Annotated in this window: 52 protein-coding genes, 5 tRNA genes and 1 pseudogene (2 of these 58 cut by a window edge); 42 read left to right on the top strand and 16 right to left on the bottom strand. The window is 73.3% G+C overall.

The features are described from left to right. The 6 genes from EDD39_RS39185 to cimA form a co-directional block, all read left to right on the top strand. A protein-coding gene (locus EDD39_RS39185) for a S8 family peptidase (protein ID WP_162869908.1) crosses the window boundary here: on the top strand, positions 1 to 576 show its 3' portion. Its footprint begins 2,520 nt before the window's first position; the window shows 576 of its 3,096 coding nt (coding positions 2,521–3,096); the start codon falls outside the window, past its left edge; its stop codon occupies positions 574 to 576. A gap of 4 nt (positions 577 to 580) precedes the next feature. Continuing rightward, entirely contained in the window at positions 581 to 1,150 is a 570-nt protein-coding gene (locus EDD39_RS00535; protein ID WP_123552730.1) for a Uma2 family endonuclease, read from the top strand. Between the two features lie 62 nt (positions 1,151 to 1,212). Then, on the top strand, positions 1,213 to 2,250 hold the full coding sequence (locus EDD39_RS00530; protein ID WP_123552728.1) for a 3-isopropylmalate dehydrogenase: 1,038 nt from the start codon (positions 1,213 to 1,215) through the stop codon (positions 2,248 to 2,250). A gap of 173 nt (positions 2,251 to 2,423) precedes the next feature. Next, positions 2,424 to 3,536, top strand: a complete 1,113-nt coding sequence (locus EDD39_RS00525; protein WP_123552726.1) for a branched-chain amino acid aminotransferase — start codon at positions 2,424 to 2,426, stop codon at positions 3,534 to 3,536. A 100-nt stretch (positions 3,537 to 3,636) separates the two neighbouring features. Continuing rightward, complete coding sequence (locus EDD39_RS00520; RefSeq protein WP_123552724.1) at positions 3,637 to 4,203, top strand: Uma2 family endonuclease; 567 nt, start codon at positions 3,637 to 3,639, stop codon at positions 4,201 to 4,203. A 338-nt stretch (positions 4,204 to 4,541) separates the two neighbouring features. Further along, positions 4,542 to 6,146 carry a citramalate synthase gene (cimA, locus tag EDD39_RS00515; RefSeq protein ID WP_123552722.1) on the top strand — a complete coding sequence of 535 codons (1,605 nt, stop codon included), beginning with the start codon at positions 4,542 to 4,544 and terminating at the stop codon, positions 6,144 to 6,146. Positions 6,147 to 6,236: 90 nt separating this feature from the next. Here the strand turns inward: cimA and EDD39_RS00510 are convergent, their stop codons facing one another. The 8 genes from EDD39_RS00510 to EDD39_RS00475 form a co-directional block, all read right to left on the bottom strand. Then, positions 6,237 to 6,824 (bottom strand): GTP-binding protein, encoded by a 588-nt coding sequence (locus EDD39_RS00510; protein ID WP_014138206.1) that lies wholly within the window; start codon positions 6,822 to 6,824, stop codon positions 6,237 to 6,239. Continuing rightward, entirely contained in the window at positions 6,805 to 7,440 is a 636-nt protein-coding gene (locus EDD39_RS00505) for a DUF742 domain-containing protein (RefSeq protein ID WP_123552720.1), read from the bottom strand. Before EDD39_RS00505 ends, EDD39_RS00510 begins: the two co-directional genes overlap by 20 nt. 167 nt (positions 7,441 to 7,607) lie before the next feature. Further along, positions 7,608 to 8,021: a roadblock/LC7 domain-containing protein gene (locus EDD39_RS00500; RefSeq protein WP_035873526.1), complete on the bottom strand. Its 414-nt coding sequence runs from the start codon at positions 8,019 to 8,021 to the stop codon at positions 7,608 to 7,610. Between the two features lie 10 nt (positions 8,022 to 8,031). Next, entirely contained in the window at positions 8,032 to 11,571 is a 3,540-nt protein-coding gene (locus EDD39_RS00495; RefSeq protein WP_162869907.1) for a sensor histidine kinase, read from the bottom strand. Positions 11,572 to 11,890: 319 nt separating this feature from the next. Beyond that, entirely contained in the window at positions 11,891 to 12,478 is a 588-nt protein-coding gene (locus EDD39_RS00490) for a GTP-binding protein (protein ID WP_014138206.1), read from the bottom strand. Further along, the gene (locus EDD39_RS00485; RefSeq protein ID WP_030464762.1) at positions 12,459 to 12,905 is read right to left on the bottom strand and encodes a DUF742 domain-containing protein; all 447 of its coding nucleotides are present in this window, start codon (positions 12,903 to 12,905) and stop codon (positions 12,459 to 12,461) included. Before EDD39_RS00485 ends, EDD39_RS00490 begins: the two co-directional genes overlap by 20 nt. A gap of 173 nt (positions 12,906 to 13,078) precedes the next feature. Next, the gene (locus EDD39_RS00480) at positions 13,079 to 13,492 is read right to left on the bottom strand and encodes a roadblock/LC7 domain-containing protein (RefSeq protein WP_097236138.1); all 414 of its coding nucleotides are present in this window, start codon (positions 13,490 to 13,492) and stop codon (positions 13,079 to 13,081) included. A 10-nt stretch (positions 13,493 to 13,502) separates the two neighbouring features. After that, positions 13,503 to 17,402 carry a sensor histidine kinase gene (locus tag EDD39_RS00475; RefSeq protein ID WP_244256548.1) on the bottom strand — a complete coding sequence of 1,300 codons (3,900 nt, stop codon included), beginning with the start codon at positions 17,400 to 17,402 and terminating at the stop codon, positions 13,503 to 13,505. Positions 17,403 to 17,927: 525 nt separating this feature from the next. Between EDD39_RS00475 and EDD39_RS00470 the strand changes: the two genes are divergently transcribed. The 8 genes from EDD39_RS00470 to EDD39_RS00435 all read left to right on the top strand — a co-directional run bounded on the left by EDD39_RS00470 (position 17,928) and on the right by EDD39_RS00435 (position 21,208). Next, the gene (locus tag EDD39_RS00470; protein WP_030458863.1) at positions 17,928 to 18,119 is read left to right on the top strand and encodes a hypothetical protein; all 192 of its coding nucleotides are present in this window, start codon (positions 17,928 to 17,930) and stop codon (positions 18,117 to 18,119) included. Positions 18,120 to 18,254: 135 nt separating this feature from the next. Beyond that, positions 18,255 to 19,055 (top strand): fumarylacetoacetate hydrolase family protein, encoded by an 801-nt coding sequence (locus EDD39_RS00465; protein ID WP_123552715.1) that lies wholly within the window; start codon positions 18,255 to 18,257, stop codon positions 19,053 to 19,055. After that, on the top strand, positions 19,048 to 20,571 hold the full coding sequence (gene gltX / locus EDD39_RS00460; protein WP_123552713.1) for a glutamate--tRNA ligase: 1,524 nt from the start codon (positions 19,048 to 19,050) through the stop codon (positions 20,569 to 20,571). The genes EDD39_RS00465 and gltX overlap by 8 nt, the downstream gene beginning before the upstream one ends. 198 nt (positions 20,572 to 20,769) lie before the next feature. Next, positions 20,770 to 20,841, top strand: a tRNA-Gln gene (locus EDD39_RS00455). Between the two features lie 21 nt (positions 20,842 to 20,862). Further along, a tRNA-Glu gene (locus tag EDD39_RS00450) sits at positions 20,863 to 20,935 on the top strand. A gap of 35 nt (positions 20,936 to 20,970) precedes the next feature. Next, positions 20,971 to 21,043, top strand: a tRNA-Glu gene (locus tag EDD39_RS00445). Positions 21,044 to 21,056: 13 nt separating this feature from the next. Beyond that, positions 21,057 to 21,129: transfer RNA gene (locus EDD39_RS00440), tRNA-Glu, on the top strand. A gap of 4 nt (positions 21,130 to 21,133) precedes the next feature. Further along, positions 21,134 to 21,208: transfer RNA gene (locus tag EDD39_RS00435), tRNA-Gln, on the top strand. Between the two features lie 141 nt (positions 21,209 to 21,349). On the opposite strand, the gene EDD39_RS00430 is transcribed toward EDD39_RS00435, so the two are convergent. Continuing rightward, on the bottom strand, positions 21,350 to 22,063 hold the full coding sequence (locus EDD39_RS00430; RefSeq protein WP_030458860.1) for an IclR family transcriptional regulator: 714 nt from the start codon (positions 22,061 to 22,063) through the stop codon (positions 21,350 to 21,352). Between the two features lie 232 nt (positions 22,064 to 22,295). Here EDD39_RS00430 and leuC point away from each other — a divergent pair, with 232 nt between their 5' ends. The 4 genes from leuC (at position 22,296) to EDD39_RS00410 (ending at position 25,559) form a co-directional block, all read left to right on the top strand. After that, complete coding sequence (leuC, locus tag EDD39_RS00425) at positions 22,296 to 23,717, top strand: 3-isopropylmalate dehydratase large subunit (RefSeq protein ID WP_123552711.1); 1,422 nt, start codon at positions 22,296 to 22,298, stop codon at positions 23,715 to 23,717. A gap of 3 nt (positions 23,718 to 23,720) precedes the next feature. Then, entirely contained in the window at positions 23,721 to 24,317 is a 597-nt protein-coding gene (leuD, locus tag EDD39_RS00420) for a 3-isopropylmalate dehydratase small subunit (RefSeq protein ID WP_123552708.1), read from the top strand. A 134-nt stretch (positions 24,318 to 24,451) separates the two neighbouring features. After that, positions 24,452 to 24,742, top strand: a complete 291-nt coding sequence (locus EDD39_RS00415) for an SCO5555 family protein (RefSeq protein WP_380377054.1) — start codon at positions 24,452 to 24,454, stop codon at positions 24,740 to 24,742. A 133-nt stretch (positions 24,743 to 24,875) separates the two neighbouring features. Continuing rightward, a complete protein-coding gene (locus EDD39_RS00410; RefSeq protein WP_123552707.1) occupies positions 24,876 to 25,559 on the top strand; it encodes an HU family DNA-binding protein in 684 nt (227 codons plus the stop codon). A 324-nt stretch (positions 25,560 to 25,883) separates the two neighbouring features. On the opposite strand, the gene EDD39_RS00405 is transcribed toward EDD39_RS00410, so the two are convergent. Next, a complete protein-coding gene (locus EDD39_RS00405) occupies positions 25,884 to 26,627 on the bottom strand; it encodes a GntR family transcriptional regulator (protein ID WP_123552705.1) in 744 nt (247 codons plus the stop codon). 141 nt (positions 26,628 to 26,768) lie between these two features. Here EDD39_RS00405 and EDD39_RS00400 point away from each other — a divergent pair, with 141 nt between their 5' ends. Together EDD39_RS00400 and EDD39_RS00395 are read left to right on the top strand one after the other, a co-directional pair. Further along, positions 26,769 to 27,014, top strand: coding sequence for a hypothetical protein (locus tag EDD39_RS00400; protein WP_123817330.1), 246 nt, complete (start codon positions 26,769 to 26,771; stop codon positions 27,012 to 27,014). After that, positions 27,011 to 27,403 carry a hypothetical protein gene (locus tag EDD39_RS00395; protein ID WP_123552701.1) on the top strand — a complete coding sequence of 131 codons (393 nt, stop codon included), beginning with the start codon at positions 27,011 to 27,013 and terminating at the stop codon, positions 27,401 to 27,403. Before EDD39_RS00400 ends, EDD39_RS00395 begins: the two co-directional genes overlap by 4 nt. A gap of 232 nt (positions 27,404 to 27,635) precedes the next feature. On the opposite strand, the pseudogene cofC reads toward EDD39_RS00395, so the two are convergent. Beyond that, positions 27,636 to 28,343 (bottom strand): annotated as a pseudogene (cofC, locus tag EDD39_RS00390) (2-phospho-L-lactate guanylyltransferase); the annotation flags it as partial. Positions 28,344 to 28,560: 217 nt separating this feature from the next. Between cofC and EDD39_RS00385 the strand changes: the two are divergent. From EDD39_RS00385 to EDD39_RS00375, 3 genes are read left to right on the top strand one after another with little or no spacing between them, the layout of a single operon-like run. Continuing rightward, complete coding sequence (locus EDD39_RS00385; RefSeq protein WP_123552697.1) at positions 28,561 to 29,361, top strand: lysophospholipid acyltransferase family protein; 801 nt, start codon at positions 28,561 to 28,563, stop codon at positions 29,359 to 29,361. Between the two features lie 14 nt (positions 29,362 to 29,375). Further along, positions 29,376 to 30,359, top strand: a complete 984-nt coding sequence (locus EDD39_RS00380) for an NAD(P)H-dependent glycerol-3-phosphate dehydrogenase (RefSeq protein WP_162870153.1) — start codon at positions 29,376 to 29,378, stop codon at positions 30,357 to 30,359. Between the two features lie 30 nt (positions 30,360 to 30,389). Further along, the gene (locus tag EDD39_RS00375; RefSeq protein WP_123552695.1) at positions 30,390 to 31,532 is read left to right on the top strand and encodes a D-alanine--D-alanine ligase family protein; all 1,143 of its coding nucleotides are present in this window, start codon (positions 30,390 to 30,392) and stop codon (positions 31,530 to 31,532) included. A 22-nt stretch (positions 31,533 to 31,554) separates the two neighbouring features. Here the strand turns inward: EDD39_RS00375 and EDD39_RS00370 are convergent, their stop codons facing one another. Together EDD39_RS00370 and EDD39_RS00365 are read right to left on the bottom strand one after the other, a co-directional pair. Beyond that, positions 31,555 to 32,094, bottom strand: coding sequence for a DUF3515 domain-containing protein (locus tag EDD39_RS00370; protein ID WP_123552693.1), 540 nt, complete (start codon positions 32,092 to 32,094; stop codon positions 31,555 to 31,557). 44 nt (positions 32,095 to 32,138) lie between these two features. Next, positions 32,139 to 32,372 (bottom strand): Lrp/AsnC ligand binding domain-containing protein, encoded by a 234-nt coding sequence (locus tag EDD39_RS00365; protein ID WP_030458847.1) that lies wholly within the window; start codon positions 32,370 to 32,372, stop codon positions 32,139 to 32,141. A gap of 200 nt (positions 32,373 to 32,572) precedes the next feature. Between EDD39_RS00365 and EDD39_RS00360 the strand changes: the two genes are divergently transcribed. The 3 genes from EDD39_RS00360 to thiD all read left to right on the top strand — a co-directional run bounded on the left by EDD39_RS00360 (position 32,573) and on the right by thiD (position 35,546). After that, entirely contained in the window at positions 32,573 to 33,541 is a 969-nt protein-coding gene (locus tag EDD39_RS00360) for a thiamine-phosphate kinase (protein WP_030458846.1), read from the top strand. 141 nt (positions 33,542 to 33,682) lie between these two features. After that, positions 33,683 to 34,708, top strand: a complete 1,026-nt coding sequence (locus tag EDD39_RS00355) for a 6-phosphofructokinase (protein ID WP_030458845.1) — start codon at positions 33,683 to 33,685, stop codon at positions 34,706 to 34,708. Positions 34,709 to 34,739: 31 nt separating this feature from the next. Next, positions 34,740 to 35,546 carry a bifunctional hydroxymethylpyrimidine kinase/phosphomethylpyrimidine kinase gene (gene thiD, locus EDD39_RS00350; protein ID WP_123552691.1) on the top strand — a complete coding sequence of 269 codons (807 nt, stop codon included), beginning with the start codon at positions 34,740 to 34,742 and terminating at the stop codon, positions 35,544 to 35,546. 282 nt (positions 35,547 to 35,828) lie between these two features. On the opposite strand, the gene rpmB is transcribed toward thiD, so the two are convergent. Further along, on the bottom strand, positions 35,829 to 36,014 hold the full coding sequence (gene rpmB, locus EDD39_RS00345) for a 50S ribosomal protein L28 (protein ID WP_014138233.1): 186 nt from the start codon (positions 36,012 to 36,014) through the stop codon (positions 35,829 to 35,831). Between the two features lie 242 nt (positions 36,015 to 36,256). Between rpmB and EDD39_RS00340 the strand changes: the two genes are divergently transcribed. From EDD39_RS00340 to mutM, 10 genes are all read left to right on the top strand, one after another. Then, positions 36,257 to 37,864 (top strand): DAK2 domain-containing protein, encoded by a 1,608-nt coding sequence (locus tag EDD39_RS00340; RefSeq protein WP_123552689.1) that lies wholly within the window; start codon positions 36,257 to 36,259, stop codon positions 37,862 to 37,864. A 36-nt stretch (positions 37,865 to 37,900) separates the two neighbouring features. Then, entirely contained in the window at positions 37,901 to 40,102 is a 2,202-nt protein-coding gene (recG, locus tag EDD39_RS00335; RefSeq protein ID WP_123552687.1) for an ATP-dependent DNA helicase RecG, read from the top strand. Positions 40,103 to 40,207: 105 nt separating this feature from the next. Continuing rightward, the gene (locus EDD39_RS00330) at positions 40,208 to 40,717 is read left to right on the top strand and encodes a hypothetical protein (protein ID WP_030458841.1); all 510 of its coding nucleotides are present in this window, start codon (positions 40,208 to 40,210) and stop codon (positions 40,715 to 40,717) included. 98 nt (positions 40,718 to 40,815) lie between these two features. Further along, complete coding sequence (gene rsmD / locus EDD39_RS00325) at positions 40,816 to 41,400, top strand: 16S rRNA (guanine(966)-N(2))-methyltransferase RsmD (protein ID WP_030458840.1); 585 nt, start codon at positions 40,816 to 40,818, stop codon at positions 41,398 to 41,400. A gap of 32 nt (positions 41,401 to 41,432) precedes the next feature. Beyond that, a complete protein-coding gene (coaD, locus tag EDD39_RS00320; RefSeq protein ID WP_123552685.1) occupies positions 41,433 to 41,918 on the top strand; it encodes a pantetheine-phosphate adenylyltransferase in 486 nt (161 codons plus the stop codon). A gap of 131 nt (positions 41,919 to 42,049) precedes the next feature. Further along, positions 42,050 to 43,231, top strand: a complete 1,182-nt coding sequence (locus EDD39_RS00315; RefSeq protein ID WP_123552683.1) for an ATP synthase F0 subunit B — start codon at positions 42,050 to 42,052, stop codon at positions 43,229 to 43,231. A gap of 154 nt (positions 43,232 to 43,385) precedes the next feature. Beyond that, positions 43,386 to 43,979, top strand: coding sequence for a YceD family protein (locus EDD39_RS00310; RefSeq protein ID WP_123552681.1), 594 nt, complete (start codon positions 43,386 to 43,388; stop codon positions 43,977 to 43,979). Positions 43,980 to 44,028: 49 nt separating this feature from the next. After that, positions 44,029 to 44,202, top strand: coding sequence for a 50S ribosomal protein L32 (gene rpmF, locus EDD39_RS00305; protein ID WP_035866499.1), 174 nt, complete (start codon positions 44,029 to 44,031; stop codon positions 44,200 to 44,202). A 20-nt stretch (positions 44,203 to 44,222) separates the two neighbouring features. Then, the gene (gene rnc, locus EDD39_RS00300) at positions 44,223 to 45,020 is read left to right on the top strand and encodes a ribonuclease III (RefSeq protein WP_123552679.1); all 798 of its coding nucleotides are present in this window, start codon (positions 44,223 to 44,225) and stop codon (positions 45,018 to 45,020) included. Positions 45,021 to 45,032: 12 nt separating this feature from the next. Then, the gene (mutM, locus tag EDD39_RS00295) at positions 45,033 to 45,890 is read left to right on the top strand and encodes a bifunctional DNA-formamidopyrimidine glycosylase/DNA-(apurinic or apyrimidinic site) lyase (RefSeq protein ID WP_123552677.1); all 858 of its coding nucleotides are present in this window, start codon (positions 45,033 to 45,035) and stop codon (positions 45,888 to 45,890) included. Positions 45,891 to 46,009: 119 nt separating this feature from the next. On the opposite strand, the gene EDD39_RS00290 is transcribed toward mutM, so the two are convergent. Then, a complete protein-coding gene (locus EDD39_RS00290; protein ID WP_123552675.1) occupies positions 46,010 to 46,924 on the bottom strand; it encodes a DMT family protein in 915 nt (304 codons plus the stop codon). A 203-nt stretch (positions 46,925 to 47,127) separates the two neighbouring features. Between EDD39_RS00290 and EDD39_RS00285 the strand changes: the two genes are divergently transcribed. Beyond that, positions 47,128 to 48,498 carry a hypothetical protein gene (locus EDD39_RS00285; RefSeq protein WP_123552673.1) on the top strand — a complete coding sequence of 457 codons (1,371 nt, stop codon included), beginning with the start codon at positions 47,128 to 47,130 and terminating at the stop codon, positions 48,496 to 48,498. A gap of 46 nt (positions 48,499 to 48,544) precedes the next feature. Here the strand turns inward: EDD39_RS00285 and EDD39_RS00280 are convergent, their stop codons facing one another. Then, positions 48,545 to 49,831, bottom strand: coding sequence for an MFS transporter (locus EDD39_RS00280; protein ID WP_123552671.1), 1,287 nt, complete (start codon positions 49,829 to 49,831; stop codon positions 48,545 to 48,547). A 169-nt stretch (positions 49,832 to 50,000) separates the two neighbouring features. On the opposite strand from EDD39_RS00280, the gene EDD39_RS00275 reads away from it, so the two are divergent. From EDD39_RS00275 to ftsY, 5 genes are all read left to right on the top strand, one after another. Next, a complete protein-coding gene (locus EDD39_RS00275) occupies positions 50,001 to 50,813 on the top strand; it encodes a site-specific integrase (RefSeq protein ID WP_244256546.1) in 813 nt (270 codons plus the stop codon). A gap of 115 nt (positions 50,814 to 50,928) precedes the next feature. Next, complete coding sequence (locus EDD39_RS00270) at positions 50,929 to 51,222, top strand: acylphosphatase (RefSeq protein WP_030458829.1); 294 nt, start codon at positions 50,929 to 50,931, stop codon at positions 51,220 to 51,222. Positions 51,223 to 51,603: 381 nt separating this feature from the next. Next, positions 51,604 to 51,807, top strand: a complete 204-nt coding sequence (locus EDD39_RS00265) for a hypothetical protein (protein WP_030458828.1) — start codon at positions 51,604 to 51,606, stop codon at positions 51,805 to 51,807. A 246-nt stretch (positions 51,808 to 52,053) separates the two neighbouring features. Next, positions 52,054 to 55,680 carry a chromosome segregation protein SMC gene (gene smc / locus EDD39_RS00260; protein ID WP_123560001.1) on the top strand — a complete coding sequence of 1,209 codons (3,627 nt, stop codon included), beginning with the start codon at positions 52,054 to 52,056 and terminating at the stop codon, positions 55,678 to 55,680. A gap of 24 nt (positions 55,681 to 55,704) precedes the next feature. Continuing rightward, positions 55,705 to 56,705: the 5' portion of a signal recognition particle-docking protein FtsY gene (ftsY, locus tag EDD39_RS00255; protein WP_123552667.1), read on the top strand. The gene runs 259 nt beyond the window's last position; the window shows 1,001 of its 1,260 coding nt (coding positions 1–1,001); it begins with the start codon at positions 55,705 to 55,707; its stop codon lies beyond the right edge, outside the window.

Genomic DNA, 56,705 nt, shown 5'->3' with positions numbered 1-56,705 from the left:
TGCGTCGACGACCCCGCCGAACGCGCCGCCAACCTCCACTACGCGGCCGCCGCCGTCGACGGCCACGGCACGCTCTACCTCGCCGCCGTCCTGTGGGCCCCCGCCGCCACCCCCGCCGGCGCCCTCGGCGTGCGCGCCTCGCTCGACACCGACGGCGACGGCACCCCCGACGCCACCGTGGTCGCCGACCGCCTCAAGGGCAGCGACGTGCTGATCGCCCGCACCCTGGACGCCCGCACCGGCGCCGAACTCGACGTCCAGCCGCTCAACGGCCGCTGGGGCGACACCGACACCGCGCTGCTCGACTCCGACACCCTGCTGCTGCCCGTCCGCCTCGCCGCCCTCCCGCCGCTCACCCACCCCCGCTACACGGTGTGGACCGGCCCCACCGAGGACCCGGCCGACGCCCTCGACACCCTCGGCCCGCACCCCTTCGACCCGGCCCTGCCCACCCCCGTCCTCGTCCCCACCCGCCCCGGCCAGGTCCTGCGCACCCCGCTCACGAACGCGTTGGTCATCCACCACCTCAACCCGGTCGGCAGCCGGGTCCAGTCGCTCGGCCCGAACGGCGGTTGACCACATGGACGACGAAGGGCTCACGCCGTACCCGGACTGGATCCGACCGCCGGTGGGCGGTTACCGGGCGGAGGACCTGGACCGGCTCCCCGACGCCCCTCCGCACACCGAACTGATCGCCGGGAGCCTGGTCTTCACCGCCCCGCGGACCAGGTGGGAGACCCGGACCACGGGTCTGCTCCACGGCGCGCTGGAGGCCGCGCCAGCCGGCTGGGAAGTCTGGCGCTCGATGACCGTCGTCCTCGACGAACGGAACCGTCCGGAACCGGACCTGATGGTGGTCGGTGCGCGCGCGGACTGGGGCCCGAAGGACACCTCCTGCCGTGCTGGGGACGTGCTACTCGTCGTCGAGGTGGCCTCCACGGAGTCCATGGAGCGCGACCGCGAGGTCAAGCCCCGCAAGTACGCCGCCGCCGGCATCCGGTACTTCTGGCGGGTGGAGAACGTCGACGACCGCCCCGTCGTCTACACCTACGAGTTGGACCCGTCCACCAACAGCTACGTGCCCACCGGGATCTTCCACGACCGCCTCAAGGTCGAGCACCCGTTCCCGGTCGAGGTCGAGCTGGTCTGACCCGGCGTCCGGATCGTGGACGGTCCGTGCCCAGGCCGTGGGACGGGTTGTACTGTCCGAGTATGTCTCGCACCATTCGTCTCGCAGTGATCCCGGGTGACGGCATCGGCCAGGAGGTCGTGGCCGAGGGCCTCAAGGTGCTCCGCGCCGCCCTGCCCTCCGACACCAAGCTGGAGACCACCGAGTACGACCTCGGTGCACGGCTCTACCACCGCACCGGGGAGACCCTCCCGGACGCGGTCCTGGAGGAGCTCAAGGGCCAGGACGCGATCCTGCTCGGCGCCATCGGCGACCCGAGCGTGCCGTCCGGGGTGCTGGAGCGCGGGCTGCTGCTCAAGCTGCGGTTCGCCTTCGACCACCACATCAACCTGCGCCCGGGCAAGCTCTTCCCGAACGTGAAGTCGCCGCTCGCCGGAGACCCGCAGATCGACTTCGTGGTGGTCCGCGAGGGCACCGAGGGCCCGTACGTCGGCAACGGCGGCACGCTGCGCACCGGCACCCCGCAGGAGGTCGCCACCGAGGTCTCGCTGAACACCGCGTTCGGCATCGAGCGGGTCGTCCGGGACGCCTACCGCCGGGCCCAGGCCCGCCCGCGCAAGAAGCTCACCCTGGTCCACAAGAACAACGTGCTGGTGCACGCCGGCCACCTGTGGACCCGGATCTTCGAGCAGGTCGGCCGGGAGTTCCCCGAGGTCACCACCGACTACCTGCACGTCGACGCGGCGACGATCTTCTTCGTCACCCAGCCCGAGCGCTTCGACGTGATCGTCACCGACAACCTGTTCGGCGACATCCTCACCGACCTCGCCGCGGCCGTCACCGGCGGCATCGGCCTGGCCGCGTCCGGCAACATCAACCCGAGCGGCGACTTCCCGTCGATGTTCGAGCCGGTGCACGGCTCGGCCCCGGACATCGCCGGCCAGGGCAAGGCCGACCCGACCGCCACCGTGCTGTCCGTCGCCATGCTGCTGGAGCACCTCGGCTACGCCGTCGAGGCCGCCGCCGTCGAGGCCGCGGTCGCCGCGGACCTCACCGAGCGCACCGGCACCCGCTCCACCTCCGAGGTCGGCGACGCGCTCGCCGCCCGAGTATCCGGCTGACCGGCCGGACGACAACCTCCGGCCGGTGGGCCGGTTCACAGCGAGCACAGCCGCCCGGCTGTTCGGCACGGCCCTCTGGATGCGAGTATCGACAGTGGGCCGTGCCGTCATGCGTTTTCCCCCGCCCGACGGTTGAAGGCCCAGCCCAACCCCACGGTGAAGGACAGACAGCCATGAGCACGCCCACCCCGGCGCCCATCACGTTCGACCTCAAGCCCTCCGCGCACCCCCTGTCCGACGAGGAGCGCGAGGCCCGACTGGCCGACCCCGGCTTCGGCCGGGTCTTCACCGACCACATGGTGACCATCCGCTGGACCGAGGGCCGCGGCTGGCACGACGCCCAGCTCACCCCGTACGCGCCGCTCGAGGTCGACCCGGCCAACATGACGCTGCACTACGGCCAGTCGATCTTCGAGGGCCTCAAGGCGTACCGGCAGGCCGACGGCTCCATCGCCACCTTCCGCCCGGAGGCCAACGCGGCCCGCTTCCAGTCCTCGGCCCGCCGGCTGGCGATGCCCGAGCTGCCGATCGAGACCTTCGTCGAGGCCGTCGAGCTGCTGGTCCAGCAGGACCGCGACTGGGTGCCCAGCCGGCCCGAGCAGAGCCTCTACCTGCGGCCCTTCATGTTCGCCACCGAGGTCGGCCTGGGCGTGCGCCCCGCCAACTCCTACCTGTTCATGATCATCGCCTCGCCGGCCGGCGCCTACTTCTCCGGCGGCGTCAAGCCCGTCTCGGTCTGGCTCTCCGAGGACTACGTCCGCGCCGCGCCCGGCGGCACCGGCGCCGCCAAGTGCGCCGGCAACTACGCGGCCTCCCTGGTCGCCCAGGCCGAGGCCGCCGCCAAGGGCTGCGACCAGGTGGTCTGGCTCGACGCCACCGAGCACAAGTGGGTCGAGGAGATGGGCGGCATGAACCTCTACTTCGTCCTCGGCGAGGGCGAGAACGCCACCGTCGTCACCCCCGAACTCTCCGGCTCGCTGCTCCCCGGCATCACCCGCGACTCCCTGCTCGCCCTCGCCGCCGACCTCGGCCACGGCACCGAGGAGCGGAAGATCTCCACCGACGAGTGGAAGCAGGGCAACGCCGACGGCACCATCACCGAGGTCTTCGCCTGCGGCACCGCCGCCGTCATCACCCCCGTCGGCCACGTCAAGTCCGCCACCGCCGACTGGACCGTCGGCACCGGCGAGCCCGGCCCCGTCACCATGCGGCTGCGCGAGTCGCTGCTCGCCATCCAGGGCGGCCAGACCCCGGACACCCACGGCTGGATGCACACCATCGCCTGACGCCCTGCCGTCGGCCCGGGCATTTCATGGCGGAATGCCCGGGGCCGGTAGCCTCGGGAAAACTCCACTCGTTGAGCGACTCGGACAAGAAGGAGGGACCATGACCGCCGCGATGCACGACGCCACCGACGTCTGGCGCAGTCCGGAGGATGAGCTCCTCGAAGCCTTCCTGGCCCTGGACACCCCGCAGGGGTTCAAGGCCGAGCTCATCGAGGGGGAGATCGTCGTGACGCCACCGCCGGACGGAGACCACGAGACCGCGATCGGCCGGATCGTCAAGCAGGTTTTCCAGCAGTGCACGGAGGACTTCGACTTCGGGCCGGGCAAGGGCCTGGTGGTGCCGAGCGGCCGGTTCATCCCGGACGGCACGTTCGTCCTGCCCGATGCGATGGCCGGCAAAGGATCGTGGTCCACTCCCGACGGGGTGGTGATGACCGTGGAGGTCACGTCCACGAACCCCGCCAAGGACCGTGGGGCCAAACGCAGGGGCTACGCCGCAGCGGGGATCCCGCTGTACCTGCTGGTGGACCGGAAGGCCGGTCAGGTCGTGCTGCACAGCCACCCCGAAGGCGGCGACTACACCGCCACCACCTCCGTCCCGTTCGGGGACCCGCTGTTGCTGCCGAAGCCGTTCGGGTTCGAGCTGGCGACCGATCGGCTGGGCTGACCCGTTCCGGATGGCGAGACGCCCGTGCCCACGGGCGGGGCGTGTGCAAGACTCCAAGGGTGTCCTCGCTTTCGCTGATTATTAGCAGCAGGCGCGCCGGTCCGCAGTGACCGCTTCCACGGCAACACCCTGACCGCGGAGCGACCACCAGCGTCCAGACCCGCGCGCAGACCTCTCGCACCCGCGAGGGGTCTTTTGTTTTGCCTCCCGGACCGGCACCCGACCCCACAAGGGGAGGGAGACACCGGGGACGCGCGCGGGATGCTGGACAGTGGAGCCGGATCCCGATCCCGGCAGCAGCAGTAGCAGTACCTCCACCGAACGGAGAACCCAGGGCCATGACCGAGGCCAACAGCCGCCCCAGCGACGGTTTCCACGTCTTCGACACCACGCTCCGCGACGGCGCCCAGCGCGAGGGCATCAACCTCACGGTGGCCGACAAGCTGGCGATCGCGCGCCACCTGGACGAGTTCGGGGTCGGCTTCATCGAGGGCGGCTGGCCCGGCGCCAACCCCCGGGACACCGAGTTCTTCGCCCGCGCCCAGGCCGAGCTGGAGTTCAAGCACGCTCGACTGGTCGCGTTCGGCGCCACCCGCCGGGCCGGCGGGAAGGCCGCCGAGGACCCGCAGCTGGCCGCGCTGGTGGCGTCCGGCGCGCCGGTGGTGACGCTGGTGGCGAAGTCGCACGACCGGCACGTGGAGCTGGCGCTGCGCACCACGCTGGAGGAGAACCTGGAGATGGTCCGGGACAGCGTGGAGTACCTGCGCGCCCAGGACCGCCGGGTGTTCATCGACTGCGAGCACTTCTTCGACGGCTACAAGGCGAACCCGGAGTACGCCCTGGCCGTGGTGCGCACCGCGCACCAGGCGGGGGCGGACGTGGTCGTGCTGTGCGACACCAACGGCGGCATGCTGCCGTCCGGGGTGCGCGAGATCGTCGCCACCGTGCTCGCGGAGACCGGCGCCCGCCTCGGCATCCACGCCCAGGACGACACCGGCTGCGCGGTGGCCAACACGCTGGCCGCGGTGGACGCCGGGGCCACCCACGTGCAGTGCACGGCCAACGGCTACGGCGAGCGGGTCGGCAACGCCAACCTGTTCCCGGTCACGGCGGCGCTGGAGCTCAAGTACGACCGCCGGGTGCTCCCGGCCGGCTCGCTGGCCGAGATGACCCGGATCTCGCACGCCATCGCCGAGGTGGTGAACCTGACGCCGTCCACCCACCAGCCGTACGTGGGCTTCTCGGCGTTCGCGCACAAGGCGGGCCTGCACGCCTCCGCGATCAAGGTCGACCCGGACCTGTACCAGCACATCGACCCGGAGCTGGTCGGCAACACCATGCGGATGCTGGTGTCCGACATGGCGGGGCGGGCGTCGATCGAGCTGAAGGGCAAGGAGCTGGGCTACGACCTGACCGGCGACCGCGACCTGGCGGGCCGGGTGGTGGCCCGGGTGAAGGCGCAGGAGAACCTCGGCTACACCTACGAGGCGGCGGACGCCTCGTTCGAACTGCTGCTGCGCGACGAGGTGAACGGCGGCGAGCGGCAGCGGTACTTCGAGCTGGAGTCCTGGCGGACCATCAGCGAGCAGGGGCCGAACGGTTTCGCGGGCAACGAGGCGACCGTGAAGCTGTGGGCGAAGGGCGAGCGGAAGGTCGCCACCGGCGAGGGCAACGGTCCGGTGGACGCGCTGGACCGGGCGCTGCGGACGGCGCTGGAGCCGATCTACCCGGCGCTGGCGAAGCTGGAGCTGGTGGACTACAAGGTCCGGATCCTGGAGGGCCAGCACGGCACCGGTTCGAAGACCCGGGTGCTGATCGAGTCCACCGACGGCACCGCGACCTGGTCGACGGTCGGCGTCGCGGACAACGTGATCGGCGCGTCCTGGGTGGCGCTGGAGGACGCGTACACCTACGGGCTGCTGAGGGTCGGTCAGCAGCCGTAACGGCGGTCGGTGCGAGGAAGTGCCCAGGGGGCGTGCGGAAGGCTCCGCACGCCCCCTTCTGGCGTGTCCATTACCCCTTTTGACGCCCCGTCACCGGAGTCGGGCGAGGAGGGCGTGTTCGACGAGGGTGATGAGGGCGCTTTTGGCGCTGTCGCGTCGTCGGGCGTCGAGGGTGATGATGGGGATTTCGGTGTTGAGTTGGAGTGCTTCGCGGACTTCTTCGGGGGTGTGGGCCTGTTGTCCGTCGAAGCCGTTGAGGGCGACGACGAAGGGGAGGCCGCTGTTCTCGAAGTAGTCGAGGGCGGGGAAGCAGTCGGCGAGGCGGCGGGTGTCGACGAGGACGACGGCGCCGATGGCTCCGCGGACGAGGTCGTCCCACATGAACCAGAAGCGGTCCTGTCCGGGGGTGCCGAAGAGGTAGAGGATGAGGTCTTCGTCGAGGGTGATGCGGCCGAAGTCCATGGCGACGGTGGTGGTGGTCTTGCCGGAGACGTGGCTGAGGTCGTCGATGCCGGCGGAGGCCGAGGTCATGACGGCTTCGGTGCGCAGGGGGTTGATCTCGGAGACCGCGCCGACGAGCGTCGTCTTGCCCACGCCGAATCCGCCGGCGACGACGATCTTGGCGGAGGTGGTGGCGCGGCTGGGGGCGGCGGCCGCGTTAGAGCTTGCGAAGTCCACTGAGGACCCTTTCGAGCAGCGTGACGTCGGGCTGGTTGCCGGATTCGCCGCCGGCTGCGGGCTGGTGGATGGCGACGAGGCCGGCCTCGGCCAGGTCCGCCACGAGGATGCGGGCCACGCCCAGCGGGAGGCCGAGCAGCGCGGAGATCTCGGCGACCGACTTCACGTCGGTGGCGCACAGCGCGCAGATCCGCTGGTGCTCGGGGAGCAGGGTGGCCATCCGGGCCGGGTCGACCGCGGCGGAGACCAGGGCCTCCAGCGCGAGTTCGTAGCGCGGCCGGGTGCGTCCGCCGGTCATGGCGAAGGGCCGGATCAGCGGCTCGGCGTCCTCCTCCTCGTCGAAGTACTCCTCGACGTGGCCGGGCTGCTGCTCCTCGTAGCGGTGCGGCAGGCCGGGGTCGGGGAACGCCTCGTGGCCGGGGTGGGCCTGGCCGTATCCGTCCGGCTGCTGGTACCAGCGCGGGTCGGACTGCGGAGGCAGGTACGGCTGGCCGCCGTTGAACTGCGGCGCGTACTGCGGCTGCTGACCGTGGCCGACGCCGGGAGCCCCGAAAGCGTCGTGGCCGGAGCCCGCGTACGGGACGCCGTACTGGCCACTGTGGTCGGGCGGTGTCACGGTTCATCTCCTCAAAGGGTGCGGCGGTGCGTTGCTGGCCGCGTCGCCGGGGAGCGCCGTGGCCGGTGGTGCGAAGGCCGTACAACGCCCGGTCCCGAGGCCGCCGAAGCGACCTCGGGACGGGCAATTGAGGTCTTTCGAATACCAGGACGGTATCCGACGAACCGTCAGTGCAGGAGACTGCCCTGGAGTTCGGCCCGCAGCGCGGGCGTCAGGACCGCGCCGGCGCGGTCCACCAGGAGGGCCATCTCGTAGCCGACGAGACCGATGTCGGAGTCCGGCGAGGCGAGGACCGCGAGCGCGGAGCCGTCGCTGATCGCCATCAGGAACAGGAAGCCGCGCTCCATCTCGACCACGGTCTGGGTCACGTCGCCGCCCTCGAAGATGCGGCTGGCACCCGAGGTCAGCGAGGTGAGGCCGGAGGCGACGGCGGCCAGCTGGTCGGCGCGGTCCCGGGGGAAGCCCTCGGACATGCACAGCAGCAGACCGTCGGCGGAGACCACCACGGTGTGGGACACCCCGGGGGTGTTGTCCACGAAATTGGTGATCAGCCAGTTCAGGTTCTGTGCGGCCTGGCTCATCTGGGTCAACTCAACGCTCCTGCTGGTTCGAGCCGCCGAAGAGATCGGTGCTGCTGTTGTGCGGTCCATCACCGTACGCCCCCTGGTCGGGGTCGATCCGGAAGCTGCCGGTGGCATCGGGGTCGCCGCCGGCCTGGCGGCCCTGCTCGACACCGCGGCGCAGGTTGGTCAGGCGGCCGCGGACCTCGCTCGGGTCGCGGGAGACCTGCGGGCCTTCCTGCGGGGTGGTGCGGGCGTTGCCCGGCACCAGGTTCTGGCGCGGGACCCGGCGCGGGAGGCCCGAGGGGGTGGTGCCCGCCGAGGAGGGCTCGCGCAGCTTCTCCGCGCGCTGCCAGTCGCCGTCGTTCGGCGACTCCCACTCGCTGGGCGCCGAGGTCGGACCGGTCGGCCCGTAGCCGCCCAGCGCCGACACGTCGTGGCCGCGCGGCTCGTCCTGCGCCGAGGTGTCCTTCGCGCCGGTGAACCAGTTCGGGGTCTCGCCGCCCGCGGAGGAGCCCGCCGCCGCGCCGCCGCCCGCCAGCTGCTGGCCCGGCCGGCGCTGCGGCAGCGCACCGCCCGGCTGCTGCTGCTCCGCGGCCGGACGGGCCGGCGGCAGGGCCGGCAGCTCCTCCGCGGGGTACGGGTGCCCGGCGGGCTCCTCGTAGCCGTAGTCCTGCTGCTGGTACCCGTCGGCGTACTGCTCGCCGGCGTACGGGGCCTGCTGCGGGTACTGCTCCTCGGCGTACTCGTACTGGCCCTCGGCGTACTGGCCGTCGGCGTACTGGCCGTCCTCGTACGGCTGCTGCTGGTACGCCTCGGCGTACTGCTGCCCGTCGCCGTAGGGGGCCTGCTGCGGGTAGCCGGCGGGGGCGTACGGGTCGTCGGCGTAGCCGGCCGGGGCGTACGGGTCCTCGCGGTAGCCGTAGGCGTCGCCCTGGGGGGCCTGCTGCGGCTCGAAGGGGCGGCCGTAGGCGTCCGCCTCGGGGCGGCGGTACGGGTCGTCCTGGGGGCTCTGGTGGCCGGTCGCCTGCGGGGCCGGGTAGCCGCCCCCGTAGCCGTCCTCGGGGTAGCCCGGCTCGCCGTAGGGCGACTCCAGGACCTCCGCCTCCACCGGCTCCGCGGCGGCGGCGCCCGGGCCGGCCTCCAGGGCGGCCCGGCGGCGCTCCTCGATCCGCTGGGAGCGCTGCATGGACTCCAGCGCGGGGGAGAAGCCGTTGCCGGCCACCGCGCCGCGGGCGGGCAGGTGGTCGTCGAAGCCGAGTTCGGCCGCGGTGCGGTCCTGGCCCTCGAACGCCCACTCGGCGGCCGGCTCCTGCTCGGCGAAGATCCGGGAGACCGTGAACTCCTCGGCCTGCGGCTCCGGCGCCATCGCGCCCAGGTGGGTCAGCTGCTGCGGCAGCATGACCAGCGAGGTGGTGCCGGCCGACTCGCCGGACGGGCGCAGCTGCACGCGGATGTCGTGCCGCTGGGACAGCCGGCCGACCACGAACAGGCCCATCCGGCGGGAGATGGTGGCGTCCACGGTGGGCGGCTCGGCCAGCTTCTCGTTGATCTCGGCGAAGTCCTCGGCGGTCAGGCCGATGCCCTTGTCGTGGATCTCGACCAGCACCCGGCTGTCGGGCAGCCGGGTCGCGTTGACCAGCACCCGGGTCTGCGGGGAGGAGAACGAGGTGGCGTTCTCCAGCAGCTCGGCGAGCAGGTGGACGAGGTCGGTCACGGCGGGGCCGACCACGTCGGCCTCGGGGATGCCGGCCAGTTCGATCCGCTCGTAGTGCTCCACCTCGGAGGCGGCGGCGCGCAGCACGTCGACCAGTGGCACCGGGGTGTTCCAGCGGCGGCCGGGCTCCTCGCCCGCGAGGACCAGGAGGTTCTCGCCGTTGCGGCGCATGCGGGTGGCCAGGTGGTCCAGCTTGAAGAGGTTCTCCAGCTGGTCCGGGTCGGCCTCGTTGTTCTCCAGGTCGGTGATCAGCGCCAGCTGGCGCTGGATCAGGCCCTGGCTGCGGCGCGACAGGTTGGTGAAGATCGCGTTGACGTTGCCCCGCAGCAGCGCCTGCTCGGCGGCCAGCGAGACGGCCTGCTGGTGGACCTGGTCGAAGGCGCGGGCGACCTCGCCGATCTCGTCCCGGCCGTGCAGCGGGATCGGGCTGATCGAGGTGTCGACCCGCTCCGGGTCGGTCTTGGAGAGCTTGTCGACCAGCTCCGGCAGGCGGTGGTTGGCGATGTCGAGCGCGGCGGTGTTCAGGGTCCGCATGCCGAGGATCATCGAGCGGGCGATGTAGCCGGTGAGCAGGCCGGCCAGCACCAGCGAGGCGACCACGATCAGCGAGTTGAGCACCCAGTCGGTGAACGCCCGGTCCTTGATGCCCTGGGCGTCGGTGACGACCTGGTCGAGCAGGTCGGTCTCGGCGGCGCGCAGCGCGCTCATGTGGCTCTTGGTGGCCTGGTCCCACAGCGGGCGGGTCAGGCCGTCGTTGCCGGCCGAGGTGATGATCCGGGCGGCGGCGTCCTTGTTGGCCGCGGCGTCGGACAGCTGCCCGGAGTAGGACATGCCGATCATCAGCAGGGTGCTCATGACGGGCAGGTTGTGGCCGTCGGGCATCCGCAGCGGCAGGCGCTGGTCGGCGGTGGCCTGGTCGACCAGCGCGTCCGAGTAGACCTTGACCTCCTCCGCGCTGGAGGCGGTGTTGAACTCGTCGAGCGCGGTCTGCTCCAGCTTGGCGGCGACGCTCAGGGCCTGGATCAGGTCCTGGCCCTCGTGGCCGTCCACGCCGCCGACGCCGAGGCCGACCAGCAGGTTGAGCATCAGCGCGCGCTGGGTCGAGGCGGACGCCTTGGCCAGCGACATCGCGTAGATCGCACGGCCCTTGGAGGTGACGTTGGTGGAGCCGAAGCCGACCGAGTTGTCCATCGCCAGCAGCGGCGCGAACAGCAGCGAGTAGGCGTTGGAGGTCGCGGTGGCGAACAGCTCGGGCTTGTAGGCGTTGGCGCGCAGGTGCGGCAGGGACTGGACCAGGCCCTCGAACTGCGCGTTGCGGCGCACCGTGGTCGGGTCGTCCTTGGCCTTGGCGACGGTCGCGCGGTAGTCGGCCAGCGCCTGGTCGGTCCTGTCCCGGAGCTTCTTCACCTCGCCCTGGTCGCCCTGCCCGGTGAGCAGCGGCACCAGGGTCTCGTCGCGCTCCTGCTCCAGGGCGTCGGCCAGCTTGGTGGCCGAGCTGGCCACGTTGGCGATGCGCACCGCGCGGTCGGCCTGGTTGTAGTCGTCCAGCGAGGTGTTGACGCGCAGGCCGCCGAAGACGAGGGCGATGACGACCGGGATGACCAGGATGGCCACCAGGCGGGTCGGCACGCGCCAGTTCAGCGGGGACAGGAAGTCGTACCGGCTGCCGCCGCGGCGCGGGGCCTCCTCGGCGGTCGCGGGACGCGGGGCCGGCTCGGCGGCGGGGCGGCTCGGCTCGGGACGGTCCTCGGTCGCGGTGAACGCGGAGAACTGACCGGTGGTCGGGCCGCTACCCGGGTCCTGCTGGCGGGGCTCTGAGCGCCGCTGAGGGGTGACTGGCTGCTTACGCCTCACTCGACAACAACCTCTCGACCGACTGGCGGCCATGGATCTATCCGGCGGCTACCCCCCGACGGGCCGCGGCCCGCGTGGGTCCTACGGGGTAGCTGGAATTCCAACACGAGCCGGTGGACCGGACAAACGGCCCCTCCGCCCCGTGCACCAGGGGTGAAAAACGGACATATGGCGTTGAACTCCCGCAAAGTTCAAGGTCATTGGCGCACACCGGGTTCGACCGGCTACGCACTGTCAAACGGGCCCGGCAAATGCCTACCGAACTGTTACCGGGGGGCGCGAACCATCCCTGGTACGCGCCCCCCGGCCAGGTCGGGGCTCACCGGAGTCGGGCGAGGAGGGCGTGTTCGACGAGGGTGATGAGGGCGCTTTTGGCGCTGTCGCGCCGTCGGGCGTCGAGGGTGATGATGGGGATTTCGGTGTTGAGTTGGAGTGCTTCGCGGACTTCTTCGGGGGTGTGGGCCTGTTGTCCGTCGAAGCCGTTGAGGGCGACGACGAAGGGGAGGCCGCTGTTCTCGAAGTAGTCGAGGGCGGGGAAGCAGTCGGCGAGGCGGCGGGTGTCGACGAGGACGACGGCGCCGATGGCTCCGCGGACGAGGTCGTCCCACATGAACCAGAAGCGGTCCTGTCCGGGGGTGCCGAAGAGGTAGAGGATGAGGTCTTCGTCGAGGGTGATGCGGCCGAAGTCCATGGCGACGGTGGTGGTGGTCTTGCCGGAGACGTGGCTGAGGTCGTCGATGCCGGCGGAGGCCGAGGTCATGACGGCTTCGGTGCGCAGGGGGTTGATCTCGGAGACCGCGCCGACGAGCGTCGTCTTGCCCACGCCGAATCCGCCGGCGACGACGATCTTGGCGGAGGTGGTGGCGCGGCTGGGGGCGGCGGCCGCGTTAGAGCTTGCGAAGTCCACTGAGGACCCTTTCGAGCAGCGTGACGTCAGGCGTACCGCCCGACTCGCCCGCGGCGGCGGGCTGGTGGATGGCGACCAGGCCGGCCTCGGCCAGGTCTGCGACGAGGATGCGGGCGACCCCGAGCGGGACACCTGCCAGCGCGGAGATCTCGGCGACCGACTTGACCTCGCGGCACAGCGACACGATCCGGGCGTGCTCGGGGAGCAGCCCGCCCGGGGCGGCGGTGGCGGTGGTCGAGATCAGCGCCTCGATGGCCAGCTGGTAGCGGGGGCGGGTGCGTCCACCGGTCATGGCGTACGGGCGGACCAGCGGCTGCTGCTCGTAGCCGTCCGACTGCTGGCCGCCGTACCCACCGGCCTGCTGGCCGCCGTAGCCGTTTCCGTACCCGTTGCCGTACGCGCCGGCGGGTGTCGGGGGCGGGGTCATGCGTCCTCCTTGTGCTGCAGTCGTCGCGGCCGGAGCCCGCGGGGCCGTTGACTGACGGGCTGCCAGTCACCGTACGGCGAAGACCTGGGGTGGGAGTGCCGGACCCGGGGTCGGGTTGGGTCCGGCACGGTGAGGGTGGTGCGAAGGAGTCGGGATCGGGTGGGGGCCGGACGTCAGTGCAGCAGGCTGCCCTGGAGTTCGGCCCGCAGGGCCGGCGTGAGCACCGCGCCGGCGCGGTCCACCAGGAGGGCCATCTCGTAGCCGACGAGACCGATGTCGGAGTCCGGCGAGGCGAGGACCGCGAGCGCGGAGCCGTCGCTGATCGCCATCAGGAACAGGAAGCCGCGCTCCATCTCCACCACGGTCTGGTTGACCTCGCCGCCCTCGAAGATGCGGCTGGCACCCGAGGTCAGCGAGGTGAGGCCGGAGGCGACGGCGGCCAGCTGGTCGGCGCGGTCCCGGGGGAAGCCCTCGGACATGCACAGCAGCAGACCGTCGGCGGAGACCACCACGGTGTGGGACACCCCGGGGGTGTTGTCCACGAAATTGGTGATCAGCCAGTTCAGGTTCTGTGCGGCCTGGCTCATCTGGATCAACTCAACGCTCCTGGTGCTCGGGGCCGAAGCCGCTGTTGCCATCGACGTCGGACCGCCCGCCACGGGCTCCCCGGTAGCCCTCGGACGCTCCGCCGAAGTCGAAGCCCGGCCGCTGCTGCGACCCGGGGCCGCCGGCGCCCGGCTGCTGGGTCCCCGCCTGGCGGCCCTGCTGGATGCCGCGGCGCAGGTTGGTCAGCCGGCCGCGCACCTCCTCCGGGCTGCGCGAGACCTGGGGACCGGTCAGCGGGCTGGCCTCGGCGCTGCCGGAGACCAGGTTGGCCTGCGGGGTGCGGCGCGGCAGCCCCGAGGTGGTCAGGCCGTTGGTCTGCGGCTCGCGCATCTGCTCGGCCCGCCGCCAGCGCTCGTCGTTCGCCGACGGACGCCACGGCGCCTCCGGGTCGCCCTGCGGCTCCACCGCCGGACCGCCCGCCGGAGCACCGCCGAACGGCCCCTGCGGACGCTGCGGCTGCGGCCGGCCCTGACCCGGCTGCCCGCCCTGGCCCGGCTGGCCCTGCGGCCCGGCCGGACGCGGCCCGGCGCCCGGCGCCGGACGCTGCGGCAGGCCCTGGGACTGCGGACCCGGCGCCTGCGGACGCTGCCGCTCGGCCGGCCCGGTCGGCGGCCGCGGCGCCCGCTCCTGCGGAGCCCGGTCCGGCGCCTGCGGGGCGAAGCCCGGCGCCGAGGTGCCCGGACGCTGCGGCTGGTACGAGGGACGCGACCGGAACTGCTCGCGGCCCGGCTCCGGACCGTCCTGGGCACCCGGCCCGGACGGCCGGTCACCGGCGGTCGGCAGCGCCATCGGCTGCGGACGCTCCGCGAACTGCGGCTGCTGCGGCGGCTGCTGGGAGTGCGGCGGCAGCGGCGGGACGCCCTGGCCCACCGGGTCCGGCAGCACCGGCTCCACCAGGCCGAGGCCCAGCGGGTCGCGCGGGTCGATGTCGGACGCCTCGAACCGCGGCCGGGCGAACGCACCGGACTGCTCGGCCGGCGCGGCCTCGATCGGCGCGGCCGGCTGCTGCGGCAGCGGACGCCGCTGCAGTTGCTCGGGCCGCCCGTGCTGGGTCGGCTCGCCGCCCGGACGCGGCTGGCCCTGCTGCGGACCGCCCTGCGGGCCCTGCGGCGCCTGCGGACGGCGCGGCCCCTGCGGGGCGCCCTGCGGACCGCCCTGCGGCGGCCGGCCGGGCTGGCCCTGCGGACCGCCCTGGCCCGGCTGCGGACGACGCGGCGGCAGCCCGCCGCCCGGACCGCCCTGGAGACCGGGGCCGCCCTGCAGGCCCGGAGCACCCGAGGCGCCCGGCACCCGGCGCGGCGGCAGCCCGCCACCGGCGGGCGCACCCGCGCCCGGACCGGCCGGAGCCGCCGGGCCCGACCCGCCCGGCGCCGGGTTCTCGCGCAGCGACTGGCCGACCGCACGGGTCGGCAGGCCGCCGGAGCGGTTGCCCTGGGCCGGGCCGGTGCCGAACGCGCCGCCCGGGCCGAACCCGCCGTCGCCCGGCTGGCCGCCGGACGGGCCGGGACCGCCCGGCGCGCGCCGCGGCGCACCCGGACCGCCGGACGGGGTGGCGGGGGAGAACAGGTCGGGGCTGCCGCCGGCCGGGCCCTGGCCCAGCTGCGGACGGCCCGCGGGGTCGTTCGGGGCGGACTGGCCGAGCGCGGTGCGCCCGCCGGGCAGGTCGCCCGCGGGGCGGCCCTGCTGGCGCGGCGTCGGCGCCAGGCCGCGCTGCTGCCGGCCGCCGCCCTGGGGGCCCTGGCCCGGCTGGCCGGCCCCGGGCCGGTTGCCGCGCCGCTCGGCGGAGTTGGTGACGTCCACCGGCAGCATGACCAGCGCGGTGGTGCCGCCGGAGTCGGACGGGCGGAGCTGGATCCGGATGCCGTGCCGCAGGGACAGCCGGCCGACCACGAACAGGCCCATCCGGCGGGAGACGGAGACGTCCACGACCGGCGGGTTGGCGAGGCGCTCGTTGATGTCGGCCAGGTCGTCGGGGGACAGGCCGATGCCGGTGTCGTGGATCTCGATCAGCACCCGGCCGTCCGGCAGGGCGTGGCCGGTGACCCGGACCCGGGTCTGCGGGGAGGAGAACGAGGTGGCGTTCTCCAGCAGCTCGGCGAGCAGGTGGACGAGGTCGTTGACGACCCGGCCGGCCACCTCGGCGGTGGGCACCGAGGCCAGCTCGACGCGCTCGTACTGCTCCACCTCGGAGGCCGCGGCGCGCAGCACGTCGACCAGCGGGACGGGGCGGGTCCAGCGGCGGCCCGGGTCCTCGCCCGCGAGGACGAGGAGGTTCTCGCCGTTGCGGCGCATGCGGGTCGCCAGGTGGTCGAGCTTGAACAGCGAGGCCAGCTGGTCCGGGTCCGCCTCGCGGCTCTCCAGCTCGGAGATCAGCGACAGCTGGCGCTGGATCAGGCCCTGGCTGCGGCGCGAGAGGTTGGTGAACATCGCGTTGATGTTGCCTCGCAGCAGCGCCTGCTCGGCGGCCAGTCGGACCGCCTCGCGGTGCACCATGTCGAAGGCGTGCGCCACGTGGCCGATCTCGTCGGCGGAGTCGACGCCGACCGGCTCGACGGTGACGTCGACGTCGTGCGGGTCGCTCTCGGAGAGGATCTTGACCAGCTCCGGCAGGCGGCGCTCGGCGACGTCCTCGGCGGAGGTCTGCAGGCGGGTCAGCGAGCGCACCATCGAGCGGGCCACCAGGGCGGCGCCGGCGATGGCGACGACGAGCACCAGGGCGACCAGCGAGGCGTTGATGACCGACTGGGTGTCGGCGTCGGACTGCAGCTGCTGGGCCTTGCCGTTGAGGTCCTCGAGGAGCTTCTTCTCGATGGTCCGCTCGGCGGTGATCTTGGCGGTCGACTCCTCGTACCACTGCTGGTAGCTGACGCCGTCGGTCTGCTTGATGCCGTTGGGGTTGAGGACGGCCTGGGAGAACCGGTCGGCCTCGGCGACCACCTTGTTGTAGCTCATCGAGGAGCGCAGCACCCGGGCCGGGCCCTCGCCGTACAGCGCGGTGAAGTTCTCCATCGCGTTGTCCTCGGCGGCGCGCAGCCGGACGCCGAAGGTCTCGTCGGAGGCGGAGAAGTTCGGCGGGTTCTGGGCCAGCGCGGCGGAGATCAGCGCGCGCTGCATCGAGCTGGCCTCCTTGGCCAGCGAGAACTGGTACAGGGTGCGGGTGGACTTCACCAGCTCGGCGGAGTTCGAGGTGATGGCGATGTCCTGCGCGGCACCGATCAGGTCGTTGATGATCACGTTGTAGTTGGTGATCGTGGCCTGGATGTTGTTCGCGTCCTTGAAGGCGCCCTTGCGGGCCCGGGGGAGCGAGTTGAGGTCCTTGCGGACCTGCAGCAGCAGGGTCTTGGAGCCGGCCAGGTCGAGGTTGTCGAACTTGTCGGCGGCCGCGTTGAACTTCTTCGACAGCGCGGTGCTCTCGCTGTACGCCTGCTGGATGTCCTTGTCGGTGTCCGCGTCGCCGCCGCGGGAGACCGGGCCGGCCGCGATGTCGCGCTCGTTCTGCAGGGCGTCGGCGAGGTCGGTGGCGGTCCGGGCGAGCTCGGCCAGGTCGCTCATCTGGGAGAGCTCGCGGGAGTTCTCCATCGAGCCCTGGACCCGCAGGCCGCCGAAGACCAGCGCCACGATCACGGGGAGGAAGAGCAGCGCGATCAGGCGGGTCCGGATGCGCCAGTTGCGCATGGCGAAGCGGCTCAGACCGGTGGCCCGGCGGCGGTTCAGCGTGCCGCGCAGTCGCGCACGGCGGCTCTTCTTGTCGGCCGGCGTGTCGCCGCCCTGTTCCTGTGGCGCGCTGTTCGCGCCCGGCGCACCGCTGTCGGCGGCGGCTTCGGCGGGAGCGCCGAAGGGCCGCTCGCCTTGGCCGGTCGTCGCCGGTGCCGCCTGGTGGGGGCCGGCCACGGGCTCCCGCGCCTCCGGGTCACCCGCGGCGCCGCTGCCCCTCTTGAAACGTCCCTGCACTGGCGTCGCAACCTCTGGACCGGGCGCCCTTCCCCGCCGGTGCGGAGATAGGGCGGTGTCGAGTTTTTCCGTGGCATTCCAGCACAGCGGGGGAAGTCCAACAAGGGCCGTTACGACACGGTGTCCTGGGCCACCCTCCGCGCGCGGCGTCTCACGTTCTGTGGTGCAACGGCCGTGGAATACGGTCCTTTTCGGACACTTGACGCGAGCGGGTCAACGATGGTGAAGATCGATTTGTGCGTCGAATGTCCGGGATATCCCTAATGGTGGATTCCGGCATTGGTCCGGAATCATCACCTCCGCCCCCTTTGCGACCGGAATTGTGAGCAAACTCACAGCCCGATGTGTAGCTTTGGTCACGGCCGCTGTGGAATGGGCTCCCTAACCTGGCAGGGTTGATCGGAGCCTGCCCAGCGGCGGGCCCGCGCAAAAGTCCGTTCGAGCGAAACAAGGGTGCTGACGCAAATGTCCGAGACGACCGAGCAGGCCACCGGAACCACCCCGAGCGCCGGCTCCACGGCCAACCCGCGCCGCACCACCCTGGCCTCCGTCGCGGACTTCTCCGAGCTCCCCGGCTTCGCCGCCCCCCGCACCGCCCGGACGTACACCGCCCAGCTCCCGGCCAGCACGGCCAACCCGCGCCGCACCGTCCGCTGACCTCCCGCTGCGGCCCTGCCGCAGGAGCGGCCGTCGCGCCGATAACCTTGGTCCCACGAGCCGGGCCCGGTACTGCGGGCCCGGTCACCGTCCGGGAGCGTCCGGGCGGCCGACGAACCGAGAGGTTGCAGGGCTGTGCGTATCGCCAGGTTCTCCGTCCGCGAAGGGAGCCCCGCGGCGGGCTCGGTCTCCTTCGGAATCATCGAGGGGGACGCCGCGCAACCCGACTCGCTGGTGGTGCACACCCTGGCCGGTCACCCCTTCGGGACGCCGCAGCCGACCGGCGAGACCCACCGCCTGCAGGACGTCCGGCTGCTGGCCCCGATGCTCCCCAGCAAGATCGTCGCGGTCGGCCGCAACTACGCCGCGCACGCCGCCGAGCTGGGCAACGAGGTCCCGGCCGTGCCGCTGACGTTCTTCAAGCCCTCCACCGCCGTCATCGGCCCCACCGAGTCCATCGCCTATCCGCCGTTCTCCTCGGACGTGCAGTACGAGGCCGAACTCGCCGTGGTGATCGGCCGGATGTGCCGCGAGGTGCCGCTGGAGCGCGTCCCCGAGGTGGTTTTCGGCTACACCTGCGCCAACGACGTCACCGCCCGCGACGTGCAGCAGCGCGAGGGCCAGTGGGCCCGCGCCAAGGGCTTCGACACCTCCTGCCCGCTCGGCCCGTGGATCGAGACCGACCTCGACCCCGCCGACCTGGCCGTCACCTGCACCGTCAACGGCGAGCTCCGCCAGGCCGGCCGCACCTCGCAGATGGTCCGCTCGGTCGCCGAGCTGATCGCGCACGTCTCCGAGGCGATGACCCTGCTCCCCGGCGACGTCATCCTCACCGGTACCCCCGCGGGTGTCGGCCCCCTGAACATCGGCGACGAGGTCGCCGTCTCCGTCGAAGGCATCGGCACCCTCTCCAACAAGGTGATCAAGCGTGGCTGACGCAGTGAACAAGAGCGACTCCGTCGCGGGCCCGGCCGTCCGGGTCCGCTTCTGCCCCTCCCCGACCGGCAACCCGCACGTCGGCCTGGTCCGCACCGCCCTGTTCAACTGGGCCTACGCCCGGCACAACGGCGGCACCCTGGTCTTCCGCATCGAGGACACCGACGCGGCCCGGGACTCCGAGGAGTCGTACCAGCAGCTGCTCGGCGCCATGCGCTGGCTCGGCTTCGACTGGGACGAGGGCCCCGAGGTCGGCGGCCCGCACGCCCCCTACCGCCAGTCGCAGCGGATGGACACCTACGCCGACGTCGCCGAGCGCCTGCGCGCGGCCGGCCACGCCTACCCCTGCTACTGCACCACCGAGGAGCTCGACGCCCGCCGCGAGGCCGCCCGCGCGGCCGGCAGGCCCTCCGGCTACGACGGCCACTGCCGCGACCTGACGGCCGACCAGGTCGCCGTCTACGAGCAGGAGGGCCGGCAGCCGATCCTCCGCTTCCGGATGCCCGACACCGCGCTCGCCTTCGACGACCTGGTCCGCGGCCCGATCTCCTTCGACCCGAAGGACGTCCCCGACTACGGCATCGTCCGGGCCAACGGCGCCCCGCTGTACACCCTGGTCAACCCGGTCGACGACGCCCTGATGGAGATCACCCACGTCCTGCGCGGCGAGGACCTGCTCTCCTCGACGCCCCGTCAGATCGCCCTCTACGCGGCCCTGGCGGAGATCGGCGTCGGCAACGGCACCACCCCGCGGTTCGGCCACCTGCCGTACGTGATGGGCGAGGGCAACAAGAAGCTCTCCAAGCGCGACCCGCAGGCCTCGCTCAACCTCTACCGCGAGCGCGGCTTCCTCCCCGAGGGCCTGCTCAACTACCTGGCCCTGCTGGGCTGGTCGCTCGCCGAGGACCGCGACATCTTCGACATCGACGAGATGGTCGCCGCCTTCGACATCGACGACGTCAACGGCAACCCGGCCCGCTTCGACCTCAAGAAGGCCGAGCACATCAACGCCGAGCACGTGCGCCGCCTCGCCCCCGAGGAGTTCGTCGAGCGCCTGGTCCCCTACCTCCAGGCCGCCGACCTGCTCCCCGCCGAGCCCACCGCCGAGCAGCTCGCCCTGCTCGCCGCGGTCGCCCCGCTCACCCAGGAGCGGATGGTGGTCCTCTCCGAGATCGTCACCATGGCCGGCTTCCTCTTCGTCGCCCCCGCGGACTTCGCCGTCGACCCCGAGGACGCCGCCAAGGTCCTCACCGCCGACGCCCGCCCGGTCCTCGAGGCCGCCGTCAAGGCGCTCACCGAACTGCGGGACTTCACCCCCGAGCCGATCCAGGCCGTGCTGCGCGAGGCCCTGGTCGACGGCCTCGGCATCAAGCCGAAGTTCGCCTTCACCCCGCTGCGGGTCGCGGTCACCGGACGCCGGGTCTCCCCGCCGCTGTTCGAGTCGATGGAACTGCTCGGCCGCGAGGAGACGCTGCGCCGCCTGCTCTCCGCCCTGGAGCTCCTGCCGGCCTCCTGAGCCGGTTCCGGCGCCCCGCCGGACACCTGCCGGACACCTGCGGACCGTGTCGCTGACCTGGCCCGCAGGTGTCCGGCGCGCTGCCTGCGGTTATCGATTTTGGAGCGGGGCGGGGCGTCGGGTAATGTTCTTTCTGCGCCGCCCGGGCAGGGAGGCGCAAGACACCGAGGAAGACCCCGCAGAGGGGTTGAACTCTGGTGGGGTATGGTGTAATTGGCAGCACGACTGATTCTGGTTCAGTTAGTCTAGGTTCGAGTCCTGGTACCCCAGCGCAGCACATCACTGCAGTAAGCCCCCGTTGTGTAGTGGCCTAGCACGCCGCCCTCTCAAGGCGGTAGCGCCGGTTCGAATCCGGTCGGGGGTACGCAATTCTTGACAATTGCAAAACGAATGAGTCCCGCCCCCGTTGTGTAGTGGCCTAGCACGCCGCCCTCTCAAGGCGGTAGCGCCGGTTCGAATCCGGTCGGGGGTACTCGCTCATTCAGGCCCCCGTTGTGTAGTGGCCTAGCACGCCGCCCTCTCAAGGCGGTAGCGCCGGTTCGAATCCGGTCGGGGGTACTCATGGGGTATGGTGTAATTGGCAGCACGAGTGATTCTGGTTCATTTAGTCTAGGTTCGAGTCCTGGTACCCCAGCCAAGAAAAGCTCCACGAACGAGCTCCGGGAAACCGGAGCTCTTTTGCATGCCCGGCCCCTGCCGTCCCGCCCGGGCCCTCCAGCGCGACGATGCCCTCCCGGCCGCCGGCCGGGAGGGCATCGTCGTGTCCGCGCGCGGGTGGTCAGTTGCGGCGGAGGGCCTCGGTGAGGCGGTTGGCGGCTTCGATGATGGCCTGGGCGTGCATCCGGCCGGGGTGGCGGGTGAGGCGCTCGATGGGGCCGGAGACGGAGACGGCGGCGACGACCCGGTTGGAGGGGCCGCGGACGGGGGCCGAGACGGAGGCGACGCCGGGCTCGCGCTCGCCGATGGACTGGGCCCAGCCGCGGCGGCGGACGCCGCTGAGCGCGGTGGCGGTGAAGCGGGCGCCCTGGAGGCCGCGGTGCAGGCGCTCGGGCTCCTCCCAGGCGAGCAGGACCTGGGCGGCGGAGCCGGCCTTCATCGGGAGGGTGGAGCCGACCGGCACGGTGTCGCGCAGACCCGACAGGCGTTCGGCGGCGGCCACGCAGATCCGCATCTCGCCCTGGCGGCGGTAGAGCTGGGCGCTCTCGCCCGTCACGTCGCGCAGGTGGGTGAGGACCGGTCCGGCGGCGGCCAGCAGGCGGTCCTCGCCGGCGGCGGCGGAGAGCTCGGAGAGGCGGGGGCCGAGGATGAAACGGCCCTGCATGTCTCGGGTGACCAGGCGGTGGTGCTCGAGTGCGACGGCGAGTCGGTGGGCCGTGGGCCGTGCCAGACCGGTGGCGGCGACCAGCCCCGCCAACGTGGCGGGGCCCGACTCCAGTGCGCTGAGCACCAGAGCGGCCTTGTCGAGAACGCCGACGCCGCTAGTGTTGTCCATGTCTCGATACTGCAGTCTCAATCAGCGAGACGCAAGTTCAATCTTCCGAGAAAAGCGCCACTCTTGGAGTCAGCAGCCCGGGAGACACCCAGGACGGCACCCCACCAGGGTGTCCGCATCCTGGACGGTCCGGCGTGCAGGGCGCGACTCAAGCGGGCCTCACAGGGCAGCACGGGACAAGACCTCGACGATCAAGAGAAGGCCGGCAGAGCGGCCGGCTGGAGGGAATCCGATGGGACGGACACTCGCAGAGAAGGTCTGGGACGACCACGTCGTCCGGCGCGCCGAGGGCGAGCCCGACCTGCTCTACATCGACCTGCACCTGCTGCACGAGGTGACCAGCCCGCAGGCGTTCGACGGCCTCCGGCTGGCCGGCCGCCCGGTCCGCCGGACCGATCTGACGATCGCCACCGAGGACCACAACACCCCGACCCTGGACATCGACAAGCCGATCGCCGACCCGGTCTCCCGGGTCCAGCTGGAGACGCTGCGCAGGAACGCCGAGGAGTTCGGCGTGCGCATCCACTCGCTGGGCGACGTCGAGCAGGGCGTGGTCCACGTGGTCGGCCCGCAGCTGGGCCTGACCCAGCCCGGCATGACCGTGGTCTGCGGCGACTCGCACACCTCCACCCACGGCGCCTTCGGCGCGCTGGCCTTCGGCATCGGCACCAGCCAGGTCGAGCACGTGCTGGCCACCCAGACGCTGCCGCTGGCCCCGTTCAAGACCATGGCGATCACCGTCGAGGGCGAGCTGCCCGAGGGCGTCACCGCCAAGGACCTGATCCTGGCCGTGATCACCAAGATCGGCACCGGCGGCGGCCAGGGCTACGTCCTGGAGTACCGCGGCTCGGCGATCCGCAGCCTCTCCATGGAGGCCCGGATGACGATCTGCAACATGTCCATCGAGGCGGGCGCCCGGGCCGGCATGATCGCCCCGGACCGCACCACCTTCGACTACCTGCAGGGCCGCCCGCACGCCCCGCAGGGCGAGGACTGGGACGCCGCGGTCGCCTACTGGGAGACGCTGTCCACCGACGAGGACGCGGTCTTCGACGCCGAGGTGTTCATCGACGCCGCCGAGCTGACCCCGTTCGTCACCTGGGGCACCAACCCGGGCCAGGGCGCGCCGCTGGGCGCCGACGTGCCGAACCCGGCGGACTTCGCGGACCCGCAGGAGCGGATCGCCGCCGAGAACGCCCTGAAGTACATGGGCCTGGAGGCCGGCACCCCGCTGCGCGAGGTCAAGGTCGACGCCGTCTTCGTCGGCTCCTGCACCAACGGCCGGATCGAGGACCTGCGGGCCGCCGCGGCCATCCTGGAGGGCCGTCGGATCGCCGAGGGCGTGCGGATGCTGGTCGTCCCGGGCTCGGTCCGGGTCGCCCTGCAGGCCGTCGAGGAGGGCCTGGACAAGGTCTTCACCGCCGCGGGCGCCGAGTGGCGGCACGCCGGCTGCTCGATGTGCCTGGGCATGAACCCGGACCAGCTGGCCCCGGGCGAGCGCTGCGCCTCCACCTCGAACCGCAACTTCGAGGGCCGCCAGGGCAAGGGCGGACGCACCCACCTGGTCTCCCCCCAGGTGGCCGCCGCCACCGCGCTGGTGGGCCGTCTGGCCGCACCCGCCGACCTGACCGACAACGTGGCTGTGGAGGTCTGAGCCATGGAGAAGTTCACCACCCACACCGGCCGCGCCGTCCCGCTGCGCCGCTCCAACGTGGACACCGACCAGATCATCCCGGCGCACTGGCTGAAGAAGGTCACCCGCTCCGGCTTCGAGGACGGCCTGTTCGAGGCCTGGCGCAAGGACGAGTCCTTCGTCCTGAACCTGCCCGAGCGCCAGGGCGCGTCCGTCCTGGTGGCCGGCCCCGAGTTCGGCACCGGCTCGTCCCGCGAGCACGCCGTCTGGGCGCTGCAGAACTACGGCTTCCAGGCGGTCGTCTCCTCCCGGTTCGCCGACATCTTCCGCGGCAACTCGCTGAAGAACGGCCTGCTCACGGTGGTCCTGCCGCAGGAGACGGTGGAGCGGCTCTGGGAGTTGACCGAGGCCGACCCGACCGCCGAGATCACCGTCGACCTGGAGGCCCGCGAGGTCCGGGCCGAGGGCGTCACCGCCCCGTTCGAGCTGGACGACAACGTGCGCTGGCGGCTGCTGAACGGCCTGGACGACATCAGCATCACCCTGCAGAACGAAGCCGATGTCGCCGCGTTCGAGGCGAAGCGCCCGTCCTTCAAGCCGCGCACCCAGCCGGTCGCCTGAGGCACCGCTTTCTGACGGACCGACAACAAGACCCGCCCCCCTCCGGGGCGGGTCTTCGTTGTTCGCAGGGGAGTTCGTCAGCCGGGAATAGACCCTGGTGTAGCGCAACTCCGCACAGATGGCACAATCGTTGCATGCACCACAGTCCCGAACCCCCGTACCAGGACGGCGAACCCGCGTCAGGGGACGGTCAGGACGGTGCTGCCGACTCGGAAGTCACCCTGCTCTACGCACTGGTGGCCGAGCGGTTGAAGCAAGCCCACGCCCGCGTTCACGCGCTGAACGTGTCGACGGACGCAAAGACCGCTCTCACCCGACAACTGCTGATCGTCACCGAGACCGCGAAGCGCGATCTTCCGGAGGCGGCACGGCGGTTGAGTCGCTTTGTGCAGGACCTCGACGAGGGGCGGATGCCTCCCCGGTGAGCACCGCCATGCGCAAATCCATTGCGACACTAGGGTGATTCACGCGTTTGGTAATTGAAAGTCCGCAGATACATACCTAACGTGCGAAAAGAACGGATGGAATCATCCGGCGCCCGTTTCCGAAGGGGAAGACGTGAACAAGGCTCAGCTTGTCGAAGCGGTGGCCGAGCAGCTGGGCGGTCGCAAGGCTGCCGCAGAGGCCGTCGACGCAGTGCTCGACACCATGGTGCGTGCCGTCGTGGCGGGTGACCGCGTCTCGGTCACCGGTTTCGGCACCTTCGAGAAGGTGGAGCGCTCGGCGCGCTTCGCCCGCAACCCGCAGACCGGCGAGCGGGTCAAGGTCAAGAAGACCGCGGTCCCGCGGTTCCGCCCCGGCCAGGGCTTCAAGGACCTCGTCTCCGGCAGCAAGAAGCTGCCGAAGGAGGGCCCGTCGGTCAAGAAGGCCCCCAAGGGCTCGCTCACCCCGGGCAAGTCCGGCGTGGCCGCCAGCCCGGCCGCCAAGCGCGCCGCGACCAAGCGCGCCGCCGCGGCCGGCACCGCCGCCAAGAAGACCGCCGCCAAGAAGGCCACCACCGCCAAGACCGCGGTGGCCAAGAAGGCGGCCCCGGCGAAGACCGCGGTCAAGAAGGCCACCACCGCCAAGACCGCCGTGGCGAAGAAGACCAGCGCCGCGGCGACCAAGAAGGCCACCACGGCGGCCAAGAAGACCACCACCGCCGCGGCCGCCAAGAAGGCCACCGCCACCGCCAAGAAGACCGCTCCGGCGAAGAAGACCGCCACGCGGAAGACCACCGCGCGCAAGTCCACCGCCAAGTAGTCGCCCGCCCCCGGCGCCGGCCCGACCGGCACCGGGAGCACCGGCCGTGCCGGTCCGGCCCGGGTTCCGCCCCGGGCCCGGACCGGCACGGCCTTTTCCGCTGTCCGGGGGCGGGGCGCACCCGCCTTCCGCCGTCGCCGTCCTGAACGGGCGTCGGCGCGACGCGGCGTCAGTTCCCCGGTGGCGGCTTCCCGGCGGGCCGGAAAACCGGCCGGGAATTGCACCGGCCGGTGAATGGCGGGCGCCGCCGCGGGCCGACGGCTCCCGCCCGGACGGCTTCTCCGGCCCGGACGGCTTCTCCCGCCCGCCATTCACCGGCCGGTCCTACTCCGGCACTTCCACCGGCAGCTCGTAGCAGATCTCCCAGCGGGAATCCGGAATGACCAGGTCCGCGGTCTCCACCGGCCGCCCGGTGTCGTCCAGGTACGTCCGCTCCAGCAGCGTCACCGGGTCGCCCGCGCTGACGCCCGGCAGCAGCGCGGCCTGCTCCGCGCTCGCCCGGGCCGGGCGCAGCCGCTCCACCGCGCGCACCACCCGGACCCCGATCGAGTCCATCCGGGCGGTCACGCCCAGGCCGTGGTGCGGGCCGTACTCGGGCAGCTGGGCCGGGGTGTTCTCGGTGAGGTCCATCGGCTCCCAGGAGTCGGCCAGTTGGACCACCAGGCCGTCCGCGGTGAACTCGTAGCGGGTGTGCATCGTCAGCGCGCCCGGCTCGATCCGCAGCCGCCGGGCGACGTGGGCCGGGGCCGGCGTGCGGCCGTACGAGTCGCACTCCCAGCTGCCGTTCGGCACCAGGGCGGCCGGGAAGGCGCCGGCCGTCCGCGAGCGCAGCATCGGCAGCCGGTCCACCGGCTCCCGGACGTACGTGCCGGAGCCGGTCCGGCCCTCCAACAGCCCTTCGCCGATGAGCACTTCCTGCGCGCGCTGCAGCACGTTCGGCCCCACGCCGTAGCTCTCGGCCAGCCGCGCCCGGGACGGCAGCCGTTCGCCGACCGCCCACTCCCCGGCCGTCACCCGGCGGCGCAGGTGGTCCGCGATGCGGAGGTACGGCGGGTCCTGTGAGGGCATCTGGCATCTCCCTGCGGAGGGCGGGGACCTGCCGGTTGGCGGCAGGACGGGTGATTCAGCTTGACAACCTAATGCATCAGGTGGAATCTAATGGCTTAGTTTCACTATGCGTGATCGGCCGACTTCGGGGAGAGCGGTGGCGTGCCAAGCACGAGGGTGTTCGACCTGGCCTCCAGGCTCGCCGCGGCCACCGGAGCCGAAGCCAGGATCATCCAGTTGCCCGACGGCGGTTACCGCGTGGAGGCGGAGCTCCCCGGAGACCCGGACCCGCGCGACCACCTCGCGGTCCTCGACGCCCTGACCCGCGCCGACCGCTACGGACACCGCTATCGGGCCCGCATCCACACCGTCTGGGCCGAATTCGACCCACCCCAGGAGCCGCCGTGAAGAACGCGCCGCCCGGCTACACCGTCGGCATCGAGGAGATCACCGAACCGACCTCGTTCCTCGCCCTGGCCCCCGCGCTCGCCTCGCTCTGGCAGACCCTGCACACCCTGCCGCTCGGCTGGACGCAGTTCGAGGCCTACCGCTACTTCTTCGGCCCGGGCGCGGTCGAGCGCACCGAGGCGTTCCTGCAGCGGGACGGCCAACTGCAGCTCGGGTTCGCCCTGCTCGGCCGCACCCGGCTGATCAGCGTCCGCCCGGCCGGCCACGGCCCGTTCCAACTGGCGCCCACCGCCCTCAGGTTGCTCGACAGCCCGGACGTCGCCTCGCTGCGGCTGAACGGCTCGGGAACCCTCCCGCCGCCGGGCTCGCGCCACCGGCGGAGCGCCTGACGGCGGGTCAGTCGGCCTCGGGGTCCGGGAAGGTCTGGAGGGTGAGGAAGACCACCCGGCGGTCGGGGCCCTCGCCGGTGGTGCGGATCCGGACGCGCTGGCCGGGGCGCAGCAGGCGCAGGCCGCCGGCGTCGAAGGCGGGGGCGTCGAAGGGGACGGGGGTGCCGTCGTCGAGCAGGACCGAGCCGGAGCGGGTCGTGGGGTCGTACGTGAACGCGGTGGCCTGCATGGGAGCCAGCATAGGGCTTCGGAGCAGCGCCGCGGTGGCCGGGCCGAGGCCGAGCAGGCGGGCCTCGGCGAGGTCCGCCGGGGTGTCGACGTCGCGGCGGACGGAGGGCGCGTCGGGCAGCAGCAGTTCGGTCGCGCCGCCGGCCAGGTGGGCGTCCCGGGAGCCGGGGCCGAACGCCGGGCGGAGCGGTTCGCGGCCGGCCCCGGCGAGCAGCACGGTGCCGGTGCCCGGGGTGTCGGCGAGGAAGGCCCGGCCGCGCGCGGGCACCGCGGCGAGGACGCGGGCGAGTTCGGCGGGCCGCAGCGCCGGCAGGTCCGCGGAGAGCGTGGTGACGGGGGAGCGGGGGTGGCGCCGCAGGGCGGCCGCCGCGCCGTGCGCGAGCGCCGGGTTGAGGCCGCCGGGCTCCGGTTCGTCGGCCAGCACGTCGGCCCCCAGCGCGCGCAGCGCCCCGGCGGCGCGCGCGTCCCGGGTGACCACCAGGACGCGGCCGACCGCCGGGCAGGCGAGCGCGGCGGCGACGGTGTCGAGCGCGAACGCCAGGGCGAGCCGGGGCCGCAGCGGGCCGAGCGCGGCCAGCCGGCTCTTCGCACCGGCGAGCGCCTTGACCGGGACGACCACCGACCAGCCGAGCCGCAGCGCGTCCCGGTCGGCGTGCGGCTGCCCCGGGGCGGTCGCCCCGACGGCGGCGGGGCGTACGGTGTCCTCTGTCATCGGCGCCATTGTGGCGTCGGCCGGGGAGCCCTGGCCAGCGGTTCCGGGGGCCCCGGGGCGGCGGGCGGGTGCCTGGCCGGCTGGTGGCGGTGGTGGCTGCTCGACACAGGCTCGGCCCGCGGGTGAGACTGGTCGGCGCCCCGGAGCCGCTGGCCGGACCCGGCGAGCAGAGAGCGCGGCGCAGTACGGGGCGCCGCACGGATGAGGAGGAGCTGGGGTGGCCCGCCGCTCTAACGCCAGGTTCGGAAACGCCGACTACGGGATCTGGTACCGCTTCGCGGCGGTGCTCGTGAAGCCGGTGACCAACGCCCTGGCCCAGGCGGACTGGCGCGGCTGGGAGCACCTGCCCGAGAAGTCCGGGTTCATCGCCGCGGTGAACCACAACTCGGTGATCGACCCGGTGTTCTACGCGCACTGGCAGTACAACTCGGGCCGTCCGCCGCGGATCCTCGCCAAGTCCTCGCTGTTCTCGGTGCCGTTCATCGGCTTCATGCTGCGCAAGACCGGTCAGATCCCGGTGTTCCGGGAGTCCACCGACGCGGCCGAGGCGTTCCGGGCCGCGATCGACGCGGTGAACGGCGGCCAGTGCGTGCAGTTCTACCCGGAGGGCACCCTCACCCGGGACCCGGACCTGTGGCCGATGACCGGCAAGAGCGGCGCAGCCCGGGTCGCGCTGATGACGGGCGCGCCGGTGATCCCGGTGGCGCACTGGGGCGCGCACGAGATCATCCCGCCGTACGGCAAGGGCAAGGGCAAGTACCGCCTGTTCCCGCGGCACAAGGTGGTCGTCGCGGCGGGCCCCGCGGTCGACCTGAGCAAGTACCAGGGGCAGGAGCTCACCGCCCAGGTGCTCAGGGAGGCCACCGACGACATCATGGCGGCGATCACCGCCGTGCTGGAGGACATCCGCGGCGAGCAGGCCCCGAAGGAGCGGTACGACATGCGCAAGGCCGCCAAGGACCGGGCCGCGGCCGCCCAGGCCAAGCGCGAGCGCGCCGCCGAGGAGGGCGGCCGGTGACCCGCTGCGCGGTGATGGGGACGGGCTCCTGGGGCACCGTCTTCGCGATGATCCTGGCCGACGCGGGCTGCGAGGTGACCCTGTGGGGCCGCCGGCAGGAACTGGTCGACGCGATCGACCGGGACCACGTCAACCGGGACTACCTGCCGGAACTGACCCTGCCCGCGGGCATCCGGGCCACCACCGACGCCGCCGCGGCGCTGGCCGGCGCGGACTTCGCGGTGCTCTCGGTGCCGTCCCAGACGCTGCGCGACAACCTCGCGCTCTGGGCGCCGCTGATCGAGCCGCAGACCGCCCTGGTCAGCCTGATGAAGGGCGTCGAACTGGGCACCGTGAAGCGGATGAGCGAGGTGATCGCGGAGGTCGCCGGGGTCGGCCCGGAGCGGGTCGTGGTGGTGTCGGGCCCGAACCTGGCCGGCGAGATCGCCAACCGGCAGCCCGCCGCGACGGTGGTGGCGTGCGCCGACGAGGAGGTCGCCAAGCGCTTCCAGAAGGCCTGCCACACCCCGTACTTCCGCCCGTACACCAACACCGACGTGGTGGGCTGCGAGCTGGGCGGCGCGGTGAAGAACGTGATCGGCCTGGCGGTCGGCATGGCCAACGGCATGGGCCTGGGCGACAACACCAAGGCGACGCTGATCACCCGGGGCCTGGCCGAGACCACCCGGCTGGGCCTGGTGCTCGGCGCCGACCCGCACACCTTCGCCGGGCTGGCCGGGATGGGCGACCTGGTGGCGACCTGCTCCTCGCCGCTGTCCCGGAACAACACCTTCGGCACCAACCTGGGCCGCGGCATGACGCTGGCCGAGACGATCGCCGCCACCAGCCAGACCGCGGAGGGTGTGAAGTCCTGCGAGTCGGTGCTCGACCTGGCCCGGCGCAACGGGGTGGAGATGCCGATCGTGGAGGCCGTGGTCGACGTGGTGCACAAGGGCCGGCCGACCCAGGAAGTGCTGAAGGGGCTGATGGCCCGTTCGGCCAAGCCTGAGCGCCGCTGACCGGAATCGGACGGTAGTCTCAACGCCGTTATGAGCATCGAACAGACCTCCCCGAACCAGGCGGCCAAGCCGCGCGTGGCGATCGTCTTCGGCGGCCGCAGCTCCGAGCACGGCGTGTCCGTGGTCACGGCCGCCAGCGTGCTGCGCTCGATCGACCGCAGCAAGTACGAGGTGCTGCCGATTGGCATCACCCACGAGGGCCGCTGGGCCCTGGTCGGCGACGAACCGGCCCGGATGGCCATCACCGACGGCCGGATGCCGGACGTCGACCAGGTCGCCGAGTCCACCGAGGGCCAGGTCGTGCTGCCCGCCGCCCCCGGCAACCGCGAGGTGGTGTGGAGCGAGCCCGGCGCCGCGCCGAAGGTCCTCGGCGAGGTCGACGTGGTGCTCCCGCTGCTGCACGGCCCGTGGGGCGAGGACGGCACCCTGCAGGGCCTGCTGGAGCTCTCCGGCGTCCCCTACGTGGGCTCCGGCGTGCTGGCCTCCGCGGTCGGCATGGACAAGGAGTTCACCAAGCGGATCATCGAGTCGCTCGGCCTGTACGCGGGCGAGTACACGGTGCTCAAGCCGCGCGAGTGGGAGTCCGAGGCCGGCCGGGCCGCCGCCCGCGAGCGGATCGCGGCGCTCGGCCTGCCGCTGTTCGTCAAGCCCTGCCGGGCCGGCTCCTCGATCGGCATCACCAAGGTCAAGGACCTCGCGGACCTGGACGCCGCGGTCGAGGAGGCCCGCCGCCACGACCCCAAGGTGATCGTGGAGAAGGGCGTCGAGGGCCGCGAGATCGAGTGCGGCGTGCTGGAGTTCGAGGACGGCCCGCGCGCCTCGGTGCCCGCCGAGGTGCTGGTCGACGGGGACTTCGAGTTCTACGACTTCGAGGCCAAGTACATCGACTCCTCCGAGGTGCGCATCCCCGCCGACCTCACCGGTGCGGAGCGGGCGGAGATCCGCCGGCAGGCCGTCGAGGTGTTCGAGGGCCTCGGCTGCGAGGGCCTGGCCCGGGTCGACTTCTTCCTGCTGGCCGACGGCCGGTGGATGGTCAACGAGGTCAACACCATGCCCGGCTTCACCCCGATCTCGGCCTACCCGAAGATGTGGGAGGCCACCGGCGTGCCCTACGCCGAGCTGATCGACCGCCTGCTGGCCGCCGCGCTGCGCCGCTCCACCGGCCTGCGCTAGGCCCCGGCCGGGCGGCCGCCGCTCAGGAGGCGTCGTCGAGGCAGTCCGAGTCGGCCGTCCCGTCGATCCGCGGGACGGTCGCCCGGATGGCGTCGGAGAACGACCCCAGCGGGTCCGCGTAGTTCGGGTACGCGCCCGCCGGGACCTCCACCACCACGTACGCCTTGCGCATCCCGGTGGCGAACCGGTAGCCGCCGGCGCCGTCCTCGGTCAGGCCCCAGCCGACCTCGTCGACGCACGGGCCCTTGCGGTCGGTGTCGTTCAGCAGGTCCGGCCGGTCGGCGCCGCAGGTCATCACGGTGCGCGGGGAGGAGCCCCAGGCCGCGGTGTACGGCGAGGCCGGGGACGGGTCCCTGCGCGGGTGTCCGAGCACCTCGGCGGGCAGCGCCGCGTGCAGCGCCGCGCAGTACCGGGCGGTCTCCGCGTCCTGCGAGGGCGCGGGGACGTCCGGGTCGCCGCCCCAGGCGGTCACCATCCAGGCCGTGCAGCCGAGCAGCGCGGCGGGCAGCGCCAGCCAGCGCACCGGGGCGGGCAGGCGGTTCAGCAGGTCACGGGAGGCCACCGCACGATGGTAAGCGGGCTTATCCCGCCCGGTGGACGGAGGGCTTACAGCCGCACCACCGGACAGGTCAGGGTGCGGGTGATGCCCTCCACCCGCTGCACGTTGGCCACCACCAGGCGGCCCAGTTCGTCGATCGACTCCGCCTCCGCCCGGACGATCACGTCGTACGGGCCGGTCACGTCCTCGGCGGTGATCACTCCGGTGATCCCGGCGATGGACTCGGCCACCGAGGTGGCCTTGCCCACCTCGGTCTGGATCAGGATGTACGCCTGCACCACGGGGGACCTCCAGGCGGCTGGGTGGGGGAGTTGCTGACCGGCAGTCTGATCACCACGCTACCGCGCGACGGCACGGACGGGGGAGACCCCGCGGGGCCCGAAAGGCGTACGCTGCGCGCGGGGGCGGCGGTGCCGCCGCCTCCGCAGGCGGGGGAGCAGGACGACAATCGGACAACGGGGAACGCGGAAGGACGGGCTGAATGCAGGGGACCGTGGGCGAACTCGGCGAGTTCGGGCTCATCCGGGAGCTGACCGCACGGCTGCCGATGACCCCGGCGGTGGAGCTCGGGCCCGGCGACGACGCGGCCGTGGTCAAGGCGCCCGACGGGCGGGTGGTGGCCACCACCGACGTGCTGATCGAGGGCCGGCACTTCCGCCGCGACTGGTCCACCGCGTACGACGTCGGCCGCAAGTGCGCCGCGCAGAACCTCGCCGACATCGCCGCGATGGGCGCCGTCCCGACCGCGCTGCTGCTCGGCCTGGTCACCCCCGCCGACCTGCCCACCACCTGGGCCACCGAGCTGATGGACGGCCTGCGCGACGAGTGCCAGGTGGCCGGCGCCACCGTGGTCGGCGGCGACGTGGTGCGCGGCGACACCATCACGCTGGCCATCACCGCGCTCGGCGACCTCCAGGGCCGCCGCCCCGTGGTGCGCTCCGGCGCCCAGGTCGGCGACGTGGTCGCGGTGACCGGCTGGCTCGGCTGGTCCGCCGCCGGGCTGACCGTCCTGCAGCGCGGCTTCCGCTCCCCGCGGGCCTTCGTCGAGGCGCACCGCCGCCCCGAACCGCCGTACCACGCCGGTCCCGCCGCCAGCGAGCTCGGCGCCACCGCCATGGTCGACGTCTCCGACGGCCTGGTCGCCGACCTCGGCCACGTCGCCCGGGCCAGCGAGGTCGACATCGACCTGCGGGCCGCCGACTTCGACGTCCCCGCGCAGATGGCCGACATCGGGCAGGCCGTCGGCGTCGACCCGCTGGTGTGGGTGCTCTCCGGCGGCGAGGACCACGCGATCGTCGCCACCTTCCCCAAGTCCGCGCCGCTGCCCGCCCGTTGGCGGGTGATCGGCGAGGTGGTCCGGACCGCCCGGCCCGGCCGCGGCGGCACCGTCACCGTCGACGGCGCCCCCTGGGACCGCACCGCGGGCTGGGACCACTTCGCCGAGGAGTAGGCCGCGGCCCGCCCTGGTGGCTACCCGGCGGTACGCCCCCGAGCGCGTAGGGTGGCGACTGTCGGGCGGACCGGCAGCGTCGACGGTCCGGTCCACCTACGGACGCGGGGGCGCGCCCCCCGGAGCAGGAGCACAGCCACCATGCGAATCGGCGTTCTCACCAGCGGCGGCGACTGCCCCGGCCTGAACGCGGTCATCCGCTCGATCGTGCACCGCGGCACCGACGTGCACGGCGACGAGATCCTCGGCATCGAGGACGGCTTCCTCGGCCTGATCGAGGGCCGGGCCCGGCCGATCTCGCACGAGGACGTCACCGGCCTGCTCACCCTGGGCGGCACCATCCTCGGCTCCGCCCGGGTCCAGCGCGAGAAGATCCGCTGGGCCGTCGAGAACTCCCGCGAACTCGCGGCCGGCCTCGGCATCGACGCGCTGATCGCCATCGGCGGCGAGGGCACCCTCACCGCGGCCAAGCTGTTCAGCGACGCCGGGCTGCCCGTCGTCGCCGTCCCCAAGACCATCGACAACGACATCGACGCCACCGACGTCACCTTCGGCTTCGACACCGCCGTGCACGTCGCCACCGAGGCCATCGACCGGCTCAAGACCACCGCCGAGTCGCACCAGCGGGTCATGGTGGTCGAGTTGATGGGCCGCCACACCGGCTGGATCACCCTCACCGCGGGCATGGCCGGCGGCGCCCACGGCATCCTCATCCCCGAGAAGCCCTTCGACATCGAGGCGGTCGCCCGGATGATCGAGGACCGCTTCCGGCGCGGCAAGAAGTTCGCCATCATCGCCGTCGCCGAGGGCGCCCAGCCGCTGCCCGGCACGCTGCGCTTCGAGCACGGCCGGGTCGACCAGTTCGGCCACCAGACCTTCGGCGGCATCGGCACCCGGCTCGCCATCGAACTGGAGAACCTGCTCGGCAAGGAGGCCCGGCCGGTCATCCTCGGCCACACCCAGCGCGGCGGCACCCCCACCGCGCTCGACCGGGTGCTCGCAACCCGCTTCGGCTGGCACGCCGTCGAGGCCGTCCACAAGGGCGCGTTCGGGCACTTCACCGCGCTGCGCGGCACCGAGATCCACCTCACCCCGATCGCCGACGCGGTCGTCCAGCTCAAGACCGTCCCGCAGGACCGCTGGACCGAATCCGAGGCCGTGCTCTGAACGCCGACGGCGGGTCGGTAGGTTGGGGCGCATGAGCACCTTCGCCGCCGCCCCGCCCCGAGTCCTCACCGTCGCCGGCTCCGACAGCGGCGGCGGTGCGGGCATCCAGGCCGACCTCAAGGCCATGCTCGCCCTCGGCGTCCACGGCATGAGCGTCATCACCGCCGTCACCGCGCAGAACTCGCTCGGCGTCCAGGGCTACTGGGAACTGCCCGCCGAAGCCGTCCGCGCCCAGTACCGCAGCGTCGTCGACGACATCGGCGTGCAGGCCGTCAAGACCGGCATGCTCGCCTCGGTCGAACTCGTCGAGACCGTCTCCGCACTGCTCGCCGACGCCCCCGCCCCCGTGGTCGTCGACCCGGTCGGCGTCTCCAAGCACGGCGACGCGCTGCTCGCCGCCGACGCCGTCGGCACCCTCCGGACCCGGCTGCTGCCGGTCGCCACCCTCGCCACCCCCAACCTGCATGAGGTGACCCAGCTCACCGGGCGCACCGTCACCGGCGAGGCCGACATGCTCGACGCCGCGAAGGCGCTGCGCGACCTCGGCCCCGACTGGGTGCTGGTCAAGGGCGGCCACCTGGAGGGCGAGGCCGCCGACCTGCTGCTCGGCCCCGACGGCGGGACCCACTGGTACCGGGCCCCCCGCCACGACAACCGGCACACCCACGGCACCGGCTGCACCCTCGCCAGCGCGATCGCCGCGCGGCTCGCCCTCGGGGACCCGGTGCCGCAGGCCGTCGCCCACGCCAAGGCGTACGTCACCGGCGCCATCGCGCACGGCTTCGCGCTCGGCGCCGGCATCGGGCCGGTGGACCACTTCTGGCAGGCCCGGGGGTGAGATCAGGGGCTCACGAGTGCGCGCATTTCAGGGGCTCGGGGAACGGCGAGGCCGTGGCTGCTGACGGTCCACTGCCGTTGCGCGCGTCTGCTTCCGGTTCCGTTCACCACCGCAGCAGCACGGACACTCCGACGGGCTCCGGCCGTCAGCAGCACGGACCCGCCGTTCCCCGAGCCCCCGGTGGTGCTCCCCGCGCGGCAAAAGCCGAAAGCCGACCACGGCCCTCGGAGGGGTGTGGTCGGCTTTCGGGGAAAGCTGGTGACCGGCGTACCGGTCTGCGCGTCAGCGCGAGACCTTACCGGCCTTGATGCACGAGGTGCAGACGTTGAGCCGCTTCGGCGTCCGCCCGATCACAGCGCGCACCGTCTGAATGTTGGGGTTCCAACGACGGGGGGTGCGGCGGTGCGAGTGGGAGATGCTGTTGCCGAAGCCCGGGCCCTTGCCGCAGACGTCACAGTTGGCAGCCACAGGAGTCACTCCAAGACTTCAGATCAGGTACTTGAACTAGCCCGGGGTGCTCCAGGCAACCGGGAGAGCATACAACGGTGACTCCCGCTCAACGAAACTACCACGATCGCGGGGGTGATCGTTCCCCCGAGCTGGGCACGAGCCTGCGACCGGCACCCCCGCGCGGGCCGATAACCTGCCAGCATCGCCCCTCGCCACCGCGTCCTTTCGCGTTCCCGTGGCGTTCATCCGGAGGAGACCTGGTGCTGGACACCCTCGACGCCCCGGCCGTCCGCACCTGGTGCCGGCTCGCGCTGGCCGCCCTCGGCCAGGCCCGCGAGGAGATCGACGCGCTGAACGTGTACCCGGTTCCGGACGGGGACACCGGGACCAACCTCTACCTGACCGTGGAGTCCGCAGCCGAGGCGCTGGACGCGGTGTTCGCCGCCACCGAGGAACCCGGACTGGCGGTCGCCGCGGCCGCCGCCGCCCGCGGCGCGCTGATCGGCGCGCGCGGGAACTCCGGCGTGATCCTCGCCCAGTGGCTGCGCGGCCTGGCCGAAGTGCTCTCCGACGGCGGCGAACTGGCCGCCGCGCTCGACCACGGCGCCCGCTCCGCGTACCGGGCGGTCGCCCAACCGGTCGAGGGCACCCTGCTGACCGTCGCCGCCGCCGCCGCGGACGCCGCCACCGGCGCCGACGGCCTGACCGGACAGGCCCAGGAGGCGTACCGGGCGGCCCGGCAGGCGCTGCTGCTCACCCCCGACCAGCTGTCCGCGCTGGCCGAGGCGGGCGTGGTGGACGCGGGCGGCCGCGGACTGGTCGCCGTGCTGGGCGCGCTGGTGGACGCCGTCTCCGGGCAGCAGCCGATGGGCCCGGTCGCGCTGCGCCGCGAGATCGACCCGCTGGTGGTGGACGGCTGCGAGAGCCACGAGCGCCCGTCCGGCTCCGGCCACCCGGCGTTCGAGGTGATCTACCTGCTGGAGGCCGAGGACGGACAGCTCCCGCTGCTGCGCGAACGCCTGGGACGGCTCGGCGACTCGCTGGTGATCGGCGGCGGCGACGGCCTGTGGAACGTCCACGTGCACGTGGACGACGCGGGCGCCGCCGTCGAGGCGGGCGTCGAGGCCGGGCGGCCGCACCGGATCAGGATCACCCACTTCGCCGAGGCCGCGGCCCGGTCCGGGGAGCGCGAGGAGACCGTCTCGCACGGCCGGGCCGTGCTCAGCGTGGTGACCGGCAGCGGACTGGCCCAGCTGTGCGAGCAGGCCGGCTCGGTGGTGCTCGCCGCCGACCCCGACCGCCCGCCCGCCAGCGCCGAACTGGTCGCCGCCGTGCACCGCTGCGGCGCCCGCGAGGTGGTGCTGCTGCTCAACGACCCCGAACTGCGCGCCGCCGCCGGCGCCGCCGCCGACCAGCTGCGCGAGGAGGGCGTCCGGATCGCCGTGCTGCCCACCCGCTCCCCGGTGCAGGGCCTGGCCGCGCTGGCCGTGCACGACGCCGGGCGGCGCTTCGACGAGGACGTGGTGGCGATGACCTCCGCCGCCGGGGCCACCCGGTACGCCGAACTGGCCGTCGCCGAGGGCGAGTCCTGGACCATGGCGGGCGTCTGCCAGGCCGGCGACGTGCTCGGCCTGATCGACGGCGACGTCGCGGTGATCGGCGCCGACCTCACCGGGACCGCGCTCACCGTGCTCGACCGGATGCTCGCGGCCGGCGGCGAACTGGTCACCCTGGTGCTCGGCGAGGAGGCCCCCGAGGAGCTCGCCGACCGGCTGATCGCGCACGCCCGGCGCACCCGCCCCGAGGTCGACACCGTCGCCTACCCGGGCGGCCGGGAGGCCGCACCGCTGCTCATCGGGGTGGAGTGAGACCGGAGCGTCGGTCCGGTGGTGTGGAATGGGGCGATGGGCGCTCTCGATGAACCGCTGAAGGAACTGGTCGGCGACCGCACCGCGAAGGCGCTGGCCGACAGTCTCAAGCTGCGCACGGTCGGCGACCTGCTGCACCACTACCCGCGCCGGTACGTCGAGCGCGGGCAGCTCACCAGCCTGGACGAGCTGGAGGTGGACGAGCACGTCACCGTGCTGGCCCGGATCGAGAAGGTCACGCTGATCCCGTTCCGCGGCCGCAAGGGCGACCGGCTGGAGGTGGTGGTCACCGACGGCCGCTCCCGGCTCTCGCTGGTGTTCTTCAACCAGGGCTGGCGGCAGAAGGACCTGAAGCCCGGCCTGCAGGGCCTGTTCGCCGGCAAGGTCGGCCTGTTCAACCGCACCCGTCAACTCGCCTCGCCCGACTACCAGTTGATCGACAGCGAGGAGGGCACCTCGGCGGCGGAGCAGTTCGCCGGCCGGCTCATCCCGGTCTACCCGGCCAGCGCCCAGCTGCCCAGCTGGAAGCTCTCGCTCTGCGTCGAGATGGCCCTCACCAAGCACCTCGCCGACGTCGGCGAACCGCTGCCCGCCGAACTGCGCGCCGAGCACGACCTGATCCCGCTGCCCGAGGCGCTGGAGCTGATCCACCGCCCGCACAGCCAGGCCGAGAAGGAGCGCGCCCAGAACCGGCTGCGCTGGGACGAGGCGTTCGTCCTCCAGGTCGCCCTCGCCCAGCGCCGGGCCGCCGACTCCGCGCTGCCCGCCGTCCCCCGCCGCCCCGTCCCCGGCCGGGTGCTGGACGCCTTCGACGCCCGGCTCCCGTTCACCCTCACCGACGGCCAGCGATCGGTCTGCGCCGAGATCTTCGCCGACCTGGCCACCGAGCACCCCATGCACCGGCTGCTGCAGGGCGAGGTCGGCTCCGGGAAGACGCTGGTCGCGCTGCGCGCCATGCTCGCCGTGGTCGACACCGGCGGGCAGGCCGTGCTGCTGGCCCCGACCGAGGTGCTGGCCCAGCAGCACCACCGGTCGATCGTCGAGATGATGGGCGACCTCGCCGAGGCCGGGATGATCGGCGGCTCCGAGATCGGCACCCGGGTCGCCCTGCTCACCGGCTCGATGGGCGCCGCCGCCCGCCGCGGCGCGCTGCTCGACATGGCCTCCGGCAAGGCCGGGATCGCCATCGGCACGCACGCCCTGATCGAGGACCGGGTGCAGTTCGCCGACCTCGGCCTGGTCGTCGTCGACGAGCAGCACCGCTTCGGCGTCGAGCAGCGCGACGCGCTGCGGGCCAAGGGCGAGCAGCCCCCGCACCTGCTGGTGATGACCGCCACGCCGATCCCGCGCACCGTCGCCATGACGGTCTTCGGCGACCTGGAGACCTCCGTCCTCGACCAGCTGCCCGCCGGCCGCTCGCCGATCTCCACCCACGTGGTGCCCGCGCTGGAGAAGCCCAACTTCCTCGCCCGGGCCTGGGAGCGGGTCCGCGAGGAGGTCGGCAAGGGGCACCAGGCGTACGTGGTCTGCCCGCGGATCGGGGACGAGGAGGAGCCGGCGAAGGGGAAGAAGAAGCGCAAGGAGGAGCCCGAGGAAGTGGGAGGGGCGGACAGCGAGGAGCGCAGGCCGCCGCTGGCCGTGGTGGAGACCGCGGAGAAGCTCGTGAAGGGCCCGCTGGCCGGGCTGCGGATCGAGGTCCTGCACGGGCGGCTCGCCCCGGAGGCCAAGGACGACGTGATGCGCCGGTTCGCGGCCGGCGAGGTGGACGTGCTGGTCGCCACCACCGTGATCGAGGTCGGCGTCAACGTCCCGAACTCCACCGTCATGGTGATCATGGACGCGGACCGGTTCGGCGTCTCCCAGCTGCACCAGCTGCGCGGCCGGGTCGGCCGCGGCTCCGCCGCCGGGCTCTGCCTGCTGGTCAGCGACATGCCCGCGGCCAGCGCCGCCCGGGCCCGGCTGGACGCGGTGGCCGGCACCCTGGACGGCTTCGCGCTCTCCCGGATCGACCTCGAACAGCGCCGCGAGGGCGACGTGCTCGGCCAGGCCCAGTCCGGCGTGAAGTCCTCGCTCAAGGTGCTCTCGGTGCTGGAGGACGAGGACGTCATCGCCACCGCCCGGGCCGAGGCCACCCGGCTGGTCGCCGCCGACCCCGCGCTGGAGGCCCACCCCGAGCTGCGCACCGCGCTGGAGAGCCTGCTCGACGAGGACCGCGCGGAGTACCTGGAGAAGGGCTGAGGCGGGTCGTTCGGACACCCCGGTTGTCAGTGCCCCGGGAGAGAATGTAGTTGTTCGGGGCGCACTCCAAGTCGCGTCCCCGGCGCGAGAATTGGGGGTCATTGCATGGCATTCCGTCACCTCAACGAGCTCCCGCTCGGCGACAAGGTCTTCCGGATCGAGGTCGCCAGCGAGGACGACCGCGAAGTCACCCTCACCCTGACCGGCTGGCGCGAGGGCAACTCCGCCAACCCGGTCGCCTCCGGGAAGCTCCGCCTCCCGGTCGAGGACGTCGCCTCCCTGCGCATCGCACTCAACCGGGCCCTGCGCGCGCTGGCCATCGTCGCCGACGTCTCCGAGCCGATCCCCGACCGGGACGTGCTGCGCGAGCTCTACCCCGGCCACGGCGCCCCCTGGGTGCCGCAGCACGAGGAGGAGCTGGTCCGGCGCTTCCACGAGGGCGAGACCATCGCCCGGATCGCCGCCCGCTACGGCCGCACGCCCGACTCCGTCCGCACCAAGCTGCGCGAGCTCGGGCACGACCCGCGCCGCCCCGAGTACTGCCCGCCCGACGGCTGCCTGTCCTGGTCGCGCTACGCGTCGCCGACGCTGCTGGGCGCCGCCGCGAACGAGTGACCGCCGCGCGGGAGTGAACGGGCGCGCGCCCGGCCCGGGCCGATCCGTCGGCTAGGGTCGGGCGCGCAGCCCCTCCCACCCGCAAAGGACCCAACGCCATGCCTCGCGTGATCGCCGGCCGTGCCGGAGGCCGCCGTCTCGCCGCGCCGCCCGGCCGGAACACCCGCCCGACGTCCGACAAGGCGCGGGAGGCGATGTTCTCCACCGTCGAGGCGCTGTTCGGGCCGGTCGCCGGGGCCCGGATGCTCGACCTGTTCGCGGGCAGCGGCGCGGTCGGGCTGGAGGCGCTCTCCCGCGGGGCCGCGCACGCCCTGCTGGTGGAGGCGGACGCGAGCGCGGTGCGGACCGTCCGGGAGAACGTCCGCACGCTGGGGCTGCCCGGCGCGGAGGTGCGGGCCGACAAGGCCGAGAAGGTGGTCGCGGGGCCGCCGCCGGCCGAGCCGTACGACCTGGTGTTCCTGGACCCGCCGTACGCGGTGGAGGACGCCGCGCTGCGCGAGATGCTGGTCACACTCCGCTCTGGGGGCTGGCTGTCCGAGCACGTTCTCGTCACCGTGGAACGCAGCACCAGGGGCGGCGAGTTCGGCTGGCCGGACGGCTTCGAGGGGCTGCGCTCGCGCAAGTACGGCGAGGGCACGCTCTGGTACGGTCGCGCCGCTACTGGGGCTGATCAAGACTCGTAGCAGAACATCCCGCCCCACAAGGGAGCACACGCATGCGCCGCGCCGTCTGTCCGGGGTCCTTCGACCCCATCACCAACGGACACCTCGACATCATCGAGCGGGCCTCCAAGCTGTACGACGTGGTGCACGTGGCGGTGCTGATCAACCGCAACAAGCAGGGCATGTTCTCGATCGACGAGCGGATCGCCCTGATCGAGGAGACCACCGCCCACCTGGGCAACATCAAGGTCGAGTCGCACAGCGGCCTGCTGGTGGACTTCTGCCGCGAGCGCGGCATCCCGGCGATCATCAAGGGCCTGCGGGCGGCCGGCGACTTCGACTACGAACTCCAGATGGCCCAGATGAACCACGGGCTCACCGGCGTCGAGACGCTGTTCGTGCCGACCTCGCCGACGTACAGCTTCCTCTCCTCCAGCCTGGTCAAGGAGGTCGCCTCGCTCGGCGGCGACGTCTCGCACCTGCTGCCCGGGACGGTGCACCGGCGACTGGTCGAGCGGATCGCCGAACGCCGCAACTGACCGGGCGTTGTGAGCGGTGGGGCAGGTGGCCGTACAGTCTTGATACTCCCGGCCCCGGGGCCGCAGCCAGCGACCCCCGGAGCACTGCCTCCGCCGCACCTCGGCGGCACACGGAAAGACTGAAGACGCCCGTGGACGTGCAGCAGAAACTCGACGAGATCATCGCCGTGGTCGAGAAGGCGAAGGCGATGCCGATGTCGTCGTCCTGCGTGGTCAACCGCGCCGAGCTGACCGGCCTGCTCCGCGACCTGCGGGAGGCGATGCCCGCCGAACTCGCCCAGGCGCAGTCGGTGGTGGCGGACCATCAGCAGATGGTGGCCGACGCCCAGGCGCAGGCCGACCACATCATCCGCGGCGCGCACGACGAGCGCGGCTCGCTGATCTCCGACACCGAGGTGGTCCGGCAGGCCCAGGCCGAGGCGGACCGGGTGCTCGCCGAGGCCCGCACCGAGGTGCAGACCAAGCGCGCCGAGGCCGACGACTACGTCGACTCCAAGCTGGCCAACTTCGAGGTGGTCCTCACCAAGACGCTCGGCGCGGTCGGCCGCGGCCGGCAGAAGCTGCGCGGCGACTCCGGCGTCTACGAGCCGGAGCAGGACGGCACCGAGGACGGCGAGGAGTTCCGGCCGCGGATCAGCCCCAGCCCGGAGGCCGACGAGTACGTCGACGTGAAGCTGGCCACCCTGGAGGCGGTGCTCTCGGCCACCCTGGAGGCGGTCGGCAAGGGCCGCGACAAGCTGCTCGGCAAGGCCCCGATCGACGAGCTGGGCGCTTACCTGGCCGCCGCCGACGAGGCCCAGCAGCTCAAGGACCGGGCCGAGGCGGTGGCCGCCGGCTTCGCCGACGGCGCCGCCCCCGAGGACCCGCAGAACTGGTACGCGGACGTCCCGCAGCAGCAGAGCTGGCCCGAGCAGACCCCGGCCGCGGCCGGCTGGCAGCAGCCCGGCGAGGACCCGTACGGCCAGCCGCAGCCCGGCGAGGACCCGTACGGCCAGCAGCAGGCCCCGCAGTACGCCGAGGCGTACGGCGGCGGCTACGACCCGGCGGCGGCCCCGCAGACCGACCCGTACGGCCAGCCCTACGGGCAGCAGCAGCCGGTCGACCCGTACTACCAGCAGCAGCAGCCGCAGTACCAGCAGCCGCAGGGCTTCGACCAGTGGGGCAACCCGCTGCCCGTCGACCCGTACGGCTACCAGCAGCAGCCCCAGCAGCAGGCGCAACTGCCGCAGCAGCAGGCCGGGCTGGACGAGACCAGCTTCTTCGACACCAGCATGATCGACATGACCCGGCTGCGGGAGCTCGGCGGCCGCTGAGGGGCGAGTTGGGTTCGGCGCGGACTCTCCGGTAGTCTGACCACTCCGGCCTGTTCGCGCCGGGTTCGCCGTGCGCCCGCTCGCCGGGCCGCCGCAGAAACCGAAACTCCGCGCCGCGCAGGAATGCGCGCCGCCACCAGGAAGTCAGGACACCTTGAACCGCCTCGACCACCGCGACCCGCTCGTGTTCGACACGCATGAGCTCGGCCGTCGCCCCGGTTCGCTGCGCAAGGTCTCCCGCACCCTGGAGGCCCCGGCGGAGCTGGGCGTCGCGGACGTGATCGGCGTTCCCGAGAAGAGCGAGATCACGCTGGAGCTCCGCCTGGAGTCGGTGGTCGAGGGCGTGCTGGTCACCGGCACCGCCGAGGCCCACGTCACCGGCGAGTGCTCCCGCTGCCTGGAGCCGGTGGAGGACGACCTGGAGGTCGCCTTCCAGGAGCTGTACTACTACCCGGAGTCCGAGGAGCGTCACCGCGCGGTTGCGGGGGACGACTTCGACGAGGAGTCCGAGGACGAGACTTACCGCCTGGAGGGCGACCTGTTCGACCTCCAGCCGGTGCTGCGTGACGCGGTGGTGCTCGCACTGCCGCTGCAGCCGGTGTGCCAGGACGACTGCCTGGGTCTGTGCTCCGAGTGCGGGGCCCGCCTGAGCGACGACCCGGCGCACCACCACGACGCCGCCGACCCCAGGTGGGCGGCCCTGCAGGGACTCTCCGCCGCCCCCGGCGACGAGGGTGACGAGGAATAAGACACAGCGCTGCCCGTGAGGGCCTCGCCGTAGAACCAGGAGATTTACCGTGGCTGTTCCGAAGCGGAAGATGTCGCGCAGCAACACGCGTCACCGCCGTTCCAACTGGAAGGCCGTCGTGCCCGCGCTCGTGGCGTGCGACCGCTGCCACGAGCCGAAGCTCGCGCACATCGCGTGCCCGAGCTGCGGCACGTACAACCGTCGCCAGGTCCTCTCGGTCTGATCGGCGGGGTGCACGGATCGATGTCGGACAGTGGCAGTTCCACCCGCAAGCCGAACCCCGGGACCAATGGGGGCAAGGGCGGTGGGCCGGCTTCGACCGAATACGACGTCCTGGAAGGGCGCCTCGGCTACACGCTCGAGCGCGCCCTTCTGGTACGCGCCCTGACCCACCGCTCGTACGCGTACGAGAACGGCGGGCTGCCCACCAACGAGCGCCTGGAGTTCCTCGGCGACTCGGTGCTGGGCCTCGTGGTGACCGACACCCTCTACCGCCTCCACCCGGAGGTCGCCGAGGGCACGCTCGCCAAACTCCGCGCCGCGGTGGTCAACTCCCGCGCGCTCGCCGAGGTCGGCCGCGGCCTCGACCTCGGAGCCTTCATCCGGCTCGGCAAGGGCGAGGAGGGCACCGGCGGCCGCGACAAGTCGTCGATCCTCGCCGACACCGTCGAAGCCGTGATCGGTGCGATCTACCTCGACCAGGGCCTGGACTCCGCCACGGACTTCGTCCACCGCCTGTTCGACCCGCTGATCGCGGAGTCCGCGCAGCTCGGCGCCGGGCTCGACTGGAAGACCAGCCTCCAGGAGCTCACCGCCGCCGTCGGCATCGGCGTCCCCGAGTACGTGGTCACCGAATCCGGCCCCGACCACGAGAAGACCTTCACCGCCGCCGCCCGGGTGGCCGGCGAGGACTACGGCTCCGGCAGCGGACGCTCGAAGAAGGAAGCCGAGCAGAAGGCCGCCGAGTCCGCCTGGCGCGCCATCAAGGCCAAGCACGAGGCCGGCCGGCCCGACGGCGACCCCGCCGCGGCCCTCGGCTGACCGGGGCCGGCCGTGCCCGAACTGCCCGAGGTCGAGGTGGTCCGCCGCGGCCTGGCCCGCTGGGCCGCCGGACGCACCGTCGCCGACGTCCAGGTGCTGCACCCGCGCGCCGTCCGCCGCCAGGCGGGCGGCGCCGACGAGTTCACCGCGCTGCTGCGCGGCCGCACCCTCGGCACCCCGCAGCGCCGCGGCAAGTACCTGTGGGTGCCGCTCGGCGACGGCCTGTCCATGGTCGGGCACCTCGGCATGAGCGGCCAACTCCTCGTCCAGGAACCGGAGATGGCCGACTCCGTGCACCTGCGGGCCCGGCTCCGGTTCGCCGACGGCGGCACCGAGCTGCGCTTCGTCGACCAGCGCACCTTCGGCGGCCTGGCCGTCGAGGAGGCCGAGGCCGACGACCCCGAGGCCACCCCCGTCTCGCTCGCCCACATCGCCCGCGACCCGCTCGACCCGCGCTTCGACGACCCCGCCTTCGCCACCGCCCTGCGCGCCAAGCGCACCACCGTCAAGCGCGCCCTGCTCGACCAGACCCTGATCAGCGGCGTCGGCAACATCTACGCCGACGAGGCCCTCTGGCGCAGCCGCCTGCACTACGACCGCCCCACCGCCACCCTGACCCGCCCCGCCGCCCTCGAACTCCTCGGCCACGCCCGGGACGTCATGACGGCGGCCCTGGCGGTCGGCGGCACCAGCTTCGACTCGATGTACGTCAACGTCAACGGCGAGAGCGGCTACTTCTCCCGCGACCTCGACGCCTACGGCCGCGAGGGCCGGCCCTGCCGCCGCTGCGGCACCCCGATGCGCCGCGACCCCTGGATGAACCGCTCCAGCTACTCCTGCCCCAAGTGCCAGCGCCCACCCCGGGCCTGAACCCGCCACGCGCCCAACTCCGGGCGATCCGCTCGACCTCCTGCAGCCGGTGGGCGCCGAAGGGCTCCGGACCGGGGCCGAGCAGCCGTGCCGCCGGCCCCGGTCGGGGCGTCAGCGCGTCAGCGGGTGTTCCCGGCGGAGGTCTTCTCCTCCTCGGCGGCCGCGTGCAGGGCGCCGCCCTCCTCGCCGAAGTAGGCGACGCCGACGGCGCTGACCACGGCGAGGACGAAGCCGGAGACGGCCAGCCAGCCCAGGCCGGCGCGGGAGGAGTCGCCGAGCCAGAGGACGCCGACGGCGCCGGGGACGACCGTCTCGCCGACGACCAGGGCGGCGGTCGCGCCGTTGACCGAGCCGATCTGCAGGGCGACGGTGTGCAGGTACATGCCGCCGAGGCCGCCGACCAGGACGGCGTACAGGGCCGGGTCGGCGAGCAGCGCGCCGAGGGCGAACGGCTGCACGCCGTCCAGGATCCGCACGCCGATGCCGAGGGCGCCGAAGCCCAGGCCGGAGAGCAGGCCCGCGACGATCGCCCCGCTCGAACCGAGCCGGCGGACGATCAGCGAACCGCCCGCGATCAGCACCGCGGAGCCGATCAGCAGCGCCCAGTGGAAGGCCCGGGCCGCCTCGTGCCCGCCCTCCGGGCCGGCGGCCACCGCGAGCAGCACCAGCGCGCCGCACAGGACGCCGATCGACAGCCACTCCAGCTGGCGCAGCCGCAGGCCCAGCAGCTTGACCGAGAGCACCGCGGTGATCACCAGGTTGGCGCTGATGATGGTCTGCGACAGGAACAGCGGCAGCAGCCGGGCGGCCAGCGCGCCGAGGCCGAAGCCGATGAAGTCCAGCACCGTGCCGAGGATGAACTCCCAGGTGACGGCGGCCTTCGCGGTCGAGGACAGGCTCGGCCCGCCGTGCTCGGTGACGGTGCCGGCCGCCGCCTCCTGCCGGGCGGAGCGGCGGGCGCCGAGGGCCTGCAGGACCGACCCGGTGCCGTAGCAGACGGACGCCGCGACGGCGGTGACGAGGCCGAGGATCACCAGGGGTCTCCTGTCAGGTGGTGCGGAAGATCGTCCCCACTATGCCCGCTCCGACGCCCCGGGCGGCACGCGCGGTCCCAACTCCGGCCGGTCGGCGGGGGTTCGGGGGGCCGGTCTCGGCCTGGAGTAGGGGGCGCTCCCAGGGTGGGAACACTACTCGGGGAGGGCGTGGACCGTACCGGCGGACCGGTACGGTCTGGAGCATGAGAACTGTGCTCCGCCGCTCCCGCGCCACCGGGCCCGCCGCCGTCCTGGCGGCGCTGCTCGGCCTGCTGATGGTGCTCGGGCTGTCCGCGCCCGCCTCGGCGTCCGGCCTGAACGACGCGGCCGATTCCCTGAAGAAGGTCCAGGTCTACGTCGACCCGGCGATGAACGACCGGTTCTCCAAGGACCAGGCGGACAAGCTGGCCGAGAAGCTGAAGGACGCGGACAAGCCGATCTTCATCGCGGTGCTGCCCGCCAGCGAGGCCTACCCGACGAAGAACCTGTTCGGCGACCTCCGCACCAAGGTCGGCATCGTCGGCGTCTACGGCATCTGGCGCGGCGACCAGTTCCAGGCCAACTCCGACGCCAAGGCGCTGGGCAAGGCCGCCACCGACCGGATCGCGGGCGCCGCGTTCCGCTCGAACCCCGAGGACATCAACGCCACCCTGACCGAGTTCGTCGACGGGGCGGCGAAGCAGACCAAGGGCGACGGCCCGCAGCACAGCACCTCGATCGCCTGGATCCTCGTCCCGGTGCTGCTGGTCGCGCTGCTCGGCGTCGGCGTGTTCCTGCTGTTCCGCCGGGCCAGGAAGCGCAAGGAGGAGCAGGTCCGGGCCGAACTCGCCCAGCTGCGCACCGTGGTGGACGAGGACATCACCGCGTTCGGCGAGGAGCTCGACCGGCTCGACTTCGACCCCGGCGCCCCCGGCGCGGACGACGCCCAGCGCGCCGACTACACCGGCGCGCTGGACTCCTACGACCTCGCCAAGCGCACCATGGACGAGGCGAAGAAGCCCGAGGACGTCCGCCCGGTGACCGAGGCGCTGGAGCAGGGCCGGTTCGCGCTGGCCACCCTGGCCGCCCGCCGCGAGGGCCGCCCGCTGCCCGAGCGCCGCGTCCCGTGCTTCTTCGACCCGCGGCACGGCCCGTCCACCGCCGACGTGCAGTGGGCCCCGCCGGGCGGCGCCCCGCGCTCCGTCCCGGCCTGCGCCGACGACGCGGCCCGGCTCTCGGCCGGCCAGGACCCGGCGATCCGCACCGTGGAGACCGAGCACGGCCACCAGCCGTACTGGAACGCCGGCCCGGCCTACAGCCCCTGGGCGGGCGGCTACTTCGGCGGCGGCGTGCTGCCCGGCCTGCTGGTCGGCACCATGCTCGGCTCGATGCTCTCCACCCCCGGCTACGCCTACGCGGGCGACCACGACGGCGGCGGGTACGACTACAACGACGGCGCGGACGCCGGCGAGTACTCGGGCTCCGACTTCGACTCCGCCGACTTCGGCAACGACTTCGGCAGTGATTCCGGCGGCGACTTCGGTGGCGGCGGGGACTTCGGCGGCGGCAGTGACTTCGGGAGCTTCGGCGACTGACGGCCGACACCCCGGCGCCCCGACACGCCGACGTCCCGGCTCGCGCTCAGCGGTCCGACGGCCCCCGGCCCCCGTCCCCGGACGGGACGGGGGCCGTTCGCACGTCCGGGGGCGCCTCGGCGGCGACCGGCTCCCGGCGGCCCAGCACCGCCAGCACCGCCGCGCAGGACACCACCTGCCAGGCCGCGCCCCAGCCCAGCACCGTCCCCGCCCCGACCGCCGAGGCCAGCGGCCCGGCCAGCGCCAGCCCGACCGGCCCGAACGCGAACGCCCCCAGCGTCACGTACCCGCCGACCCGGCCCAGCGCCTGTGGCGGGACGTGGCGCTGCACCAGGGTGGAGAACAGGGTGCCGGAGACGATCGAGGTGACCCCCGCCCCGGCCGCCGCCAGCACCACCAGCGGCAGCGGCTCGCCCAGCGCGAGCGCCCCCGAGGGCAGCGCCCAGCCCGCCGTCACCGCCAGCGTCGCGCGCAGCGGCCGCCGGGCCCGCCGCCCCAGCAGCGCCAGCCCGCCCAGCACCGCGCCCGCCCCGTAGGCTCCCATCACCGCGCCCCAGCCGCTCGCCCCGCCGAGCCGCTCGCGGGCCAGCACCGGGCCCAGCACCAGGAACGGCGCCCACACCAGCAGGTTGAACAGGCAGCCCTGCAGCACGCTCACCCACAGCCACCGCCGGGTGCGGAACTCGTCCCAGCCGTCGCGGAGTTCGGCGATCAGCCCGGGGCCGCCGGCCCCGGCGGGCAGGACCGGGACGCGGAGCAGGGCCAGCGCGGTCAGGCCCACCGCGTACGAGGCGGCGTCGATCAGCAGCACCCAGCCCGACCCGGCGGTGGCGGTCAGCAGCCCGGCCAGGGCCGGGCCGGCCACCGCGGCGCCGTTGCGGGCGATGCCGGTCAGCGCGTTGGCGTCGGCCAGGTCGGCGGCCGGGACCAGCCGCGGCAGCAGCGCGTCCAGCGCGGGCAGGAACACCGCCTCGCCCAGCCCCCACAGCGCCGCCAGCGCGGCCAGCGCCCACACCGTGCCGTGCCCGGCGAACAGCAGCGCCGCAGCGGCCGCCTGGGTCGCGCAGCGCAGCGCGTCCGAGCCGAGCATCACCCGGCGCGGCCCCAGCCGGTCCGCGGCCGCCCCGCCGAGCACCAGCAGCAGCACGATCGGCACGATCCGGGCGGTCATCACCACCCCGAGCCCGGAGCCGCCGCCCCCGCCGTCCAGCACCGCGAACGCCACCGCCACCGAGGCCATCGAGGAGCCGAACAGCGAGACGGCGTAGCCGGTGAAGAAGAGGCGGAACTCCCGCCCGCGCAGGACGGCGAGCCGCCGTGGAATCGACTTCATGACCGGCAGGCTGCCCCGCCGCCGGGCCGTCCGGCAAGGGCTTCCGGCGAAAAGGTTGAGCGAAGAGGCATCAATTTTGGGAGGGGAGCGATCATCCGCAGTAAATCTGCGATTTACCGCAGTTGGGGCGAGTGTTGACGGCTTGTCCGCCAGCAGATTTACTGCGGGTATGACACCCGTGGAGTTCGCCGTCGCGGCCGAGCACTACCTGGCGGGGGCCCCGCTCGCGGACGGCTCCCGGCGGGTCTACCGGATCGCCCTGCACACCTGGGCCTGGCTGCTGGTCGGCCGCACCCCGCCGTCCGGCGCCCACCGGCGGGGGGCCGCCCCGCCGGTGCTGCCGCTCGCCCTGCTGGACGGGCCGGACGCGCCGGGCCGGGTGGCCGCCGCGTTCGCCGAACGGGCCGCGGCGGTGGGCGCGCGCACCGCCAACCGCGAACTCTCCGCGCTGCGGGCGGCCCTGCGCTGGTGGTGCGCCCGCGGCTGGCTGTCCGCCGACCCCGCCGCCGGACTGCGCCCGCTGCCGACCGCCGCCCCGGCCGCCGCGGGCCCGGCCGGCGGCCCCGGCGAGGAGCGGGTGCGGGCCGTGCTGGCGCTGCGGGTGCCGCTGCGAGAGAAGGTGCTCTGGCACCTGGTGCGGGAGAGCGGCGCCCCGATCGAACGGCTGCTGGCGCTGGACGTGGACCGGCTCGACCTGGCGAACCGTCAGGCCCGCGCCGCCGCCGGCGAGCGCCCGCTGCGCTGGCGCGGCGGCACCGCCCGGCTGCTGCCGCTGCTGGTGGCCGGCCGCACCGCGGGCCCGCTGTTCCTCACCGGCCGGCGCGCCCCGGCCGGCGTCCCGGAGCGCGACCGCTGCCCGCTCACCGGGCGCGGACGGCTCTCCTACCGGCGGGCGGCCGAACTGTTCACCGCCGCCACCGCCCCGCTGGACCCGGCCGGCCGGGGCTGGACGCTGCACGCGCTGGCCGAGCCGCGCCGGTAGCGCCGTCGGCTCCTGTGTGCGCGGGGAGCGCGGCGCCGCACCGGTGGGGAGGGTCGGTGGAAGGGGCGTGAAGCCCGTTCCGAGCGCCCCCGAAGTGCCCGACTATGGTCGACACATGCAAGGTCACGACAGCCGCCGGTCCGTCCGCGCCACCATCTGGGTGCGCGGTCGCGTCCAGCAGGTGGGGTTCCGCTGGTGGACCAGGGCCAGGGCCCTGGAGATCGGGCTGACGGGCTACACGAGCAACCTCGGGGACGGCCGCGTCCAGGTGGTCGCCGAGGGGTCGCGCGCCGACTGCGAGCGGCTGCTCGCCGCGCTGCGCGGGCCCGGAACGCCTGGTCAGGTCAGTGGAGTCACCGAGATCTGGACCGCCGTGGGCGACGGGTACCAGGGCTTCGTGATCCGATGAGCACACCGCAGTTGCCGGCGGGAGGAGAGCCCCCGGCAACTGCCGGTGTCACAGGGTTGCCTTCGGGGCAGACTCGTGGTTGACTCCGCAGACGTAGTGATCCACTAGCCCGGCCGATGGTGTGAGGTTCCCGCCATGCAGGTGACAGGGGCGCGGTAGCGTGCGGTGATCGTGTTGACCCGTACGGTCTTTGGTGAGACGCTGGAAACCCGCGCACAGGTTTGCGTTTAACCGGCGGGGCCACGCCTGTGAGTGTGCCACTCACCAGCGGATGCCCTCGTAGTGCCCAGCCAGCACGTCCGGCGCGCAGGCGCGTGCGTATCCCTTCCCCCAAGACCCACCGTACACGGTTCGGTCACTCAGCGTGGAGGACCACACATCATGGCAAAGGCGCTTCTCGGGTACGTCGGCGGCCCCGACCCGCGAATGCTCTCCGAGATGCGACGGCTGCAGCAGCGCGTCCAGGACCTGGAGAACGAGCTGGTCAAGCTCCAGGCCGAGAACGACGCGCTGTCCGCCGTCGCCGATGAGCACTCGCTGCTCAGCAGCATCGACCTGGACCAGCGCGAGCCGGCCCTGACCTGATCGCTCGTGGTCCTCGTGAGCGACGCAGTCGTGCGCTGAGCTTCCCCGCGAGGGGATGGCAGCCTGCAAGGGACGTCCGAGGCGGACGTCCCTTCGTCGTGTCCACGACGGTCCTGTCGCTGGGACATTGCCCGACCCGCGGCGTGCCCAAACCACCGCCTGAGGGCCCGTCGGCACCCCGGCCGGATACAGTCGCCAGCGGTGGGCCGCGGCGGCGGTCGGCGGTACGGCGAGGAGGACGGTCGGGTGCACCTCAAGAGCCTGACCCTGCGCGGGTTCAAGTCCTTCGCCTCGGCGACCACCCTGCGCTTCGAACCCGGCATCACCTGCGTGGTCGGCCCCAACGGCTCCGGCAAGTCCAACGTCGTCGACGCGCTCTCCTGGGTGATGGGCGAACAGGGCGCCAAGTCGCTGCGCGGCGGCAAGATGGAGGACGTCATCTTCGCCGGCACCAGCGGGCGCCCCCCGCTCGGCCGCGCCGAGGTCAGCCTCACCATCGACAACACCGACGGCGCCCTGCCGATCGACTACACCGAAGTCACCATCACCCGGACGATGTTCCGCAACGGCGGCAGCGAGTACGCGCTCAACGGCACCGTCTGCCGGCTGCTCGACATCCAGGAACTGCTCTCCGACTCCGGCATCGGCCGCGAGATGCACGTCATCGTCGGCCAGGGCCAGCTCGACTCCGTGCTGCACGCCGACCCGATGGGGCGGCGCGCCTTCATCGAGGAGGCGGCTGGCGTCCTCAAGCACCGCAAGCGCAAGGAGAAGGCGCTGCGGAAACTCGACGCGATGCAGACCAACCTCAACCGCGTCCAGGACCTGGTCGCCGAACTGCGCCGCCAGCTCGGCCCGTTGGGCCGCCAGGCGAAGATCGCCCGGCGCGCCGCCGGCATCCAGGCCGAACTCCGCGACGCCCGGCTGCGGCTGCTCGCCGACGACCTGCTCACCCTGCGCCGCGCCGTCGAGGCCGAGGTCGCCGACGAACTCGCGCTCAAACTCCGCCGCACCACCGTCGAGCAGCAACTCGCCGCCGCCCTCCAGCGCGAAGCCGTCCTGGAGGCCCAGGTCGAACAGCTCGGACCGGCCCTCGAAGCCGCCCGGCAGACCTGGTACCGGCTCTCCTCGCTCGCCGAACGCACCCGCGGCACCACCGGGCTCGCCGAGGCCCGGATCCGGGCCGCCGCCACCGCCGGACAGCTGGAGGAGCGCCGCGGCCGCGACCCGGAGGACCTCGAACGCGAGGCCGAACGGGTCCGCGCGGAGGAAGCCGCCCTCGAAGCCGCCCTGGAACAGGCCCAGGACGCCCTCGACGAAGCCGTCGAGGACCGCACCGGACTCGAACGCGCCCTCGCCGACGAGGAGTTGCGGCTCAGAGCGGCCGCCCGGACGATCGCCGACCGGCGCGAAGGACTCGCCCGCCTGCAGGGCCGGGCCGCCGCCGCCCGCACCCGCGCCACCGCCGCCGGGGCCGAGAGCGAACGGCTCGCCACCGCCCGCGACGAGGCCCGGCTGCGCGCCGACGCCGCCCACCGGGAGCACCAGCGGCTCCGCACCCGGGAAGAGGAGTCCGAAACGGGCGAGGAGCAGGCCGAACAGCACCACCAGCAGGCCCGCGAAGCCCTCCGGGACGCCGAACGCGCACTCTCCGCCGCCCGCGAGGCGCTCACCGCCGCCGAGAAGGAACGCGCCGCGCTCACCGCCCGGCACGACGCCCTCGCCCTCGGCCTGCGCCGCAAGGACGGCAGCGCCGCCCTGCTCGGCCGCCCCGGCGTGCTCGGCCCCGCCGCCGAACTCCTCACCGTCGCACCCGGGTTCGAACTCGCGGTGGCCGCCGGACTCGGCCCCGCCGCCGAAGCCCTCGCCGCCACCGACCCCGCCCGCGCCGCCGACGCCCTGGCCTGGCTGCGCGCCGGGGACGGCGGCCGGGCCGCCCTGCTGATCGCCGACCGGACGGCGGACGACGCCGCGGACCCGCCCGCGGACGTGCGCACCTCCGCGGACCCGCCCGCGGAGGTGCGCCGGGCCGCGGAACTGATCGGCGGACCGGACGAGGTGGCCGCCGCCGCCCGGCGGATCCTGGCCCGCACCGCCGTGGTCGAGGACCTCGACGCCGCCCGGCGACTGATCGACCGCCACCCCGACTGGACCGCGGTCACCCGCGACGGCGACCTGCTCTCCGACACCCTCGCCCACGGCGGCTCACCCGGCGCGCCCAGCCCGCTGGAGACCCGCGCCGCCGTCGCCGAAGCCGCCCGCGGCATCGAGGAACTCGACACCCGCTGCGCCCGGGCCGCCGAAGAGCTCGCCGCCGCCCGGGCCGAACGCGAGACCCGCGCCGCCGAGGTCGAACAACTGGCCGCACTGCGCCGCCGGGACGCGCAGCGCCGGGCCGAACGCGCCGGCGCCCTCGGCCGCTCCGGCGGCGCCGCCCGGGCCGCCCGGGACGAGGCCGACCGCGCCGCCACCGCCGCCGCCCAGGCCGACGGCGGCCTCGCCGAGGCCCGGGCCGCCGCCGAGGAACTCGCCGAACGCCTCGCCACCGCCGAGGAACTCGCCGACGGCGGCGAGGACGAACCCGACCCCGCCGAACGCGACCGGCTCGCCGCCGCCGCCTCCGCCGCCCGGCAGACCGAGCTGGAGTCCCGGCTCGCCGTCCGCACCCACGAGGAGCGGGTGCGCGGCCTCGCCGGACGCGCCGACCAGCTCGACCGGGCCGCCCGCGCCGAGCGCGAGGCCCGCGCCCGCGCCGCCGAACGGCGCGAACGCGCCCGCCGGGAGTCCGCCGTCGCCACCGCCGTCGCCACCGGCGCCCGGCACCTGCTCGGCCGGATCGAGGAGACCCTCGCCGCCGCCGAGGCCGAACGCGCCGCCGTCGAGGCCGACCGGGCCGCCCGCGAGGCCGAACTGCGGCAGTTCCGCGAGCACGGCCGCGCCCTCAAGGCCGAACTCGACCGGCTGGTCGACGCCGGCCACCGCGACGAGGTGCTGCGCGCCGAGAAGCGGCTGCGGATCGAACAGCTCGAGGCCCGGGCCCTGGAGGAGTTCGGCATCGAGGGCGGCGACCTGCTCTCCGGCTACGGCCCCGACCAGCCCGTTCCCGCCCCGCCGCCCGAGGACGGCCAGGAACCCGGCGAGCCCGGGCGCTACGTCCGCGCCGAGGTCGAACGGCGGCTCAAGGCCGCCGAGCGCGCCCACCAGCAGCTCGGCAAGGTCAACCCGCTCGCGCTGGAGGAGTTCGCCGCGCTGGAGGCCCGGCACCGCTTCCTCGGCGAACAGCTCGACGACCTGCGCCGGAGCCGCCGCGACCTGATGGACATCGTCCGCGACGTCGACACCCGGGTCGAGCAGCTGTTCACCGCCGCCTACCACGACACCGCCGCCCAGTTCGAGGGCGTCTTCGCCCGGCTGTTCCCCGGCGGCGAGGGCCGGCTGCTGCTCACCGACCCGGAGAACATGCTCACCACCGGCGTCGAGGTCGAGGCCCGGCCGCCCGGCAAGAAGGTCAAGCGGCTCTCGCTGCTCTCCGGCGGCGAACGCTCGCTCACCGCCGTCGCCCTGCTGGTGTCGATTTTCAAGGCCCGGCCCAGCCCGTTCTACGTGATGGACGAGGTCGAGGCCGCGCTCGACGAGACCAACCTGCGGCGGCTGGTCGGGATCATGGAGGAGCTGCGGGAGAGCTCCCAACTGATCGTCATCACCCACCAGAAGCTCACCATGGAGTCCGCGGACGCCCTGTACGGCGTCACCATGAAGGGCGACGGCATCTCCCAGGTGATCAGCCAGCGGCTGCGGACGCCGGGGCGGGCCGCGGCACCGCAGCAGGAGCACAGGACAGCGCTGGAACCCGCGCAGCCGGGCCCGGCATAGGCGCTACGTGATACTGGACGGGTTATGGAATACGTGATCCTTGCCGTTGTCATTGCGGTGGTCGCCATCGGCGCGATCACCGGACTCGTCGTCTCCGGCAAACGACGCAGAGAACTGGACCGGTCGAGCCGACCGCCGACCATCACCGCGCCCGCGAAGCCGGAGCCGGGAACCACCGCGACCGCCCCGGCCAAGCCCGCGGAGGGCGCCGCCGAACCCGCCGCGCCGCCCGCCGCCACCGGTGCCACCCAAGCCCCGGAAGCCCCGGTCGTCGAGGAGCCGGCCGAGGAGCCGGCCGTCGAGGAGCCGGCCGAGGAGCCGACCGCCGAAGAGGCCGAGGCCGCGCCCGCGATCGAGGTGCCCGAACCCACCGCCGGGCGCCTGGTGCGGCTGCGCTCCCGGCTCTCCCGCTCGCAGTCCACCCTCGGCAAGGGCCTGCTCACCCTGCTCTCCCGGGACCGCCTCGACGAGGACACCTGGGAGGAGATCGAGGAGACCCTCCTCACCGCCGACGTCGGCGTCGGCGCCACCCAGGAGCTGGTCGACAACCTGCGCACCCGGGTCAAGGTGCTCGGCACCCGCACCCCCGACGAGCTGCGCGGCCTGCTCCGCGAGGAGCTGGTCAAGCTGATCGGCACCGAGGCCGACCGCACCGTCCGCTCGGTCAAGCACGAGGAGGGCCCGGCCGTGGTGCTGGTGGTCGGCGTCAACGGCGTCGGCAAGACCACCACCACCGGCAAGCTGGCCCGGGTCCTGGTCGCCGACGGGCGCAAGGTGGTGCTCGGCGCCGCCGACACCTTCCGCGCCGCCGCCGCCGACCAGCTCCAGACCTGGGGCGAACGGGTCGGCGCGCACACCGTCCGCGGCCCCGAGGGCGGCGACCCGGCGTCCGTCGCCTTCGACGCCGTCAAGCAGGGCATCGCCGACGGCGTCGACACCGTCCTGATCGACACCGCCGGCCGGCTGCACACCAAGACCGGCCTGATGGACGAGCTCGGCAAGGTCAAGCGGGTCGTCGAGAAGCA

It is taken from the genome of Kitasatospora cineracea, from assembly GCF_003751605.1.
Classification (GTDB): domain Bacteria; phylum Actinomycetota; class Actinomycetes; order Streptomycetales; family Streptomycetaceae; genus Kitasatospora; species Kitasatospora cineracea.
Note: the sequence above shows the minus strand (reverse complement) of the source record. Positions and strands in the feature narration are given on the sequence as shown.

Coding starts and splice junctions, on each gene's coding strand:
- EDD39_RS00265 (WP_030458828.1), top strand. CDS start 51,604: ATGGCAAAGGCGCTTCTCGGGTACGTCGGCGGCCCCGACCCGCGAATG.
- EDD39_RS00520 (WP_123552724.1), top strand. CDS start 3,637: ATGACCGCCGCGATGCACGACGCCACCGACGTCTGGCGCAGTCCGGAG.
- EDD39_RS00525 (WP_123552726.1), top strand. CDS start 2,424: ATGAGCACGCCCACCCCGGCGCCCATCACGTTCGACCTCAAGCCCTCC.
- EDD39_RS00360 (WP_030458846.1), top strand. CDS start 32,573: ATGCAGGGGACCGTGGGCGAACTCGGCGAGTTCGGGCTCATCCGGGAG.
- cimA (WP_123552722.1), top strand. CDS start 4,542: ATGACCGAGGCCAACAGCCGCCCCAGCGACGGTTTCCACGTCTTCGAC.
- EDD39_RS00275 (WP_244256546.1), top strand. CDS start 50,001: ATGACACCCGTGGAGTTCGCCGTCGCGGCCGAGCACTACCTGGCGGGG.
- rnc (WP_123552679.1), top strand. CDS start 44,223: ATGTCGGACAGTGGCAGTTCCACCCGCAAGCCGAACCCCGGGACCAAT.
- EDD39_RS00405 (WP_123552705.1), bottom strand. CDS start 26,627: ATGCCCTCACAGGACCCGCCGTACCTCCGCATCGCGGACCACCTGCGC.
- EDD39_RS00530 (WP_123552728.1), top strand. CDS start 1,213: ATGTCTCGCACCATTCGTCTCGCAGTGATCCCGGGTGACGGCATCGGC.
- EDD39_RS00470 (WP_030458863.1), top strand. CDS start 17,928: ATGTCCGAGACGACCGAGCAGGCCACCGGAACCACCCCGAGCGCCGGC.
- EDD39_RS00485 (WP_030464762.1), bottom strand. CDS start 12,905: ATGACCCCGCCCCCGACACCCGCCGGCGCGTACGGCAACGGGTACGGA.
- EDD39_RS00500 (WP_035873526.1), bottom strand. CDS start 8,021: ATGAGCCAGGCCGCACAGAACCTGAACTGGCTGATCACCAATTTCGTG.
- EDD39_RS00270 (WP_030458829.1), top strand. CDS start 50,929: ATGCAAGGTCACGACAGCCGCCGGTCCGTCCGCGCCACCATCTGGGTG.
- EDD39_RS00415 (WP_380377054.1), top strand. CDS start 24,452: ATGCACCACAGTCCCGAACCCCCGTACCAGGACGGCGAACCCGCGTCA.
- EDD39_RS00330 (WP_030458841.1), top strand. CDS start 40,208: ATGGCATTCCGTCACCTCAACGAGCTCCCGCTCGGCGACAAGGTCTTC.
- leuD (WP_123552708.1), top strand. CDS start 23,721: ATGGAGAAGTTCACCACCCACACCGGCCGCGCCGTCCCGCTGCGCCGC.
- coaD (WP_123552685.1), top strand. CDS start 41,433: ATGCGCCGCGCCGTCTGTCCGGGGTCCTTCGACCCCATCACCAACGGA.
- EDD39_RS00535 (WP_123552730.1), top strand. CDS start 581: ATGGACGACGAAGGGCTCACGCCGTACCCGGACTGGATCCGACCGCCG.
- EDD39_RS00355 (WP_030458845.1), top strand. CDS start 33,683: ATGCGAATCGGCGTTCTCACCAGCGGCGGCGACTGCCCCGGCCTGAAC.
- EDD39_RS00380 (WP_162870153.1), top strand. CDS start 29,376: ATGGGGACGGGCTCCTGGGGCACCGTCTTCGCGATGATCCTGGCCGAC.
- EDD39_RS00375 (WP_123552695.1), top strand. CDS start 30,390: ATGAGCATCGAACAGACCTCCCCGAACCAGGCGGCCAAGCCGCGCGTG.
- EDD39_RS00430 (WP_030458860.1), bottom strand. CDS start 22,063: ATGGACAACACTAGCGGCGTCGGCGTTCTCGACAAGGCCGCTCTGGTG.
- EDD39_RS00285 (WP_123552673.1), top strand. CDS start 47,128: ATGAGAACTGTGCTCCGCCGCTCCCGCGCCACCGGGCCCGCCGCCGTC.
- thiD (WP_123552691.1), top strand. CDS start 34,740: ATGAGCACCTTCGCCGCCGCCCCGCCCCGAGTCCTCACCGTCGCCGGC.
- rsmD (WP_030458840.1), top strand. CDS start 40,816: ATGCCTCGCGTGATCGCCGGCCGTGCCGGAGGCCGCCGTCTCGCCGCG.
- recG (WP_123552687.1), top strand. CDS start 37,901: ATGGGCGCTCTCGATGAACCGCTGAAGGAACTGGTCGGCGACCGCACC.
- leuC (WP_123552711.1), top strand. CDS start 22,296: ATGGGACGGACACTCGCAGAGAAGGTCTGGGACGACCACGTCGTCCGG.
- EDD39_RS00480 (WP_097236138.1), bottom strand. CDS start 13,492: ATGAGCCAGGCCGCACAGAACCTGAACTGGCTGATCACCAATTTCGTG.
- EDD39_RS00280 (WP_123552671.1), bottom strand. CDS start 49,831: ATGAAGTCGATTCCACGGCGGCTCGCCGTCCTGCGCGGGCGGGAGTTC.